The 57,671-nt window shown below is 63.0% G+C and carries 43 protein-coding genes and 1 pseudogene (1 of these 44 running past the window's edge); 15 read left to right on the plus strand and 29 right to left on the minus strand.

From position 1 onward, the window contains the following. Positions 1 to 129: 129 nt before the first annotated feature. From dhaK to ACX80T_RS14965, 4 genes are read right to left on the minus strand one after another with little or no spacing between them, the layout of a single operon-like run. A complete protein-coding gene (gene dhaK / locus ACX80T_RS14950) occupies positions 130 to 1,125 on the minus strand; it encodes a dihydroxyacetone kinase subunit DhaK (RefSeq protein ID WP_019481909.1) in 996 nt (331 codons plus the stop codon). A 44-nt stretch (positions 1,126 to 1,169) separates the two neighbouring features. Further along, positions 1,170 to 1,808 (minus strand): dihydroxyacetone kinase subunit DhaL, encoded by a 639-nt coding sequence (gene dhaL / locus ACX80T_RS14955; protein WP_019481908.1) that lies wholly within the window; start codon positions 1,806 to 1,808, stop codon positions 1,170 to 1,172. Then, a complete protein-coding gene (locus ACX80T_RS14960) occupies positions 1,805 to 2,599 on the minus strand; it encodes an HAD-IA family hydrolase (protein WP_024477291.1) in 795 nt (264 codons plus the stop codon). The genes dhaL and ACX80T_RS14960 overlap by 4 nt, the downstream gene beginning before the upstream one ends. 6 nt (positions 2,600 to 2,605) lie before the next feature. Further along, a complete protein-coding gene (locus ACX80T_RS14965) occupies positions 2,606 to 3,466 on the minus strand; it encodes a class II fructose-bisphosphate aldolase (RefSeq protein WP_019481906.1) in 861 nt (286 codons plus the stop codon). A gap of 171 nt (positions 3,467 to 3,637) precedes the next feature. Between ACX80T_RS14965 and ACX80T_RS14970 the strand changes: the two genes are divergently transcribed. Further along, positions 3,638 to 4,075, plus strand: coding sequence for a GlcG/HbpS family heme-binding protein (locus ACX80T_RS14970; protein ID WP_019481905.1), 438 nt, complete (start codon positions 3,638 to 3,640; stop codon positions 4,073 to 4,075). 275 nt (positions 4,076 to 4,350) lie between these two features. On the opposite strand, the gene ACX80T_RS14975 is transcribed toward ACX80T_RS14970, so the two are convergent. Next, positions 4,351 to 5,391, minus strand: a complete 1,041-nt coding sequence (locus ACX80T_RS14975) for a threonine ammonia-lyase (protein WP_051317710.1) — start codon at positions 5,389 to 5,391, stop codon at positions 4,351 to 4,353. A gap of 37 nt (positions 5,392 to 5,428) precedes the next feature. Further along, a complete protein-coding gene (locus ACX80T_RS14980) occupies positions 5,429 to 6,799 on the minus strand; it encodes a GmrSD restriction endonuclease domain-containing protein (RefSeq protein ID WP_459304834.1) in 1,371 nt (456 codons plus the stop codon). A gap of 171 nt (positions 6,800 to 6,970) precedes the next feature. Here ACX80T_RS14980 and ACX80T_RS14985 point away from each other — a divergent pair, with 171 nt between their 5' ends. Further along, positions 6,971 to 8,110, plus strand: a complete 1,140-nt coding sequence (locus tag ACX80T_RS14985) for a hypothetical protein (RefSeq protein ID WP_162148067.1) — start codon at positions 6,971 to 6,973, stop codon at positions 8,108 to 8,110. A gap of 222 nt (positions 8,111 to 8,332) precedes the next feature. Next, positions 8,333 to 10,180: a glycosyl hydrolase family 28-related protein gene (locus ACX80T_RS14990; RefSeq protein WP_024477285.1), complete on the plus strand. Its 1,848-nt coding sequence runs from the start codon at positions 8,333 to 8,335 to the stop codon at positions 10,178 to 10,180. Between the two features lie 31 nt (positions 10,181 to 10,211). On the opposite strand, the gene ACX80T_RS14995 is transcribed toward ACX80T_RS14990, so the two are convergent. Continuing rightward, positions 10,212 to 11,207 (minus strand): LacI family DNA-binding transcriptional regulator, encoded by a 996-nt coding sequence (locus tag ACX80T_RS14995; protein ID WP_019481902.1) that lies wholly within the window; start codon positions 11,205 to 11,207, stop codon positions 10,212 to 10,214. A 114-nt stretch (positions 11,208 to 11,321) separates the two neighbouring features. Here ACX80T_RS14995 and ACX80T_RS15000 point away from each other — a divergent pair, with 114 nt between their 5' ends. From ACX80T_RS15000 to ACX80T_RS15010, 3 genes are all read left to right on the plus strand, one after another. After that, entirely contained in the window at positions 11,322 to 12,608 is a 1,287-nt protein-coding gene (locus ACX80T_RS15000) for a class I SAM-dependent methyltransferase (protein ID WP_459304836.1), read from the plus strand. A gap of 55 nt (positions 12,609 to 12,663) precedes the next feature. Next, positions 12,664 to 13,908, plus strand: a complete 1,245-nt coding sequence (locus ACX80T_RS15005; protein ID WP_116778215.1) for a metal-dependent hydrolase family protein — start codon at positions 12,664 to 12,666, stop codon at positions 13,906 to 13,908. Positions 13,909 to 14,130: 222 nt separating this feature from the next. After that, a complete protein-coding gene (locus tag ACX80T_RS15010; RefSeq protein WP_116778214.1) occupies positions 14,131 to 15,804 on the plus strand; it encodes an HNH endonuclease signature motif containing protein in 1,674 nt (557 codons plus the stop codon). 29 nt (positions 15,805 to 15,833) lie between these two features. Here the strand turns inward: ACX80T_RS15010 and ACX80T_RS15015 are convergent, their stop codons facing one another. From ACX80T_RS15015 to ACX80T_RS15025, 3 genes are all read right to left on the minus strand, one after another. Further along, on the minus strand, positions 15,834 to 17,147 hold the full coding sequence (locus ACX80T_RS15015; protein WP_116778213.1) for a glycosyltransferase: 1,314 nt from the start codon (positions 17,145 to 17,147) through the stop codon (positions 15,834 to 15,836). 63 nt (positions 17,148 to 17,210) lie between these two features. Beyond that, positions 17,211 to 18,521, minus strand: coding sequence for an MFS transporter (locus ACX80T_RS15020; protein ID WP_243400516.1), 1,311 nt, complete (start codon positions 18,519 to 18,521; stop codon positions 17,211 to 17,213). Between the two features lie 171 nt (positions 18,522 to 18,692). After that, positions 18,693 to 20,420 carry a hypothetical protein gene (locus tag ACX80T_RS15025; RefSeq protein WP_459304837.1) on the minus strand — a complete coding sequence of 576 codons (1,728 nt, stop codon included), beginning with the start codon at positions 20,418 to 20,420 and terminating at the stop codon, positions 18,693 to 18,695. Between the two features lie 110 nt (positions 20,421 to 20,530). Between ACX80T_RS15025 and ACX80T_RS15030 the strand changes: the two genes are divergently transcribed. The 4 genes from ACX80T_RS15030 to ACX80T_RS15045 are packed head-to-tail and all read left to right on the plus strand — an operon-like array spanning position 20,531 to position 25,475. Next, positions 20,531 to 21,289, plus strand: a complete 759-nt coding sequence (locus tag ACX80T_RS15030) for a LamB/YcsF family protein (RefSeq protein ID WP_019481898.1) — start codon at positions 20,531 to 20,533, stop codon at positions 21,287 to 21,289. Next, positions 21,286 to 22,971, plus strand: coding sequence for a 5-oxoprolinase subunit B/C family protein (locus tag ACX80T_RS15035; protein ID WP_459304838.1), 1,686 nt, complete (start codon positions 21,286 to 21,288; stop codon positions 22,969 to 22,971). Before ACX80T_RS15030 ends, ACX80T_RS15035 begins: the two co-directional genes overlap by 4 nt. A gap of 11 nt (positions 22,972 to 22,982) precedes the next feature. Further along, positions 22,983 to 24,740 (plus strand): acetyl/propionyl/methylcrotonyl-CoA carboxylase subunit alpha, encoded by a 1,758-nt coding sequence (locus tag ACX80T_RS15040; RefSeq protein WP_019481897.1) that lies wholly within the window; start codon positions 22,983 to 22,985, stop codon positions 24,738 to 24,740. 30 nt (positions 24,741 to 24,770) lie between these two features. After that, entirely contained in the window at positions 24,771 to 25,475 is a 705-nt protein-coding gene (locus ACX80T_RS15045; protein ID WP_019481896.1) for a GntR family transcriptional regulator, read from the plus strand. An 11-nt stretch (positions 25,476 to 25,486) separates the two neighbouring features. On the opposite strand, the gene ACX80T_RS15050 is transcribed toward ACX80T_RS15045, so the two are convergent. The 7 genes from ACX80T_RS15050 to ACX80T_RS15080 all read right to left on the minus strand — a co-directional run bounded on the left by ACX80T_RS15050 (position 25,487) and on the right by ACX80T_RS15080 (position 33,742). Further along, positions 25,487 to 26,251, minus strand: a complete 765-nt coding sequence (locus ACX80T_RS15050; RefSeq protein WP_050994842.1) for a putative hydro-lyase — start codon at positions 26,249 to 26,251, stop codon at positions 25,487 to 25,489. A 26-nt stretch (positions 26,252 to 26,277) separates the two neighbouring features. After that, positions 26,278 to 27,495, minus strand: coding sequence for an NRAMP family divalent metal transporter (locus tag ACX80T_RS15055; RefSeq protein ID WP_019481894.1), 1,218 nt, complete (start codon positions 27,493 to 27,495; stop codon positions 26,278 to 26,280). 210 nt (positions 27,496 to 27,705) lie between these two features. Beyond that, a complete protein-coding gene (locus tag ACX80T_RS15060; protein ID WP_162148066.1) occupies positions 27,706 to 28,773 on the minus strand; it encodes a LacI family DNA-binding transcriptional regulator in 1,068 nt (355 codons plus the stop codon). A gap of 17 nt (positions 28,774 to 28,790) precedes the next feature. Beyond that, a complete protein-coding gene (locus ACX80T_RS15065; protein ID WP_051317709.1) occupies positions 28,791 to 29,681 on the minus strand; it encodes a glycerophosphodiester phosphodiesterase family protein in 891 nt (296 codons plus the stop codon). Between the two features lie 24 nt (positions 29,682 to 29,705). Continuing rightward, positions 29,706 to 31,493 (minus strand): ABC transporter permease, encoded by a 1,788-nt coding sequence (locus tag ACX80T_RS15070; RefSeq protein WP_035748376.1) that lies wholly within the window; start codon positions 31,491 to 31,493, stop codon positions 29,706 to 29,708. A 14-nt stretch (positions 31,494 to 31,507) separates the two neighbouring features. Next, positions 31,508 to 32,611, minus strand: a complete 1,104-nt coding sequence (locus ACX80T_RS15075; RefSeq protein WP_024477273.1) for an ABC transporter ATP-binding protein — start codon at positions 32,609 to 32,611, stop codon at positions 31,508 to 31,510. Positions 32,612 to 32,659: 48 nt separating this feature from the next. Continuing rightward, a complete protein-coding gene (locus tag ACX80T_RS15080) occupies positions 32,660 to 33,742 on the minus strand; it encodes an extracellular solute-binding protein (RefSeq protein WP_024477272.1) in 1,083 nt (360 codons plus the stop codon). A gap of 277 nt (positions 33,743 to 34,019) precedes the next feature. On the opposite strand from ACX80T_RS15080, the gene ACX80T_RS15085 reads away from it, so the two are divergent. Next, entirely contained in the window at positions 34,020 to 34,406 is a 387-nt protein-coding gene (locus ACX80T_RS15085; protein ID WP_024477271.1) for a hypothetical protein, read from the plus strand. A 409-nt stretch (positions 34,407 to 34,815) separates the two neighbouring features. Continuing rightward, a complete protein-coding gene (locus ACX80T_RS15090) occupies positions 34,816 to 36,111 on the plus strand; it encodes a hypothetical protein (protein WP_035748372.1) in 1,296 nt (431 codons plus the stop codon). Between the two features lie 39 nt (positions 36,112 to 36,150). Here ACX80T_RS15090 and ACX80T_RS15095 read toward each other — a convergent pair whose 3' ends face one another. Then, positions 36,151 to 37,233, minus strand: coding sequence for a hypothetical protein (locus ACX80T_RS15095; RefSeq protein ID WP_459304839.1), 1,083 nt, complete (start codon positions 37,231 to 37,233; stop codon positions 36,151 to 36,153). A 72-nt stretch (positions 37,234 to 37,305) separates the two neighbouring features. Beyond that, positions 37,306 to 37,548: a hypothetical protein gene (locus tag ACX80T_RS15100; protein WP_156911354.1), complete on the minus strand. Its 243-nt coding sequence runs from the start codon at positions 37,546 to 37,548 to the stop codon at positions 37,306 to 37,308. A gap of 419 nt (positions 37,549 to 37,967) precedes the next feature. On the opposite strand from ACX80T_RS15100, the gene ACX80T_RS15105 reads away from it, so the two are divergent. Then, entirely contained in the window at positions 37,968 to 39,548 is a 1,581-nt protein-coding gene (locus ACX80T_RS15105; protein ID WP_459304840.1) for a serine hydrolase domain-containing protein, read from the plus strand. An 86-nt stretch (positions 39,549 to 39,634) separates the two neighbouring features. On the opposite strand, the gene ACX80T_RS15110 is transcribed toward ACX80T_RS15105, so the two are convergent. Then, positions 39,635 to 40,696 carry an IS110 family RNA-guided transposase gene (locus ACX80T_RS15110; RefSeq protein ID WP_459304841.1) on the minus strand — a complete coding sequence of 354 codons (1,062 nt, stop codon included), beginning with the start codon at positions 40,694 to 40,696 and terminating at the stop codon, positions 39,635 to 39,637. A gap of 281 nt (positions 40,697 to 40,977) precedes the next feature. Here ACX80T_RS15110 and ACX80T_RS15115 point away from each other — a divergent pair. After that, a pseudogene (locus tag ACX80T_RS15115) lies at positions 40,978 to 41,476 on the plus strand (transposase); the annotation flags it as partial. A 246-nt stretch (positions 41,477 to 41,722) separates the two neighbouring features. Here ACX80T_RS15115 and ACX80T_RS15120 read toward each other — a convergent pair. Together ACX80T_RS15120 and ACX80T_RS15125 are read right to left on the minus strand one after the other, a co-directional pair. Next, the gene (locus ACX80T_RS15120; protein WP_459304842.1) at positions 41,723 to 42,814 is read right to left on the minus strand and encodes a hypothetical protein; all 1,092 of its coding nucleotides are present in this window, start codon (positions 42,812 to 42,814) and stop codon (positions 41,723 to 41,725) included. Positions 42,815 to 44,396: 1,582 nt separating this feature from the next. Next, on the minus strand, positions 44,397 to 45,476 hold the full coding sequence (locus ACX80T_RS15125; protein WP_459304843.1) for a hypothetical protein: 1,080 nt from the start codon (positions 45,474 to 45,476) through the stop codon (positions 44,397 to 44,399). A gap of 35 nt (positions 45,477 to 45,511) precedes the next feature. On the opposite strand from ACX80T_RS15125, the gene ACX80T_RS15130 reads away from it, so the two are divergent. Next, positions 45,512 to 45,664, plus strand: coding sequence for a hypothetical protein (locus ACX80T_RS15130; protein ID WP_459304844.1), 153 nt, complete (start codon positions 45,512 to 45,514; stop codon positions 45,662 to 45,664). On the opposite strand, the gene ACX80T_RS15135 is transcribed toward ACX80T_RS15130, so the two are convergent. The 7 genes from ACX80T_RS15135 to ACX80T_RS15165 all read right to left on the minus strand — a co-directional run. Beyond that, a complete protein-coding gene (locus ACX80T_RS15135) occupies positions 45,632 to 46,312 on the minus strand; it encodes a DUF6308 family protein (protein ID WP_459304845.1) in 681 nt (226 codons plus the stop codon). The genes ACX80T_RS15130 and ACX80T_RS15135 overlap by 33 nt on opposite strands. 69 nt (positions 46,313 to 46,381) lie before the next feature. Continuing rightward, positions 46,382 to 48,475: an AAA family ATPase gene (locus tag ACX80T_RS15140; protein ID WP_459304846.1), complete on the minus strand. Its 2,094-nt coding sequence runs from the start codon at positions 48,473 to 48,475 to the stop codon at positions 46,382 to 46,384. A 70-nt stretch (positions 48,476 to 48,545) separates the two neighbouring features. Then, entirely contained in the window at positions 48,546 to 49,787 is a 1,242-nt protein-coding gene (locus ACX80T_RS15145; RefSeq protein WP_459304847.1) for an McrC family protein, read from the minus strand. Next, positions 49,787 to 52,231, minus strand: coding sequence for an McrB family protein (locus ACX80T_RS15150; protein ID WP_459304848.1), 2,445 nt, complete (start codon positions 52,229 to 52,231; stop codon positions 49,787 to 49,789). The genes ACX80T_RS15145 and ACX80T_RS15150 overlap by 1 nt, the downstream gene beginning before the upstream one ends. Before the next feature lie 17 nt (positions 52,232 to 52,248). Beyond that, positions 52,249 to 52,839, minus strand: a complete 591-nt coding sequence (locus ACX80T_RS15155) for a hypothetical protein (protein ID WP_459304849.1) — start codon at positions 52,837 to 52,839, stop codon at positions 52,249 to 52,251. Positions 52,840 to 52,912: 73 nt separating this feature from the next. Further along, a complete protein-coding gene (locus tag ACX80T_RS15160) occupies positions 52,913 to 55,150 on the minus strand; it encodes a 3'-5' exonuclease (protein ID WP_459304869.1) in 2,238 nt (745 codons plus the stop codon). Positions 55,151 to 55,154: 4 nt separating this feature from the next. Next, positions 55,155 to 57,671 carry the end of a DEAD/DEAH box helicase gene (locus ACX80T_RS15165; protein WP_459304850.1) on the minus strand. Its footprint extends 3,888 nt past the window's final position, so 2,517 of the gene's 6,405 nt are visible here — the last part of the coding sequence; the start codon falls outside the window, past its right edge; it ends in the stop codon at positions 55,155 to 55,157.

A 57,671-nucleotide genomic window follows, 5' to 3' on the forward strand; every position in this document is an offset into this window, starting at 1 on the left:
GTGAGTGGTGTCGACCCGTCCAAACCCACCCCCGACGGGGGGGGGGCCCCGGGTATCCGCGGGGGGCCGCACCTAGGATCAAGGTCCGCATCCTGAAATGCGATCCAGATAAACCTCACAACCTGTTGGCTAGAACACCCGCATCGCAATCTCGGCGGGATCGTTCAGCAGCGACTCAATCTCGTCGTCCAGCCGGACGAGCGTGATCGAGGCGCCAGCCATGTCCAATGACGTGCAGTATTCGCCCACATAGCTGCGCCCGACGGTGATTCCCTTGGCGGCCAACTGCTTGTGGGCCTGCCCGTAGAGCAGATACAGCTCGCTGATCGGGGTGCCCCCGAGGCCGTTCACCATCAGGGCCACGCGGTCGCCGTCCTTGAACGGCAGGTCGCTAACCACCGGCTCAAGAATTTCGTCAACGATGTCATTGGCGGGCATCATCTTGGCCCGACGCCGGCCCGGCTCACCGTGGATGCCTACCCCCACCTCGATCTCGTCCTCGCCTAGTTCGAAGAGCGGGCTTCCCTTCGCTGGCGGTGTGCAGGCGGTCAGTGCCACACCCATGGTACGGGTCACCGAGTTCACCTTCTCGCCGATCCGGATCACCTCGTCAAGGTCCGCGCCGCGCTCGGCCGCGGCAGCCACCGCCTTGATCACGAAGAAGTTTCCCGCGACTCCACGCCGGCCGATGGTGTAGGTGGAGTCCTGCACCGAGACGTCGTCGTCAATGAACAGCGTCTTCACGTTCACGCCTTCGGCGGCGGCCATCTCCTGGGCCATGTCGAAGACCATTCTGTCGCCGGTGTAGTTATTTACCAGCAGCAGCACGCCCTTTGGGGAGGCAAGTAGCTTGGTGGTTTCGAAGACGTAGTCGAACGGGGGCGCAGCGAACACGTCACCCGGGCAGGCGGCGTCGAGCATCCCCTTGCCTACAGCCATCACGTGGGCCGGCTCGTGGCCGGAACCAGATCCCTGAACGATGGACACCCTATTCTCGTTGGGGCTATCGGACCGCATGATGAGGTTGTATTCCGGCACATACCTCAGCGTCTCAGGATTGGCCAGTGCCAATCCCTCGAGCATTTCCGGAACAAACTGCTTGGGATCATTGACAAACTTTTTCATCTGGGCTCCACATCGTTGTGTTGAATTGAAGGTCAAGGAACGGGCTAACGTGCTGCCCATTCGTCGGTCAGTCGTTCGATCATGATGGCTATTGCCACCGCACCGGCGTCGGGCGAGCCGATGCTCCTTTTTCCGCTGTAGCTGGCCCGGCCCCGCCTGGCTTCCAGGGAACTGGTGGCGTCGGCTGCGGCCCGGGCGGTGTCGCAGAAGACTTTGAGGCAGCCGGCGGCGTCAGTTCCCTTGCTGAGTTCGCGTTCCAGCTCGTCGGTCGCCGGGACAATCGCGTCGAGGAGAGTCTTGTCCCCGAGCTCGGCATTTCCCCGCGCCTTGATGCCGTCGGTTGCACCGCGTAGCATCGCGACGACCGTGGCGCCGTCCATGGTCCCCGATGCCTTTGCTGCGGCGGACGCCCGCAGAAAGGCCGTCCCCCACAGAGGGCCGGAGGTTCCGCCAATTCGGCTGGAGATGGCCAGCGCAATCTGCTGCAGAAAAGTGGCAGGGTCGTCGCGCTTGAAGGTATCCCAGTCGGTCAGGACCTTTTCGAAGCCGCGAGCCAATGAGTAGCCCAGGTCGCCGTCGCCGACGACTGCGTCAAGGTCACCAAATTCCTGCTCCTTCTCCACAGCCGTATGCGCAATGGAGCGGACCACAAATTCGACGTTCTCAAGGTCGGTGGATGTCATGATGCCTCCGGGTGGGTTGTGACGGACGGTGAATCCAGTAGCTGTTGGAGAGTTGAGAGGGAGACGACGTCATCCACCTCAACGCCGAGCGGGCTGGCGAGCACCTCGGCGGACTCACCAGGGTCCCCGAGCGAAGTGACCACCAGGGACGCCCCGGTGAAATCTTCGGAGCGCGTGAAACTGCTGACGGTGACCACTGTGCGGAGGCCAGCGGCCACTGCCGCGCGGAGTCCGTTTGAGCTGTCCTCGACCACCACGACGTCGTCGGTGCTGAGGCCGAGGTCCTCAAGTGCGAGCAGATAAATGTCGGGCGCCGGTTTCTTGCGCGGCACCACGTCCCCTGCGAAGACGGCGAAATGGGCGGCGAGCTCCTTCCCGACGGCGTGGGTGAGCACCGCCCGAACCGCGGGTTCCGCGGAGGTGGAGGCGACAGCAAGGCCCCAACCGGCGTCGTGCGCCTCCTGAACCAACCGGGCGATTCCACGCCGTGCGGGCATGACGCCTCCGTCCACCAAATCCGTATAGATGGCGGTTTTGCGTTTGTGCCAGGCGAGAATCGCCGTGTCCTTCGCGTCGTCGTCGTGCAGCCCAAGCTGACTGCTCACGTCGTCGGTGAGAATGCTTCGCATGCGTTCCTTGCCGCCGCCAATCTTCACCTTTTCCGCATAGTCATCGACGCTCCAGTGCACAGGTACCGAAAATTCCTCGAAGGTGCGGTTGAAGGCCGGGAGGTGGCCAAATTGTTCGGTGTCCGCGAGCACACCGTCGCAGTCAAAAATCAAGGTGGGCATGACTGGTTACCTGCCCTTCCCAGCACTGCCGAACTGTTCGGCCAGCTCCTTGACCATGTCGATCACGTCTCCACGGGTGTGCTTGAAGAGCGACGGCGGGTCCCATTTGTTGTTCTGTTCGGCCTGCTTCAGGAAGGTCAGGCTGGACTGCATGAACGTTTCTTTCAATGCCGTGGAGATGTTCACTTTGGCGCAACCCCGGGCGATCAGGTCCTGGAACTGTTCAGGGCTCAGCCCACTTCCGCCGTGCAGGGCAATGGGAATGGAGCGTGCCTGAACAATCTCGGTCACCCGGTTGACGTCCAAAACGGGGGCGGCCTTGTACGTACCGTGGGCGTTGCCGATGGACGGTGCGAAAACATCGATCCCGGTGGCGTCGATAAAGGTTAACGCTGTCTCGAGACTTTGCTGCTTCGACACCTCATCAGAGCCGTGGTCGTCCTCAACGCCGGTGATGGCCTCGATTTCGCCTTCCACCTGGGCGCCGTAACTTCGGGCCTCCCGGACCACTTCGATGGTCTGGCGTTGGTTTTCCTCGACCGGAAGCTCTGATGCGTCAAACAGCACTGAGTTCCAGCCGGCCTTCAGGCACTCGGTCACCACCTCGCGGTCCGGGCAGTGGTCGAGGTGAAGGGTCACCGGCACCTCGATCCCGCGGGTCAGCGACTCCCACATCTCAAACAAGACCCGGGAGCCGATGCTCCGCACGGTCTTCACCGATGTCTGCAGGATCACCGGAGAGTTGCATTCCACAGCTCCCGCGAGCACAGCCTCCATAGTCAAATCATTGAATACGTTTATTGCCGGCACCCCGTAGCGCGCCGAAAATGCCGGATCAACAATATCTTTCAAGGGCACAACACCCACGTCAAACCTCCTTGGTAGGTGGATTACACGGTAGGCGAGAACTCCTGGGCCTGGATATGAGGGAACACCCTCCCCCACATGGGGGTAATCACTACTTGGCAAGCCGACAGATGCCAGCAACGCTGTCCTCAGCACAGAGTTGTGCTGAAAATGTCGAGGAAGAGGAAGCTCATGGCAACTGGAACCGTGTTGGAGACTGTCACCCTGGAAGAGGCCCGCCGCGTGATCGACGCCGCAGCCGAGAAGGCCACAGAGATTGGCCAGCCCATGGATATCGCAGTGGTCGATGCTGGCGGCAACCTGAAGTCGCACGTCCGAATGGACGGCGCGAATATCGGCAGCATCACCATCGCGATCAATAAGGCCTACACCGCAATCGCCTTCCAGTGCGAAACCGGAGTCCTCCAGGACATGACCAGGCACGATGGGCCCATCTTCGGTCTCAGCGACGCCCACGGTGGCCGGCTCGTGGTGTTCCCGGGTGGCATTCCACTCGTGCGGGATGGAAGCATCGTGGGTGCGATCGGCGTGTCCACGGGATCGATTGACCAGGATCAGCAGGTGGCCGAAGCTGGCGCCGCCGCGTTCTCTGCGGTGCCGGTGTTCTGACTCCAGGTGTTCTGACGCCCAATGTTCTGACTCCAGGTGTTCTGACTGCCGGCCGCCTCGCCAGGAGCACCCAGACAAAAGGGCATCCGGGCGAAGGGGTCTCCGGGTAAAGACGCACCCGGGCAAGGACGCACTCGGGGAAGGTCCCGAAGGGGTAGCCCGAATTAGAACGTGCATGCATCGCATCCAGTGCATGCACTTGGCTGATCAGAGAATGCATGCATCGCATGCAGTGCATGCACTTTTTCTGCACACACCCCTCCCACACCGTCGAGTCAGCGCTGCCGCCTTGGGGGCATCCCGAACGGTGACCAGTTGGCCAGCACCCGCGCCATCAGGGCTGGATCGACGGATCCACCCGACACGACCGCCGCGACCGTTGCACCGCGCGGCGCCAGGTCGTGCATCCAGGCTGCGGTGGCGACGGCGCCGGACGGTTCGGCGACGAGGCGTCCCTCCACCGCGATGTGACGCACCGCCGCAAGAATTTGTTCCTCGGAGACGGTCACGACGTCGTCGACGTAGCGCCGGATGTGTTCCCAGGGGTGGACGCCGACGGCTGGCGTCCGGAGCCCGTCCGCGACCGTGCGGTAGGTGAGCTTGGTGTCCCAGGTGATGCGGCGCTGCTCGCGCAGGCTTTCGGCAGCGTCGGCCGCGAGTTCGGGTTCGACGCCGATCACCTGCACCTCGGGGCGCAGCGACTTGATGGCAGTCGCGATTCCGGAAATGAGCCCGCCACCCGAGATGGGAACAAGGACGACGTCGAGGTCGGGCAGTTGCTCGATGAGCTCCAGGCCGACCGTGCCCTGACCGGCGATGATACGGACGTCGTCGTAGGGCGGTACCTCAACGTAGCCGTGTTCGGCAGCGAGTTCCACGGTGCGGCTGTCCCGTTCAGATGCTGGCACGAGCACCACTTCGGCGCCGAGCGCGCGAACGGCTGCCACCTTGGTGGGCGGGGCGGCGTCGGGCATGACGATGACGGCGTGCAGGTCGAGCCGTTTGGCCAGCCAGGCGACGGCGCGGGCGTGGTTGCCTGAGGACTGGGCGATGATGCCGCGTTCTCGGGACTCATCGAGTACCTGGGAGATGGTGTTGTAGGCGCCGCGGAGTTTGAAGGCGCCGGTCGGCTGCAGGGACTCGGCTTTCAGGTGCAGGATGTCGGACGGGCGGTCCGGATGAGGCAGCGCGATGATCGGGGTCCGGAGCACCAGGTCCTGGATTCGGTCGGCGGCGGCTCGGATGTCGTCGAGAGTAACCAGCTGGGTTTCGGTGCCCGAGGTTGGCTTGTCTGTTGTGGCATAGGCGTTATCCATAGCTGGATCTTACGCGGTGGTGTCGGAGCGGCAACCGCTATTCGCAGCCCACCCCGTCGCCGTCTCGGTCCAGATGGGTGCCGTAGCCCGGCTGCCCCCGGTATACCGGCGCGGCTCCCGCATTCCGGGCGGCCGTGCAGTTTTCGTAGTAGGCCGCAGGGGCTGGGACGGGAACCGGTTCAGGCACGGGTGCGGGTGCTGGGGCAGGTGCGGGCGCTGGTGCTGGGGCAGGGGCAGGCGCGGGTGCGGGTGCTGGGGCGGATGCTGGCGCTGGTGCTGGTTCCGGCGTGGCGACGGGCGCGGCCTGGCTGGTGGGTGCCATCGTGTCGGAGCAGTCAGCGAGAACTCGGGCCATGGCGTCGCGCTCGGCCTGGGTGACCCAGAGCGTATAGGTGGCTTTCACCGAAATCTGCCGGGCCACATACTCACAGCGGAACGATTGGTTGGGCGGCAGCCAGGTAGCGGCGTCGCCCGCTCCCTTTTGAGCGTTGGTGGGACCGTCTGTCGCCTGGAGGTTCAGCGGATCGTTGGCGAAGGCAAGCCGCTGGCCGGCGCTGAGCTGCTGGGCGCCCTTCTGCCAGGCATCGGACAGTGCCACCACGTGGTCGATCTGGACGTCGATGCTAGTGGACTGCCCCCGGAGGAAGTCAATGGTGGTGCCGGTATAGGGGTCGTCGAGGATACCCGATTGGACCTTACACGGCACCGAATTGGCGTGAACGATCGCTGTCAGGTCCCTGTTGAGCATGTCGTTGCGGGTGTCGCAGCCGTTGCGGTCGACGTCGGCCCAGGCTTGACCGAACTGGTCGCGGTCGTAACCGGTTTTTGGCGCCCGACCCTTCACAGCCAGGGTATCCAACAGATCGAGGGCACGAGTGCTGTACTCGGGCTGGCCTTCGGGTGCGCTCGGGTCGCCGTCCGCGGCAACCACGTCGGCACTGTCGAGCGGTGCAACATCCTGGCTGGGCGTCGGGGCCGGGGTGAGAGTCGGGGTGGCAGTCTCCCGGGGAGTGGCGGATGGGGTTGGAGACGCGGTGACGTCGTCGACCGGGGCCGAGGTGGTCTCTTCGGCGACCGCGGCGGGTGTGGTTTCGATCGGCGGTGCCAGGACCGCTCCGACCATGAAGGCGACCAGCGCCGCCGCCATGGTGATGGCACCCATCTTGCGGCCGGCGATGCCAGCCCATGACGGCCGATTGGTGACCACTACATAGAGACCCGTGAAGAACGCCACCAGACCTGCCATGATCACTGCGCCGCTGAGGCCGCTGCTCAGGAATCCAAGCACCAGGAGGAAGAGGCAGGCACCCGCCGCCACCGCCGTCGAAATCTTGATCTTCGACTTGTCCGTCGGCGGAGTGGATGGGGGCGGCGTGTTTGAGGCAGGCGGCAGCGACGGATAGTTCAAGTAGGTCCCCCAGATTTGTGAATGTCAGCGAAGTCTACCGGTGCCGTACTTGCGGTGACGGCGCCGAACCCGTGATGATGACATAGCGCATCAGCGCGAATGTTCGCCGGCGGTGGGGCGCCGACGGACACCCAGCGTCTGGATCCCGCGCCGCAGGAAGATCATCAGTTGTTGCATTTCCCGTCAACCAATACCGCCGCACACCGGCCTGCGCCAGCCGACGTCGCCCGATTGGGTGAGCTGTTGGACGACTCCGTGTGGGCGTTCAGCAATTGCCGGGTGGACACTCCAGGAAAACCAGTGGCAGAGGTCGATTGGCTGTTTTACAACACTACTCGTGGGGTATTCACCGTCTCGGAGTGGAAAGGCTTCACGTCCCGGGTTGCCGCTGTTACCGACACGGGTAAACCGTGGATCCTCCTGGACGGGACCGAAGCAGCCAACCCGATAGAACAGGTTTCAAAGCAACTCGATGCGGTGCGCGCGGTCCTTCGGAGTTCGGTGCGGCCGCGTTTCTTTCCCTTGGTCGGTACGTTGGACCTCAACCCCCAGCAGTGCGTCTACGCTCCGCAGGTGGGACCGGGTGTAACCTACGAGCGGCTCCGGTACGGTCGAGTGCACGGCACTCTGGATCAGCTTGCAGCTTCATTGGTGGAATCCCGAAAGGTACGGGTTCCCCTGCTTGTGGCCGATCCAGCGATCCTCGTGGAACTGGCAGATACCCTGGCGGACGTATTCCGTTGCACGGTGTCCAGGGCTGTCCGTCGAAAACTGACACTTCAACCGCCCAGGCACACACCGAATTCCACCCAACGAATCGTCGATATCCACCTCCAGCTCGCAGACCTTCACGGTGAATTGGCCCGGCTGATGGTGGAACAGTCTGCGTCGCACGAGGCAGCGCCTTCCCCCGTCGCTGAGACTCCTGTGCCAGTCGAGGTACCTGCCTCAAGGAAGGCGACCGCACCACAACAAGCGGCCAAAGCACCGAAAGTTTCCGAGTTCCAGGTCATGAAGACCCACCTGGACAGGCATCTGAGGAGCGTCGGCAATGAACCCCACGCAGTAGTTCACGGTCTGACACGGGCATGGGCCGCTGCCCTGAAGGACCCGAAAATGGAGCGCAGCGGAGCCGTCAGCCACGCCCTGTTCGGTTCGGTGGCGACCGAGCGGGTCAAGCACATCGGTCCCCTCAAGAAACTGCTGGGTGCCAGCGTTTCCGTCTGGTGTCTTGAGCAAGCCCGTGCCGCAGGCCTAAGAGCCGAGCCTGATCCCAAGCGTTCTTCCCATCTTCTACTGTCCCGGACCTGAACCCACGCGGTTAAGCCTCTGCGGCGCAAACCAAGCTTTGGTCGACCCCGTCATTTCCTTGACTGTAGAGACCGCGTCCGGTTGAATCACTGTACAGACTAGTGACACGAGTCACCAACCCTGTCTGACACCCTCAACGGAGAGAACGGTCAACACATGTCTCCTACGCCTCCCTTTCAAAGTCGAGCCCACCGGCCTTCTGCCACCGGGCGATCACGTCCCATGATCCCCACCCTCCTGGCTGCCGGTCTGACTGCTGCGCTCCTGGTGGCTCCAGGTCCTGCCGCAGTTGCCTCCCCCGCCGACGTGCAGGATAAAAAGTCCAAACATCTGCCCGCCGTGCCGGATCTCGGTCCGAACGTGACGGTTTTCTCGCCCACAATGCCCGTCGAAGACATCCAAGCCACGGTTGATGCTGTCAACGCCCGCCAGATCGACGACGAAATGGGCACCAACCGCCAGTCCCTGCTTTTTCTGCCCGGCACCTATGGCACCGACGAGAAACCACTGCAGTTCAAGGTGGGCTACTACACCGAGGTTGCCGGCCTCGGTCAGTCACCGACCGATGTCACCATCAACGGCAAGATCGAGGTATATAACCGCTGTCTTGAGGACAACGGCACCAGCAACTGCATCGCCCTCAACAACTTCTGGCGCACCCTCTCTAACCTGACCCTCCAGGTGAACGGTGCAGGCCAGGACGGGTGCCGTGCAACCGCCAACTTCTGGGCCGTCTCCCAGGCCGTCTCGCTGCGCCGCGTCAACGTCACCGGCGGAACGCTTTCCCTGATGGACTACTGCACTGCCGGGCCGCAATTTGCCAGCGGTGGATACATGGCTGACTCCAAGGCCAACGACATCATCAATGGTTCCCAGCAGCAGTGGTTCACGCGCAACAGCGAAATCGGCTCCTGGTCCAACGGTGTGTGGAATGCCGTGTTTGCCGGTGTCGACGGCGCCCCGGCGGACAGCACCTTCCCCACTCCTCCGTACACCACCCTCGAAACAACCCCGGTCAGCCGCGAGAAGCCTTACCTTTTCGTTGACGACGACGGCGCCTATAACGTGCGGGTACCCTCCGCACAGATCGACTCCAGCGGGATTTCCTGGAAGGACGGAATCACCCCGGGCACCACCATCAAACTGTCCGATTTCTTCGTCGCGGACCCCTCGGACTCTGTCCAGACCATCAACAGCCAGCTCGCACGCGGCAAGCACCTCCTGCTAACCCCCGGGGTGTACGGCATCGACAACACTATTGCGATCAAACGGGCCAACACGGTCGTCCTGGGCATGGGTCATGCAACCCTGACCGCGAAAAACGGGGCGATGCCAATGCGCGTCGCCGACGTGCCCGGCGTCGTGCTGGCCGGTGTGACGATCGACGGTGGAGAGGTCAACTCACCCCTCCTGCTGCAGATCGGCACGAAGAACGGAAACAACAGCAGTAAGAAGAACGACCCGCTGAATCCCACCACCCTGAGTGATGTGTACTTCCGGATCGGCGGACCAAACGTCGGAAAGGCGGACCTCAGCCTTGAGGTCAACAGCGACAATGTCCTCATCGATCACATCTGGGCGTGGCGTGCAGATCACGGTATCGAGGGTACCTTCGGATGGGATGTCAGCACGGGCCGTAACGGTGTGATCATCAACGGTGACAACGTGACCGCCACGGGACTCTTCGTGGAGCATTACCAGGAGTACAACGTCATCTGGAACGGTGAAAACGGCCGGACGGTTTTCTTCCAGAATGAGCTTCCCTATGATCCTCCCAATCAGGAGGCCTGGCAGCACGACGGCGTGCTCGGGTGGGCCGGCTACAAGGTGGCCGACGACGTCACGAAGCACACCCTCTGGGGCGGCGGCTCCTACATTTTCACCAACGTGGATCCGACCATCCACGCAACCCGGGGCTTCGAAGTTCCGGACACAGCCGGTGTGCAGCTGAACCACATCCTCACCGTGAATCTCGGCGCGGGCACCATTGACCACGTCGTCAACAACACCGGGGCCCCGGTCAGCAACGACAACACGGGTATCCCCAGTTACGTGGTGCAGTACCAGTAGGTCCTGGACGGCGGCGCCCGGCTCAGACGAGTCACGCTGAGCCGCGAACCACCAGCACCATCCCGTCACCGGGGAAGGTTGGAGCCTCGTCCTCCGCCTGGTCACCCAGACCGGCGAGGACGAGGCCAGCCAGGTACCGTGCCTGTAGTTCGATGGATTGGGAGATGGTGGTGAGCGGCGGGTCGGCGAGACGGGCAGCCGGCGCGTCGTCAACCCCAACGACTGCCACCTGCGCGGGGCATGCGAGTCCGTGCAGCCGAAGCCCGGCCAGAATGGCGAGCGCGACGTCGTCGTTGTACGCGGCGATACCGGTCACCGGGTCCGGCCCCTCTCGCCAGGTACGCAGCGCTGCAGCGGCCGAGGCTGCCTCAAGGTCTACCGACAGCACTTCCGGCTCGGGCAGGCCGTGGTCCGCGCATTCACGACGGACGCCCTCCAACCGATCCGCTGCGAAATGCTCAACGCGGGAATCGGTGGGCCACGCATACGCGATCCGGTGTTTCCCGGAGGCAATGAGCTGCTGAGCCTGCAACTGTCCGATCCGTATCTGGCTTTCGGAGGGTCGAGACGGCGCCGGTCCCACCGCCTCCCCCTGGGTCCCCAACACCTGAATGCCGGCCTGGCGCATGGCCCGGAGATCGTCGTCGTCGAACGGTGCGAAACCAATCACCGCGCGCGGCGTGACGGCACGCCACAGATCCTGCAGCGGACGGTGTCCGCGGGCGTGGTGCACCAGAACTGAAAGGCCCCGCTCGGCAACTTCATCAGCGAGGTGATCCAGGAGTGTTTCGATCACCGGACCGATGGGCCAGTCCGGAAGAATGCACAGCACCAGGTCGCTGCGCCCGGTCTTCAGCGCCCGCGCTGCAGCCGACGGCGCGTAGCCGAGCCGCTTGGAGGTTTCCAGAACCCTCCGCCGCGTCTCTTCGGAGATACTCACGCCCTCGCGCCCCGTCAGTACATAGCTGACCGTGGTGCGCGAGACGCCGCTCTCGCGAGCCACGTCGGCACTGGTAATCCCCGCCATTCCGCTCTCCTCCGGACCGTAGTCCTGTCTTCCGCCATCCTAATGGCTCATTCCTCGCCGAGCCGCTGGCCGAACTGCCCTAGCCCTCCGGGGAAAACCGGAGTAGACATGGCTATGAGCAAATCACGGGGGGCCGCAGCACTATTGGCCGAGGCGCTGGGGATTGTCTTGGGAACCGAACAGATCCCGCTTCGTCTGCGGGCCTGGGACGGCTCGGAGGCCGGCCCGGCAGAGGCGCCGGTGATTGAGTTCCGGTCCCGGCGAGCACTGCGGCGAATGCTTTGGTCTCCCGGCATGCTGGGTCTAAGCCGGGCCTACGTCGCCGGTGATATCGACGCTCCCGGTGACCTCTACACAAGCTTCACCGCCCTGAGCGCCGTCGGTAAATTCGCCGAACTGGAACCCTTCAGCCCCCTGACCCTCCGCGAGCGCGCCCGGTTGCTGCGCACAGCGATCCGGTTGGGCGCCATTGGCCGCAACCCCACGCCCCCGCCCGAGGAAATCACGATCGACCGGGTCGGACGGAAACACTCCAAGAAACGCGACGCCGTCGCCATCTCCCATCATTACGACGTCGGCAACGACTTCTACGCGCTCGTCCTCGGCCCGTCCATGGTCTACTCCTGCGCGGTCTGGGACTCCCCCGAAACCGGTCTTGACGCGGCTCAGGAGGCGAAACTCGATCTGGTCTGCCGGAAACTCGGCCTGGAACAGGGGATGCGGGTACTCGATGTCGGCTGCGGTTGGGGCAGTTTCGCGCTGCATGCGGCGGAACGCTACGGGGCCGACGTCGTCGGCGTCACCCTGTCCGCCGAACAGGCGGAGCGTGCCCGCAAACGGGTGGCCGAGGCCGGGCTCACCGAGCAGGTGGAGATCCGGGTGCAGGACTACCGCGACGTTGACGACGGCCCTTTCGACGCGATCAGTTCCATCGGCATGTCCGAACATGTGGGGCGCGACCAGATTGCCGGGTATTCGAGCCACCTGTTCGGCCTGCTGCGCCCCGGCGGCCGACTGCTCAATCACGCCATCTCCTGGAATGCCGGTGACACGATGCGCCCGGACCCCGATTCATTCATCCCCAAGTACGTCTTTCCCGACGGCGAGATGCTCAGCCTCACGGTGATGCTCGGCGCCCTGGAGTCAGCGAAGTTCGAGGTGCTCGACGTCGAAGCGTTGCGTCAGCACTACGCGCTCACCCTCCGCGCGTGGGTGCAGAACCTTGAAGATCATTGGGACGAAGCGGTCGGTCTGACAAGCGAGGGTCGGGCCCGGGTGTGGCGCCTCTATATGGCGACCAGCGCACTGGGATTCGAGAACGGGCTGACTGGCGTGAACCAGGTGTTGGTGCAGCGTCCCGGCGGGGCCCAGCCGCCGCTGCGGCGGACGGATTGGCTGTAGGCTGGCCGCTAAACGCCTGCAGCGCCTGGCTGCGGTCAACCCGCGAAAGGCAGCAATGACGCTTGCGACAGTTTTGAAGAACGGCTATGTGTTCGACGGCGAACGCTTCCTTCCCGGCCAAACCGACGTCGTCATCCGCGACGGGATGATCGAAGCTGTGGGCCGCGACGCCGGTTCAGTCGACGCGTATGCGGAGGCCACGGTGGTGGATTGTGCTGGTCGCACGGTCCTTCCCGGCCTGATCGACCTGCACGTTCACGTGATGACCTCCACTCCCGGCTCCATCCAGGCGATGGTCGATCCCTACTCCCTGCAATTCTACGAGTCCGTGCGGAACCTCGAGGCAACCCTCCGCGCAGGTGTCACCACCGTGCGCGACGCCGGTGGCGCTGACCTGGGTGCGAAACAGGCGGTCGAAACCGGGGTCGTCAAGGGTCCACGGCTCCGCATCGCCGTCAGCATCATGTCCCAGACCGGTGGTCACGGCGATCTGTGGCACCCCTCGGGACTCGACTCCCCCGACTTTGGGCCTCATCCCGGCCGTCCCAGCGGCATCGCCGACGGCGTCGAGGAAGTCCGGAAGGTCACTCGCACGCTCCTGCGGGCCGGCGCCGACCAGATCAAGATCTGCTCGACCGGCGGGGTGCTCTCGCCGACCACCGACCCGCGGCACTCCCAGTTCACCCCCGCGGAGATCGCCGTCGTCGTTGAGGAAGCCGGGATGCAGGGCAAATACGTGATGGCCCACGCGCAAGGCACCGCCGGGATCATCAACGCGCTGTGGGCGGGCGTGCGGACCATCGAGCACGGCATCTACCTCACCGACGAGGCAATCCAGCTGTTCCTGGACACCAAGGCTTACCTGGTGCCCACCCTTTCAGCTCCGCTGGCTGTCATCCGCAAGGGCGAATCCGGTACCAGCGGGCTGTCGCAACAGGTCATCGACAAGGCCCAGCAGGTGGCGGAAGACCACCGCCAGTCGGTCGCCCGAGCCATCGCCGCGGGAGTCAGGGTTGGCATGGGCACCGACGCGGGGGTCGGCGCGCACGGCGACAACCTGGAGGAACTCGCTCTGATGGCCGACGCCGGCATGACCCTTGAGCAGGTGTTGGCCGCTTCCACGTCGGTGCCGGGCGAACTCATCACGCCCCTCAACTCCGTCGGCCGGTTGGCAGAGAAGCACCTAGCCGACATCGTCGTGCTTAACGGCCAACTGGAATCGACCGAGCAGCTGGCTGGTCTGCGCTCCATGATCGGGCAGGTCTATCAGGGTGGCGTGCTGCAGTTTCCGACGGTGTGATTGTTAACTGGTTGCGTCGCCGTTGGGTGCTGCCCAAACAGGTCGGGCATCCACCAGCTGATCGGCAAGGAACCGGATGGCGTCGCTGTAGTCGCACGACGGATGGATCCTGTCTAAAGCCCTAGCCGGGCCTCCAGCCTTATTCGAATATTTGTTCGAGAGATTTATCCACATAGGCTTGTGAATCCCTGGATTGTCGGTGTGGTTTGGGACAATAGAGGTATGGACGGCAGCACAGCTCCATCACAGGAACGGAAGGGATTCCCCTCCCGGGTAGCGGCTCCGCGCGGCCCTTCTGGTGCTGTTTCCGGCGGTGCCAGTGGTAATACCGATGCCGCCGGCAACCTCGGAACCAGTGCCCCTGTCGCTGGTTCCCTCACCGGTTCCGGTGGTCAGGGTCATCGTGACGGCGGCATTTCTCGGGCTGATAGTCCCACCGGCCGCCGCGTTTCCCTTGACGCTACTGCGTCTACATCGGCGTCTACCGGTGAACCCCCCTCGGCCACCCGGTCCGGCGGTCGCGGTCGCGGTCGTAGTCGCGGTGAATGGTCCACCCGGGAGCTAGCCGAAGCCCTCAACTCCCTGCAGCCGGCGGCGGACGCGGCGGGGTTGATTGATCAGCTGCGTGAGCTGGAGGACCTGAAATCGGCGATCGCCGGAGTGCAGGCCCAGATCGCGGTGGCTGTCGACGTGGCCGAGCGCCAAGCCCAGGCCGATGCCGGGGTCCCCGCCGCGGAGCGGGGCAACGGGGTGGGGGCGCAGATCGCGTTAGCCCGCCGTGAATCCCCGGTCCGGGGCAGCCGCCTCCTCGGATTAGCCCGCGCCCTGGTCACGGAGATGCCCCACACCCTCGCCGCACTGCATAACGGTGAGCTCAATGAGTGGCGTGCCACCTTGTTGGTGAAGGAAACCGCCTGCCTCTCCAGTTCTGACCGGACGGGCGTCGATGAGGAACTGGCCCCCGACACGGGCAGGTTCACCGGCGACGGGGACAAGGCGATCATCGCGGCGGCGAAGGCCGCTGCGTACCGCAGGGATCCCCGCTCAGTGGTGAACCGGGCCGCCCATGCGGTAACGGAACGGTGCGTGAGTATCCGCCCGGCGCCGGAGACGATGGCCTACCTCACTGCGCTACTCCCCGTAAAAGAGGCCGTCGCGACTTACGCGGCCCTGACCCGTCATGCGGACACGGCCCGGGCTACCGGGGACCCCCGGTCCCGGGGCCAGGTGATGGCCGATACCCTCGTCGAACGTGTCACCGGGGTGCCCGGGGGTATCAGCCGGGTCGAGTTGCAGGTCATCATGACCGACCGGGCGCTCCTACAAGGAGACGGCGAACCAGCCAGGATCCCCGGCTACGGCATCATCCCCTCCCTCTGGGCACGAAACCTCATCCGAACGGGAAAAACGACCAACGGATCAACCGGCCCGAAGAAGCCGGCCGGGTCAACAGATTCGACCGGCCCGGCAACAGCTCCCGCTTTCGATGTGTGGTTGCGTCGGCTCTACACCGCACCGGCTACCGGGGAGCTCGTGGCGATGGACTCCAAAGCACGGCTCTTCACCCGGGCGCAACGCCGGTTCATCACCGCCCGCGACGACACCTGCCGCACCGCCTACTGCGACGCCCCGATCCGCCACTTCGACCACATCATCCCCTGGCATCGCGGCGGACCGACAACGATCACGAACGGGGCAGGACTCTGCGAAGCCTGCAACCACACCAAAGAAACCCCGGGCTGGACAGTCCAGGCAGTTCCGGGACCACGGCACAGGCTCAAAGTCACCACCCCCACCGGCCACACTTACCACTCCACCGCACCACCCCTACCTGGAACAGCGACAATCGAGCGCGCGCAGGACAAAGCCCTAAAGCAGATCAGGTCACGACCCTAATCACCTTGCCACGACAATCCCCCAGACTCTCACTGAGCACTCCTCGAACCATAAAGACTCTCAACCAGGTCCACCAGCCCACCCACGCCCGGAGACTCCCTGATTGAGGCTCCGATCCGTTGACTCGCCTCCCGATACGACGGGGTGCCAAGCACGGCTCGGACTGCCGCAGCGAGTACTTCCGGTCTTGCTCGCTTGGTCTGGAGGTTGATGCCGGCGCCGGACCAGGCAACACGGGCAGAGACCTCGGCCTTATCCTCAGTTTCACCGGCCATCACCAAAGGGACGCCGTACCGCAGGGCAAAATGAACCCCACCGTAGCCACCATTGGTGACGAGCACATCGGTTTTCGGCAGTAGCTCGTCATAAGGCAGGTAGGAGGAAACACGAACGTTGGAAGGCAATGACCCTTCGAGCACCTCCACGGGACGACCTCCGGTACTGACGACCACCACGACGTCGTCGTGCGCCAACCCCTCGATAGCGGGAAGCACCAGCTCACCGAAGTCCTGGTTAGCGACGGTCCCCTGGGTGACGTGAATGACTGGCCGATCGTCGTCGAGCATACCCCACCATTCGGGCAGGCCCACCGCGCCCGCAGCACCGGTCCGAAGGCCGCCTTGGGACACCGGTCCCACGAAATGCACCGTAGCAGGCAGGTCCGAGCGGGGGTACTCGAACTCTGGGACAGTGAATTGGACAAGGTGGTCGGCGGCCCGGGGCCAGTCCATGAAGAAGGTCGGAATGGTTGCTCCGGTAGTGCTGCGGGCAACGTCGTCGGCATACTTCTGCACCGGCGCGAACACCACCCGTTCGCTCACCAACTGCAGAACGCGGTTCCGGATCCGACCGAGGGGCCCGGGCATCGGTCGGATGCCCAATCCAAACGGTGCGGTGTCCTTGCTGGCCAGGCTGAGCGGCAGAATTCCGCAGTTGATGACGGCGGGCCGGCCCGGCTGATTCCCGGCAAGCAGCAGCGACGCACCCATGAACAGGGGCTCGGCGAGGACCACGTCCACCGGGCGGTCGGCGATCACCCGCTGGACCGCCTCATATTGAACCTTCCCCGGGCGAATGAAAACCTCCGACAGGTCGTATCTGATGCCCTTCGGGCCCTTCAGACCGACGCGACCTGGAAAAGATTCGTCGATCTTGGTGTCATCGAAATCTGCCTCAGCCGGAAGCGGCACAAAGGTGGCCCCAGCGCCGACCACCTGGTCCTCGAAACGTCGCCCGGTGAGGAATCTGACGTCGTGCCCGCGGTCAACAAGACCCTGCGCGACGGCGACCATCGGGTTGATATGGCCGATAACCGGAGTGGAACAAACAAGCACCGCTGCCATGGGTACTCCCAGAGGTGAGTGGGTGCGACAAGTGTCCCACCGCACTCGTCAGCGCTCAAGGCTTCACGCTGACCTAGTTTCCGGAGCATCCGACCGAGTGGCACCCGACCTGGTAATGACCGATCCCGCCACGACCACCAACACCAGCACGCCGGCGGCCCATGCCAACCCGGCGTAGCCAATCAGCACCAGAGCCACACCGGATGCCGCTCCCCCGGCAGCGCCGGCAAGGTTCATGATGAGGTCGGTCCGGCCCTGAATCTTCGGCCGGGCAGCACCGGTCGCAAGATCCGCCACCAGAGCCGACCCCGCGACAGTGGCCGCACTCCAGCCCAGTCCGAGGAACACCAGTCCCACGGTCACCAGGACCGGATCGTCCTCGCCCAACGCAACGATCGGCAGCGACACCGCGAACAGGCCCTGCCCAATCAGGATGGTCGCCACCCGGCCCACCCTGTCGCTGAGCCACCCGAACACCGGCGACAGCGCAAACATCCCGGCAATGTGCAAGCTGATGGTCAATCCAATAATGGTCAGCGTGACGCCGTGATTGATCAGGTGCACCGGCGTCATGGACATCACCGACACCATCACCGCATGGCTGATAGCGATGGAGCCAATGGCAAACACCAGCGGACCCCGCCCATGGATGGCGCCGGGAGCTGCCTCAAGGCCATTCTCGGGAGCGTTGGATTTGCTCAACAGATACGGGTCGGGGCGCAGCGCCACCAGGTAGACCGTCGCTGCGGCCAGCTGGGCAAACACCGCGATCAGGAAGGACCCCGTGAGCGAGGGCATCTGCAGCGTCGACGCGATCGCCTCCCCCGGCCCGATCAGATTCGGCCCCAGCACAGCGCCGATCGTAGTGAACCAGACCACCAAGGAGAGGTCCCGCCCCCGATGCTGCGAACTCGCCAGATCGGTGGCTGCGAATCGGGCTTGAAGATTCACCGCGGTGCCCACGCCGAGAAAGGCGAAAGCAAGCAACAGCAGAGGGAACGAGCTCAGCCACGCGGCAACAATAGCCACCACCGATCCCGTCGCCGCAAGAAGCGCACCAGTGGTCAGCGCCCGACGTCGGCCCAGCCGTTGCGCGAGCCGCGCCAGCGGAATGGCACTCGCCGCGGCACCCAGGGTGCTCAACGTCGTCGCCGTACCGGACAGCGCATCCGACCCGGAAATGTTGGCGGCCATCACCGCCCCGATCGAAACGGTGCACCCGATCCCGATCCCGCCCAGGATCTGCCCGACAATCAGCACCCAGACGGTACGCCGCTGGACGGCGACGATGTCGACCGTCGCCGTTACCGCCGATGTCGATGTCGATGCGGATGGCCCGGCGAACGCTCGCTTCGGTGGTTGGCTGCTAGTCATGGGAAGAGCGTAGCGGGAACCGGCTAAGGGTGTGTGGGAGGGTATGCGTTTGAAAAGGCGCATGCAGTGCATGCGATGCATGCATTCTCAGTTTCGAAAAGTGCATGCAATGGATGCAGTGCATGCACAGTTTGAATCGGATATAGCACCGCACCTACCAAACCAGGTCCTCTATACCGACCGAAGGTGGCCGCCTTTTCGTCCAGCAGCGCCGACAGCTGCCAGCGCGGCCATGTAACCCTTGATATGCACAGCCGAGCCAAACCCGGAGCCCGGCTGAACCTTGGTCGCATCCACATGGCCGGCGAGCACCGCCTGCAGTTGATCCAGGATCTCCTCACGACCCAGCCCCTGTGTCCGCAGTCGCTGAGCTGCTTGCCACACTTGAGGTGGTTCATCGTTCCACAGCTGTGACACCACCAGTTCACGCAGCGCAGCGCTCCACACCGGAGAACCATCGGGTGCGGCACTGGAAGGATACTCGTCCATTCCCACCGTGTGCAGTTCCTTCAGCTCCCCCAGCACCAGCAACCGCAATTCGTGAGGCTTGTTCGCGTTCAGCTGCGGGTAGTCATCGTCGCCAACCCAGGTGCCAAAGTACGGCATCGCCAGTTGTCGACGGTCCATCGCAGCCTGCGCCTCCTCAAGGTTCGCCAGATCCAGTCCTTCAAGAAAGGCCATCCCCGGTGACCGTTCGTCCTCATCCGAGTTCCTCAATTCTTCAGCGTCGTCGAGAGCTTCCCCGACAGCATCCACCAGCAAGTCCACAGCCGCCTCGGGGAGCCCCATCTGCGCGGCGCACCAGTCAACCCACGCGTTGAGGAACCAGGGAAGTGCCTCCAACTCGACGTCGTCGAGCATCACTTTGCGCGGAAGGAACCATCCAACAAATGTGTCCATTTTCGGCGGACTCACACGCACCAGCCGGCCGCCGTCGTAGTTACGGCCAAAGCCAATCGCCAAGTCGGCAAGGCGAATGAACTGCTCTTTGAATGCCCGCGCCGATGCAGGAGCTATGTCCTGTTGAATGTCCCGCATGAACGTGGCAACCAACCGCTCGGACTGAACCTCATCAGCTTCAATTTGCGCCTGTTCTTCGGCTTCGCTCTGCGCCCTCCGCGTATTGAGGTCGACGACGCCGCTCTCCGGCAGCGCGAGTAACCGCTTCAGCGCCAAAGCCCGGTCCTGGTCGTAGGTGGGACCCACCTCCGGGTTGCTGGTGATGTCAGTGGCCGCGATGGCATCAAGGCCCAGCCGGCGTGCTTCCGACAGCCCAACCGGCACCACCGCTGCCCCAGCCATTCTCCATGCCGAGCGTTCAAGGGTCTTGAGGAGATCGCGTGCACTGTCGCTGAAGACCACCTCAGTGGCGTAGCCGCCCAGATGGTTGGTGTCGATGCTCAGGTACAGACCATGTTTACGTCGCCCGGCGCGGAACTCGATGACAATTTCAATGAAGTCACCGAATACGTCAGTAAGCATCCAGGCCGCAGTGGCCTCCAGTTTCCGCAGCGGGGCAAGCCAGGCGGGCGGTTCGACCCCGGCCTCGGCCAGCCGTCCGGCGGCGGCTGCGGCCTGGGCGTCACCGGGTGCGTCGGCTACCTGCGCCATCGCCCACAGCACCGCGGCTGAGGTCCGGTTAGCTTGACGTTCAGCGTGGCCCACCCAGTCGCTGAACAATGTGTTGTCGATGCCTGCGCCCAGATTGGTGGTCTGGTGCATGCCTGCATAGACGGCCGAAGCCATCTGCTCCGATTCCAACGACGACGTCTGGTCCAAGTCCGCAGCGAAATGCGGCGCGACCCGGCGGTACAGTTCCGCGATGGGATTGGGCGGAGGGGCGTTTCGCCTCTCCTTGCCCGCTGATTTCGGCTTGCGCGTGCGGCTCTTAGGGCTCATCAATCGATGATGCCACCCTTGCCGCCCAAAAGTCTCGGATGAATAATTGTTGAACAATCCGTCAAACTCGTGCATCCTAGAGAGACCACTCAGGAGAGACGAGGATCACAATGGTGTACATCGACCTCAACAGCGACGTCGGCGAATCATTCGGAAACTGGACCATGGGCGACGACGCCGCCATCTTCCGCTCCGTTTCCAGCGCCAACGTCGCCTGCGGCTTCCACGCCGGGGACCCCTCCACTATCGCGCAGACCTGCCGGGACGCCGTCGAAGCCGGCGTCACCATCGGCGCCCATGTCGGATACCGGGACCTGGCCGGATTCGGTCGCCGCTTCCTCGACCTCTCCTCCACAGAGCTCGCCGACGACGTGCTGTACCAAATCGGCGCCCTCGACGCGATCTCCCGGGCCGCAGGCGGCACCATCAAATACGTCAAACCCCACGGCGCCCTCTACAACACCATCGTCACCCACGAGGTGCAGGCCCAGGCAGTGGTCGACGCCGTCAAGGCGTTCGGCGGCGACCTCCCACTGCTGCTCCTCCCCGGGTCGGTAGCCCTCGACGCAGCAGAGAAGGCGGGCCTCCGCGGCGTGGCCGAAGCCTTCGCCGACCGCGCCTACAACCCCGACGGCACCCTGGTCTCACGCCGCGAACCCGGAGCCGTCCTCCACGACGAGGACGAGGTCGCCGCCAACATGGTCCGCCTCGCCACCGAGGGAGTCATCATCGCCCGCGACGGCTCAACCCTGAAGACCACCGCCGAAAGCATCTGCCTCCACGGCGACACCACCGGCGCGGTCTCCATGTCCGCCGCCGTCCGCCGCGATCTCGAGGCCGCTGGCATCGACATCCGGAGCTTCGTGTGACCCCTCCCGAGATTCGCTGGGCCGGGCCCCGCGCCCTCCTGATCCAACTCGAATCGCTCGAATCGGTCCTCGCGGTCCACGCCCACCTGCAGCAGCACCCACTCCGCGGGCAGGTCGACGTCCTCGCCGCCGCCCGGACCGTGCTCGCCGTCTTCGACTCCGGCACCAGCGCCCGCGCCGCCCGGACCGCCGTCGCGCAACTGGACACATCACCGGCCACTGACTCAGCGCCGGTCGGCGATCCGGTGCGGATCGAGGTGGTGTACGACGGCGACGACCTCGCCGAAGTGGGCCGCCTCACCGGCCTCGACCCTGACGGTGTCATTGCCGCGCACACCGGCCAACTGTGGACGACTGCGTTTGGCGGCTTCGCCCCCGGATTCGCGTACCTGGTCGGCGAGAACGAGACGCTCACCGTTCCCCGCCGCACCTCACCACGCACCGCCGTCCCCGCCGGAGCGGTGGCGCTGGCCGGCAACTTCTCGGCCGTCTATCCGCGACGCTCCCCCGGCGGCTGGCAGCTGATCGGCAGGACCGCGTCCCGCCTCTGGGATCTGGGTCGGGACCAACCGGCCCTGCTCCGTCCGGGCACCGCCGTGCAGTACGTGGCTGTGCGGGAAACGGTCACGGTGTCAGACCCAGCAGCCGGTGCGGGGACGTCAACGGACGCGCCCAACGAAACCGGTCATTCGCTCGAGGTCCTCACGCCAGGACCGCAGTCACTGATCCAGGATCTGGGCCGACCCGGCCTCGGCGACGTCGGCGTCTCCAAAGCCGGCGCCGCCGATACCGCGAGCGCTCGCCAAGCCAACCGGCTGGTCGGCAACGCACCGGGCGACGCGGTGATCGAAACCATCCTCGGCGGCCTCACCGTCCGGGCCCACGGCGAACTCACGCTCGCCCTGGCGGGAGCCATCACACCCGCCGAGATCACCACCACCAACGACGCCGGCGGCGACAGCACCCGCACGGCACCGATGTGTTCACCGTTCGCGCTGCACGACGGCGAGTCCCTCACCCTCGACCAGCCCGCCGCCGGGCTCCGCACCTACCTGGCCATCCGCGGCGGAATCGATGTGCCCGAGGTGCTGGGCAGCCGGTCCACCGATGTGATGTCCGGGATCGGACCGGATCCCCTCGCAGCCGGAATGGTCCTGCCGGTGGGGGCAATTGACCAGGGCCGCACGGTCGGCGCAGCGGAACCGTCGACCCTTCCCGACGCCGTCCGGTTGAACGGCGTCGGAGCAAACAGCCACGCACCGGTCGTCCTTCGTATCACCGGCGGCCCCCGGCACGACTGGTTCACAGACGAGTCCCGGACCGCAATCACCAGCCAGACCTGGACCGTGACCGCCGAATCTAACCGGATCGGCGTCCGGCTCGCCACGGACGAGAACCAGGAAGCCGCAGAGCCGCTCGAACGCCTCACCGCCGATGAACTTCCCAGCGAAGGAGTCGTCGCCGGATCGCTGCAGGTGCCGCCCTCGGGGCTGCCCGTGCTGTTCCTGGCCGACCATCCGGTGACCGGCGGGTATCCGGTGATCGGCGTCGTCGTCCCCGATGACCTGCCGATCGCGGCCCAGCTGCCGCCCGGAACGATGCTGCGGTTCGAGTCCGTCGACCCCGAGACTCTGCAACCCCTGACAAAGACACAGACCCCGATCACCACCCGACGCTCGTGAAAGTAGCAACCATGAAGAAGGTCCTGATCGCCAACCGCGGGGAAATCGCTGTCCGCATCGCCCGCGCGTGCACCGACGCGGAGCTGACCTCGGTGGCCGTGTACTCCGAGCCCGACGCCGACGCCCTCCACGTTCGCCTCAGCGACGAGGCGTACGCCCTCGGCGGGTCGGCCAGCGCCGACACGTACCTCAACATGGACAAGATCCTCGCTATCGCGAAGCAGGCCGGCGCCGACGCCGTGCACCCCGGCTACGGCTTCCTCTCCGAGAACGCCGACTTCGCCGACGCCGTGCAGGACGCCGGACTGATCTGGATCGGCCCGTCACCCGATGCCATCCGCAGCCTGGGCAACAAGGTCACCGCCCGCGAGATCGCGGTCAAGGTCGGCGCCCCGCTGGTCCCCGGATCCGACGGACCGGTCGCCAACGCCGAGGAAGTCCGGGCGTTCGCCGAGGAGTTCGGCGTCCCCGTCGCCATCAAGGCGGCCTACGGCGGCGGCGGTCGCGGGATGCGGATCGCCCACCGGATGGAAGATATCGACGACGCGTTTGAGTCGGCGGTCCGCGAGGCGACCGTCGCGTTCGGGCGCGGCGAGTGCTTCGCCGAACGGTTCCTCGACAAGCCGCGTCACGTCGAGGCCCAGGTCCTGGCCGATACGCACGGCAACGTCGTCGTCGTCGGCACCCGCGACTGCTCCCTGCAGCGCCGCAACCAGAAGCTTGTCGAAGAGGCCCCCGCCCCGTTCCTGACCGATGATCAGCGCACCCGCATCCACGAGTCGGCCCGCGCCATCTGCCGCGAGGCCGGGTACACCAGCGCGGGCACCGTTGAGTATCTGGTGGCGCCCGACGGCGTGATCTCCTTCCTGGAGGTCAACACCCGCCTGCAGGTGGAGCATCCGGTGACCGAGGCGACGTCGGGCATCGACCTGGTCCGCGAACAGTTCCGGATCGCCGCTGGCCTGCCCGTCAGCATCACCGAGGATCCGGCGCCGCAGGGCCACGCCATCGAGTTCCGGCTCAACGCCGAGGACGCCGGCCGCGGGTTCCTGCCCTCCCCCGGCCCGATTGACGTATTCGAGGCGCCCACCGGTGCGGGCATCCGCGTGGACACCGGGGTGCGCTCCGGCTCCAGCGTCCCCGCCGAGTACGACTCGCTGATGGCCAAGCTCATCGTCCACGGCGAAGACCGGCCGCAGGCTCTCCGCCGGGCCCGCGCTGCGCTCGACGAACTGCGGATCGAAGGCCTCCCCACGGTGATTCCTTTCCACCGCGCGGTGGTGCGGGAACCCGACTTCACCAACCCGGAACGGCTCGGCGTCTACACCACCTGGATCGAGAATGCCTTCGCTGAACGGCTGGACGCCGCGTTGTCGAGTGGCACCACTGGTCCACTCGCCCGCAGGGAAACCCTCACCGTGGAAATCGACGGCAAAGCGGTCCAGCTGGGATTGCCTCCCGAGGTCTTCGCCGCGCTAATGAACGGTGGCGACAACGCTAACGGAAACGCCGCCGCACAGTCCCCCGACACTGCAACGAACGACGACGGCGCAGTCACCGCTTCGATGGGCGGCACCCTGGTGAAGTGGCTGGCCGATGACGGCGCCACGATCACCGCGGGCCAGCCCGTCGCCGTCGTGGAGGCCATGAAGATGGAAACCGAGGTGCTCTCCACGTCGGCCGGCACGTTCCAGCGCGGCGGGCAGGAGCCGGGTGGCGCCGTCGCGCGCGGAGAAGTCCTGGGGAAGGTTCTCAGCACGGTCGGCTAACATCTGTTGGTGACGATGTTGGGGGAAGGCATGGCTAGAGCAGCAGCCGCAGAGCTGGATAACGGGGCATCTCGTTCGGGTTCGGGTTCGGCCGAGCACGCGCACACGGCGGCGTGGATCGCGACCGTCCTGCGGGGTCGGATCGCCGCCGGCGAGCTGACGCCGGGGTCCAAGTTGTCGGAGCAGTCGTTGTCGACGGCGCTCCGCGTTTCCCGCAATACCCTGCGTGAAGCGTTCTCCACGCTTGCCGGCGAGTCGATTGTCACGCGGATCCCCAATCGCGGCGTGTTTGTGGCATCCCCGGGAGCCGAGGAAGTACGCGAGATTTACCGCGTCCGCCGGATGATCGAACCCGCCGCCGCCCTGTGGGGCGAGGTCACCCCCGAGGTCCTTGAGAACATGGAAGCCATTGTCCGGCGGGCCCAGGCGGCGCGCGACGCCGGATCGGTGCCGGACATGGCCGACGCCAACCAGGCGCTGCACAGCGCCGTCGTCGGCCTGACCGGCAGCGAATCGCTGCGCACGCTGATGGACCGGGTGCTCGCCGAGATGAGGCTGGTGTTCCACGCGATGGCGTCGGCCCCTGACTTTCACAGCCACTATGTGGACCGCAACGTGCAGCTGGTCGAGCGGCTCCGGGCCGGGCAGCGTGACGAAGCCGCTGCAGGGCTGCGTGCCTACCTGGACTCGGCCGAGGCCGAGCTCCTGGGCCACCTCGCCGACGAAGCGTCCTAGGACACCAACAGTCAGGGCACCAGGTAATCGCTGTCCCGGGCATCGGTGATGAGCATGTGTCCCGGCGCGTGGCCGATCGCCAGCGGCGGCCGTGACTGCATCACCGCCGCCTGCGGGGTGACCCCGCAGGCCCAGAACACCGGAAGATGACCCTCGGGGATCTGCACCGCATCGCCAAAGTCCGGCGAACCCAGGTCGACACCCAACTCCTCCGGATTCCCCACGTGCACCGGTGCGCCGTGGACGGCCGGGTAGCGGGAGGTGATGCGGACGGCGTCGGCCACCTGGGCAGCCGGAACCGGGCGCATGGACACCACCAGCGGCCCGGACATGGCACCAGCCGGGGCGGCCTCCCGGTTCGTCCGGTACATCGGCACGTTCACGCCCTGGTCGATGTGTGCAATCCTGACGCCGCCGTCCTGCAGCGCGGTCTCGAAGGTGAAGGAGCAGCCGAACAGGAACGTCACCAGGTCATCGCGCCAGTGCTCGGTAATGTCGGTGGGCTCGTCCACCAGGACGCCGTCGTGATAGACGGTGTACTTGGGGACGTCGGTCCGGATGTCGCCGCCGGCCAGCAGCGGCCCGGTGGTTTCGCCCGGCTCCAACACTCCGAGGATGGGGCACGGCTTTGGATTGCGCTGGGCGAAGAGGAGCAGATCGAACGCCTGCTCCCGCGGGATCGCCAACACGTTCACCTGCGCGTAGCCGCGGGACCAGCCCGACGTCGGGCTCACCAGTCCGGCGCGGAAGGCGGCCCGGGCATCGGCGGGAAGCATCGCGGCCGGATCGGCCGGCAGCTTGATCAGCCCCACAGCTTTGCCAGCCCGGTGATGGAGGTGTAGCCGAGGAACAGGGTGAGGAACCAGGTGATGATGCCGATGGTCAACAGCCACTTGGGGTAGACGTAGCCATGCATCAGGTCGCGGCGACGCCAGGCCACAAAGAGCAGCACACCGAAGCCGACCGGCAGAATCAGACCGTTGAACGCGCCTGCGAAGATCAGCAGTTCCTGTGGTGCCTGGCCGAGGAACAGGTAGGCCACGGCGCAACCGGCGATGAACGCGACCGTGATGAGGTTCCGCTTGCGTTCGGGAGTCTTTGAGGTGGTGATGAAGGAGACCGAGGTGAACGCGGCTCCGATCACCGAGGTGATTGCGGCGGCCCAGAGGACGATGCCGAAGACCCGCATGCCGATCTCGCCGGCCGCAATACCGAAGGCCTCTGCGGCCATGTTGTCGCTGGTCAGTACCGCACCGCCGGCGACGACGCCGAAGATCGCCAGGAACAGCAGCACCCGCATGACTCCGGTGACCAGGATGCCGATCACCGAGCTGCGGGTGATTTCCCCGACGTTGTCCGGACCGGTGACCCCGGAGTCGAGCATGCGGTGGGCACCGGCGTAGGTGATGTAGCCACCGACGGTCCCGCCGACCAGGGTGGTGATGATGAGGAAGTCGATCTGTTCGGGGAGGATCGCGTTCTTGAGGGCCTCGCCGACGGGAGGAGCGGCGACAATGGCCACGTAGATCATCAGGAGGATCATGATGGCGCCGAGGAACACCACAATCCGGTCCAGCGCCATGCCAGCCCTTTTGCTGACGAAAATCATGATGGCGATGACGGCGGAGATCGCGCCGCCAATCTTCGGGTCGATACCGAGCATCGCGTTGGCGCCGAGCCCGGTGCCGGCGATGTTGCCGATGTTGAAGACCACCCCGCCAATGAAGACCAGGCCGGCCAGGAACCAACCGACGCCGGGAAGGACCTTGTTGCCGAGCTCATGGGCACGCAGCCCGGAAACGCCGATGACCCGCCAGACATTCATCTGCACGGCGATGTCGATGAGGATCGACGCCAGGATGGCGAACGCGAACGCTGCGCCGATCTGGGCGGTGAACACTGTGGTCTGGGTGATGAAGCCAGGCCCAATGGCGCTGGTCGCCATGAGGAACATGGCTCCCAGCAGCGCGGTGCGCCGAGCAGAGGAGCTCAGCTTCGGTTTGTTCTCGGTATCTGCCATGGGCCCGTCCGTAACTTCAAGGTGACTGGAGTCACATTTTGTATTGGAACGACCCTACAGGTTGTTGAACAATCTGCGCAAGGTATTGTTCAACAATTTTGTTTTTGACCCCTGGGAGGTAGCTGTCATTCTGCCGCAGTGACCCCTGGAGCCTCCGCCCGAGGTTTTGAATGTGGGATGGGCGATCCCCCCAAGAACCGCCCATCCACGCTATTGGGGAGGCCGTGCTGCCAGGGTGCGTCCGGGCAGGAACGATCCGACCAGCGACTCATGGCGGACCGGCAGCCTGGCGTCGCTGACCATTTCCTCGTGAATGATTTCCATGCCGCGCCTGGCCAGCGCCTCCACGGGCAGCCGCACCGTGGCCAGCCCCAACAACTCGGTGCCGGGGAGCAGGCCGTCAAATCCCGTGGCGGAAACGTCCTCGGGGACCCGGATGCCGGCTTCCTGGGCGGCCTTGAGGAAGCCCAGCAGTTTCATATCAGAGGTGAAGAGGGCCGCAGTCACCTGCTGGTCCCGCACCAGGTCGATGACCTGCCGGTGAGTTGATTCGATATCGGCCGACGCCAAGGAAGGCGTGTCAACGGTGATGACGTTGGCTCCGGCTTCCCGTAGGTGGCGGGTCAACCAGGTGCCACGCAGATGCTCGATGAGCAGACCCGAGTGGTTGGTTTCGGGGAACGTGACGACGATGTCCTTGTGCCCGCAGGAGAGGACGGCGTCGACAATCAGCCGGGCATTGGCAACCTCGTCCAGCGACACGGTGTTCAGGGTCGGATGTTCCTCGGGCCGACCCAGAACGACCGTGGGAACGTCGCGGACAAACGAGGACAGCTCATCGGGCGCGATCGTACCGGTGGCGACGAGGATGCCGCCGACCCGTTGCTCGAGCAGCCGGCGGAGTCCGAAGTTTTCAGTCATCGGGTTGAACCCCGGAGGGGATGCGACGGTCAGCAGGTGGAGTTTATGCTCGGCCGCACCGAGCTGCAGTTCGGAATGCAGGATTCCGTAGTACGGGTTGTTCGGGTCGCGGATCAGCAGTCCGACGGTGTCGGAGGTTCCGCGTGCCAACCGCGTGGCGGCCTCGTTGCGGATGTAGCCGGTCTTCTTGATCGCCTCCATCACCTTGGCCCTGGTGGGCTCCAGGACCGGCACCATCCCGTCGAGAAACCGGGACACGGTTGCCGTCGACACGTTGGCTTCCCGTGCGACGTCGGACATGGTGACCTTCGACCACGCAGAGGCCGGTCTGGCGTCGTCGTTCTTCTTCTCTGCCAAGCGATCCATCCTCACCGCTAGCTCCGCTGCATTGAGTGTGCACTTGATTGCCAGCTTAGTCCGCGGATATCCCGGCCAAGGTAGGCGTTCAGCAGCGCAGGCCAGTCGGTCTGGATAACATCGGCGCCCAGGCCGACGAGGCGCCCCCAGCCGTCATCCGGGTTGCCGGTCACCGACAGATTGTCATCCCAGCCCGCCATCAGGACCGTTCCGTCGCTGAGGTTCAACGCATTCAGGTAAACCAGCAGCCCCCGGTCCTGGAAGGCCTTCGCCACCGCAGGGTCGCAGAACACATGGGACGGGCTGTCCGCCAGCAGTTCGACGCCGACGAGATTGATCTCCGGGTCCTCGAGCACCGCGGCCAGCTGTTCCTGGCTGGAGACGATGGCCACCAGCGGGTACTTCACCGGGTGGGCGCGGAGGAGATCCATCGCCACCTGTGTCGGGGGCGCCTTGAGGATGAGTTGCCCGGCCATGTCGAACTGGTCAAGCCAGGGCAGCAGCAGGTCCCAGTAGAACCAGGAGCGATCGATGTTGAACAGCACCTCGGGGAAAGAGGTCAGGGTGTGCTCGAGTTTCTCGACGTGGACCCGGGGCGCCGCGGTCTTCTGGGTGTAGACCAGCTCGTCAACCTCGACGGTGCTGAGGGTGGTGATGAGGTGATCGATCCCGAAGTTCTCCGGTTCGGTGCCGTCGTGGAAGACGTAGAAACCTCCGTCGGTGGATTGGATGACATCGATTTCCACCATGTCGGCGCCGCTGCGGAGCGCAGCCGTCACGGCGTGCGAGGTGTTCTCGACGATCATGCCTAACCCGGTTCCGCGGTGCACGGCCACCAGGGGGTTCTTCTCGGCGAACCTGTTGTTGAGGAGCGAGTTGATGGAGTGGAACTGGTCTTGCCCGAACATGGACATCCTTAGGTTGTGAATGGATCAGGGCAAGCTGTCGTTGCGAACGGGTGCCTTGTCGGCGGGTTCCACTGTGGACGCCGCCGGGCCCTGCGACCCGGCGACAGCCTTCCGTTGGCGCTTGTTGGCCCGGTCGCTTGCTGACTTCCGCCCATAGACCAGCCACATGGTGAACGTGGAGATGATCATCAGCAGCACCGTGTAGACGAAGGTCAGCGCGGTGGTGTCGTTGATCTGGTCCCCGGTGGTGGCGTTGCGGATCACCACACCCAGCGGCTGATAGATCGGGTGCGAGAGGAACACCGCGGTGTCGTAGTCGTCCAGCAGGCTGTTGAAGTTCAGCGCGGTGATGGCCGCAGCCGCCGGCAACACCAGCGGAACCAGGACCCTGCGGAACGTATACATTGAACCGGCGCCAAGAATTGCTGCGGCGTCCTCGACGTTGTCGGGGACCCCGGCGAACGCCGCCTTCAGCAACCTGAACGTGAAAGGGATCTTCACGATCACGTACGCGATCGCGAGGATCCCGACCGTTCCGGTGAGGACCTGGCCACCCACCAGAGGTTGGGCGTGGTCGAAGGTCAGGATCAGTCCCAGCGCAATCATGGTGGTCGGCAGGATCCAGGGGATGTGCAGCAGGTATTCCATCACAATCGTCAGCTTGTTCCGGTACCGCTGGATCATCCGCGCGGTGAAAAGCATCAGGACAATGACGACGACGGCGGTCACCGCACCGTAGCCAATGCTGACCAGGAAGGGCCGGTAGCCGCGCTCTTCGGTCAGGACATTGATGTAGTTCTCCAGGGTGAAGCTGTCCAGGCTGATCGTCCCGGAGTTGATTGAGCGGGCGTCTGTGAAGGAGAACAACACGATCAGTGCTGGCGGCAGGACGTAGATGAGGAACAGGACATAGGCCATCACGTGCACCACGATGTTGGCGGTACGGTTCTGGATCTTCTGCTTCTGCAGTGCCACTGGCACCTTGGAGACGGAGAAGTACACGCCGCCCTTCTCGAAGCGGTTCATCAGCGCCAGCAGGGCGATGGTTGAGATGCCCAGGATGATGGCCAGCGTGGCGGCCAGGTCCCGTGAGGTTGGACTGTTGGCGAAGGCGAGGATCATCGGGGTAATGGTCTGGAACTCACCGCCAAGAATCTGGGGGGCGGCGAGCGCAGCCAGCCCGGCGAGGAAGGTCAGGATGGTGATCGCAAAGATGATCGGCTTCAGCATCGGCAGCACCACCCGGCGCAGCACGGCCCAGTCGGACCCGCCCATCATCCGGGCGGCCTCGACCGTCTGGTAATCCACCCGGGCGATTGCTGCCGACATGAACAGCAGGTGGTAGCCGGTGGACGAAATGGTCATCACGAAGATCACGGCGATCATCCCGGAGAACCATTGCGGGTCAATGCCCGGCAGCACTGAACCAATGACCTGGGTGAGGACACCGTTCGGCCCGTACACCGTCTTGTACCCGGCGACCAGGACCACTCCCCCGTAGATGAGGGTTGTCGCGTAGCCGAGCCACAGGATGCGCCCGCCCTTGATGTCGTAGAACCTGGTGACGAGGACGATGAAAATACCGACGATGTTGACCGTCACCGAGAGAATGATGGCGAGGACAAAGCTGTTGCGCAGTGCATCGACGGCTCGTTCGGAGGACAGGAGGCGCTCGACCGATCGAAACGTCAGGCTTCCCTCGGGCGAGACGAAGACCGACCGCAGGATCGCGAAGTTCGGCATCAGGAGGAACGTGAAAATGAACCAGGTCAGGAACAGCGTCAGGACCAGGAAGAGCGGGTTGCGCAGCATCTGGCGCACGTTGGTCACCGGAGGACTGCCTGTCCATCGGATTTTTCGGCTGTCTGGTTGCCTGTTCCCTGCAGACCGGAGCCAGGACTGGCCTGATCGCCGTCGGGGTACTGCAGGAGATGGTCGGGGTGCAAGGCCAGTGTCACCCAATCCCCGGTCCGGTAGTCAGTGTCGTCCTCCCTCATGATGGTTCGCAGCATTCCGTTGTCGCCGCAATCCACTGAATAGGTGGAGCTGGTGCCCTGGTAGGAGCGTTCCTTGATGGTTCCGCCGATGGTGTAGGCGGAGGCCCCTGCCTCGTCGGGGACGATTGTTACCCGCTCGGTGCGAAGGTAGGTGACGGCGTCGGGCTTTAGCTCAGAGCCTGGCGCCGCAGCGAGGCGTTCCACCAGCTGGGGAGTGAGCCGGTTGACGTCGCCAATGAAGGTGCAGACAAACTCGGTGGCCGATCGGACGTAGATCTCGTGGGGGGTTCCCACCTGCTCGATCCGCCCCTTGTTGAGCACCGCGATCCGGTCAGACATTGAGAGGGCTTCGTCCTGGTCATGTGTGACGTAGACGGTGGTGATGCCGAACTGACGCTGCAGGTCTTTCAGCTGACCGCGGAGCTGCTGGCGCAGTTTCGCGTCCAGGTTCGACAGCGGCTCGTCCAATAGCAGGATTTTTGGCCGCAGCACCAGGGACCGCGCGATGGCCACCCGCTGCTGCTGGCCGCCGGAAAGTTCGGCGACGTTCTTTTGAAGTTGTTCGGGCGTCAGATCCACCTCGCGGGCGATCTGCGCGACGGCGTCGTTCACTTCAGCCTTCGGCTTGCGTTTGGCCCGGAGCCCGAAGGCGATGTTTTCGAAGACGCTCATGGAGGGGAACAGCGCGTAGTTCTGGAAGACCATGCCGAGCTCGCGCTGGTCGCTGCGCAGCCGGGTCACGTCCTTGCCGGCGATGGAGATGGAGCCCTGCGAGGGGGCGATGAGTCCGGCGAGGGTGCGCAGTGCGGTGGTTTTGCCGCAGCCGGACGGGCCCAGGAGGGTGAAGAATTCGCCCTCCTGGACCGTCAGGTTGAACTGGGGCAGTGCGAGGAAGTCTTGAAAGCGGACCTCGACGTCGGAGTAGGTAATCATGGGGTGCTCCTTTTCGGGTAGAACGGCGCCGACGGCGAGGTCGAGGGGTTAGAGCTTGATGTAGTTCAGTTCGATTTCTTCCATCCAGGCGTCGACGTTTTCGGCGACGACGGCCCAATCGATGTCCTGTTCGGTGAAGGCGCTGGTGGCTTCGACTGCCTCAGCGTTGGCGTCCTCAATGGCGGCGGCGTTGGTCGGTGCGGTAAAGAACTCCTGGGACCAGGCGGCCTGGACTTCTGCGGAGCCGAACCAGTCGATGAACTCCTGCGATACTTCCTGGTTCTCGCTGCCGGCTACCAGACCGATGTTCTGGTAGACGAAGGGAACGCCGGTCTCGGGGTTGGCGGCCTCGGTGGTGATTCCGTATTCTTCCTCGCGGCTGAACTTGCCGGCGAGCCACATCTGGCCGGCGTTCACCTCACCGTTGGCCATGCGTGCGAACAGATCGGTTCCTTCGATTGAGGGGTTGCCGTTGGCAAAGAACTCTTCGATAGCGGTCCAGCCCTCATCGCTCACCCCGAGCTTCCCATTCTCGTCAAAGTAGGGGGCCAGGATGCCGGTGATCACCATGCGGGTGGTGCCACCGCCCAGGACGGTCTGGGTTTCGTATTTGCCGTGGAACTTTTCGTTTTCCCACAGCTCGGGCCAGCTCTGGGGGCCTTCACCGGCGGGGTAGGCCTCGGTGTTGTGGATGAGCATGATGGGTTCGCGGACGATCGGCCAGAATGCTCCGTCCTCGCCACCCGCCACGTACTCTTCGACCTCGCTCGCCCACTCCGGCGTGTAGTTCTCGAGTACTTCAGCTTCCTTGAGGCTCTCAAACTGAACGTTGGTGGGGCCGAAGGCGACGTCGGCCGCGGGGTTGCCCTTTTCGGCGATCAGCCTGTTCTGGATGTCACCGGCGCCCAGATCGACCAACTCGATGTTGAAGCCTTCGGTTTCTGCCCGGTCGGTGAGCCATTCGCCGCGTCCGTCGCTGACCGAGTTGGAGTAAACAATCAGGGTGGTGTCTTCGCGTGAGGCTCCGGATTGTGAATCCCCGGAATCGTCACCCGCCCCACAAGCAGTCAGGAGAAGTACCGAGGCAGTCAGCACCGCAGCCTTGGACCAGGAAAAAGCAGCTTTGCTCATCGTTGCGTTCCATTCATAGAAGACAAGCCGAGAACCCGAGGGTTCTGGCGTGAAGAAGTTCAGTCAATGTATGCGCATACATCATGCCCCGACAAACGAAGGAACGAGAAATGTATGCGCGTACATAATAACCATGGAAATGTGACTGCGACCATACTTTCGGGTGAACGGGTGGCAAACGGTCCATGGCGGGTGGGGTGATGAATCTGCGACCTATTGTGTTCCCTCCAGCCCAGCCCTACCGTAAACAGACTGACAACCGAAGTGCAGGTGCGGCATGCGGAGACCATCCTGCTGGCTGCAACGCTCCAGTTGGGCGGTCGGATTCGGACTGCTGCTGGCCCAGTTGCTCAGCCTGGGGCTGACGCTTCGGCTCCTTCGGCACACAAGAGGGGCAACTACCCGGAAACCGCAGGCCCTGCCGGCTTGGGCCGCCGCGGCGCTCGCCCTCGACGGGTTCACGCTGTGGCTATGCCTCGCCTACGCCCCTACCCAGTTCGACACTCACCTGTTCGTCATCATCCGTCAGTTCCCCGACGTCGGCCTCTCGCTGGTCCCGGTGCTGGCTCTGGCTATCCTGTGGCCGGTCCCGCGCACAGTGTGGTTGCTTCTAAGGATGCGCGCCCGGCGACAGCAGATCCTGTCCTCCAAAATAGTCGCCTAGCTGGCGAGTGAATACAGCGATCAGTTACCTACGAAGGTTGGCGAAGGGTAGTTGACCGTGCAGATCCAGGAACTCTTCTAGCAGGACCCGCCCGGCGTCGCGCGCGGACCTCTCTCCAGTTTCCATCCACGCAACTCTGAGCCTCGTAGATTCAGATAATTGCCACAGATACCGTCCACCCCAGTGCCCGACCGGTAGCCCGCTTCCAAACTTAGCGAGTTCGGAAACCCGCATTCGCAATCCTCTATCCGCTTCGGCCCCTTCGGTTTTCTCAGTATCTGTCATGGGGGCCGTCCTACGTTAAGGTGACTGGAGTCACATTTAGCATTGGAGATGACCCTACAGGTTGTTCAACAATTTATGTCTTGACGGTAGACGAGGGTATCGACACAGCGACACCTCTTATTCGTTGGACCAGGTTGCCGCCGACTTGTGCCACAATTCACAAGTGAACGAATCAACGAACGAAGTCGGGATTCATATTTCCGGGAACACGGCTGTTCTTGCAGGGGACCCAGATCTGATCGGTAACCTACTTATGCGGTTGGATGTTGACCCCAGCCACCAGGGGAACACTGGCAAGGCAACCGCCGATCTCGTTGCGCAAATCACAGGGCTCGGGGCAGTCTTGACGGCTTTGGACGGCAGTTGGGTGCAACTCACTCCTGAGTCCCACTTGCGGCTCGTCGAACTGGCGAAATTCAACCTTCCCCAAAACGGTCTGTTCAGCGGAGTGATCCGGGGAACCAATGGCCGAATCGACTCTTTCACCCAGTTCACTACGGGCGGCATGAACCCACTCGTGATGTCGAATTTGGCTACTCTGACAGCAACGATGGCCCTTCGGAGCGCAGTCGCGCAGCTTGAGGATCTGGCGAAAGCGATGGACGTTAAGCTGGATCGCCTTCTTGAGGACAACCGAGCCCAGGCCCTCGGTGACGTCCAAGGCCTCACTCAGGTACTCCTCCGCGCGTTCGAGCTTTACGAGGATACCGGCGGGATCACTGACACGGCATGGTCACAAGTCGCAGGCCACGCCACTGCCCTTGCACAGGCAAGCTCATATGCTTTGGCTCAGATCGATAACCACACGCGGTCGCTGAGTGCTCGCTCATTCGCCGACAAGGTGAACGCTGCTGAGACCGCCGCGCACAACGAACTGCGTTCATGGCTAGTGATTCTGGCAGCTTGCCAGGCGAATCAGCAGCGCCTCGAAACGCTCGAACTTGTTCATTTGCGTCAACGAGACCCCGGAGCGGTTGAAGCACATGCCAAATCAATTCAACGGTCAGCAGCCCGACGGGAGCATGCTGCCGCTAGCCGTCTGCAGTCATTGTTGGACGCACTGACATCCGCCGCTAACGTCAGCGACTTCAATCGTGTTCGCAGCCCACAAAAGAGCCGTTCGCTGCTGGATTCCGCTGAAAGCGCCAGCCAGCTGATCCAAACCTTTGCCGAAATCTACGGCCTGGACGGCCTGCGCCAGAAGGAAATCGAACGCGAGACGTGGCGGAAGTCCCTGTCCGATATCGCCAAGACCACGACGACGACGGTCTCGTCTGTCGCGAAGGCCGTCCCTGCTGGGTTTGCAAAGGCTGCCGGGGATGTAGTGATCCATGCAGCGGGCCAAATCGAAGCCCAGCGGTCGCCCAAGAAAGCCGTGACTGAATCCAGTCCCGAGAACGCCACTGAAACCGGACGGTGATTGCGTGCGGGCTGCGACGAGTCCGAAGGGGCGGCGAGCTTAGCTCACCAGCCGATGCAGCGCGTTCACTACTTTCTTGATGCTGTCATCTGACAGGTTCGCCAACGGAACGTTGGGGTGGCGTGCGCAATTAGATGTCCGCAGTATGTCGGCGGCGGCGCTCAGCTCCGGGATCAGTCCGAGCTCGTCGAGAAACGCGGCAAAAGCCGTTCTGGCCTCCTCATCCTGAGCCAGCACGGCTGGTGCTTTGGTGAAACTGAACTCCATTGACGAGGACTGACTCCTGTAGTGGTAAATGTAGACCGTTCCAATCTCGCCGGTCGATCCCCGAATAATCCGCAGTCCGCCAGCTGGCACAGTCGACTTCCCACCGACTGGTGAGCCGACAAACGGAATGTCCACAACAGCTGCGATATGAGCAATCGATTCGAACCTCCCCAGGTTCGCCGGGTCGTTAGCCTCAATCCAGCTGCGATGCTGTTCAAGAGTCCATCTGTCCTTGGATCTGTTCGTGGCTGACACCTTCGCCTCAGCTAGTTCCAAGCCGTAGGTGCGTGGCATCAGGACTTCAAACCCTGAACCGTAATGCCGCACGTACTCGACGGCGATGACGGAAGTCCCCGCACCGGACATCGCGTTCAGGTACTCAACCATCCGCTTCAGCTCTAAGTTGATAGCATCCACCGCCAGCACAACGCTGAACCGGCCTGCTTGTAGATTGTCCGCGACGGCCTCCCTGAGACCTCCTTGGGCTAGTCCGAAACTGAGCTCAAGAGACTTCCCAGTGCGGACTTCCCACCGTCCCTCAAACTCGTCAATATGCATGTTGAAGAACCCGGAAGCGTAGTCGAATAACTGTCCGATAATCTCTCTGCGGATCTGCGGATTCGACGCCAGCTTGCATTCGACGAGCGTCAGCGAACCGTTTGTATTCACTACGACGACGTCGGCAGGACCAGCCCCCGACTGAAACTCCGTGCACGCCGCAGCGCCAGCCTGGACACCAGGAATCAGCTGAGGGTATTCGGCCAGGATGTGCTGTAATTCAGCTTCACGGCCGAATCCATGTTTTATCGGCTCTACCCACTCACCGCCCGAAGCACGAACCAGGATCTCACTCATTGGCCGCTCCCCTCTCGTCAACACTGTCGAGTGAATTAGCACTACCCTACTGGCCTACGGTCAGCCACCGACTCACCACCAGCGGTGGCGGCACGCTTCGTTTTGGCATTCCCAGTCCAGCGTGCCCCGCTCACGACGACCGGTTTTTGGATTGAAGCGTTCCTCCGTGAGGATGCAGCATCCGGCGAATACTGTCTTAGGCATGGTGGCCTGCAGGTTCGGCATGATCTCGCCGTAGGCAATCCGCCACGACTCGCTGCCGCAGACAGGACATTTGCGCGTCCTAGGTATTTTGGGTTTCTGATCGGAGTTCATGCGGCCATGCTATGCCGGGCTTCCGACAGTACATGCCTGCGAAAATGCTAAATTTTCTTGTAACTTAGGGTGCCGTCACCAGTTCACCCATGGAGAGACGGCATTAGAAGGGCGTGCCAATGCGAGGAGGTAGACCCGTTAGACTCCCCTTTGTGATGTCTATTCAGCCGTAATTGGGACGCCAGTACAGAAACGAAGAGGCGTTTTCTTTGCGCCTGTCCTACCCCGGCAAAGGCTACAAAAGGTTCCGATTAATCCAACTATCCGTCTCACCAAGCGCCGGATGTTTGTTAAATCGGGGCATATCTGATCCTGCCCGACATTGTTTTCCCCCGGACTCGGCCATACCGTGAAGGAACTGACAACCGAAGTGCAGGTGCGGCATGCGGAGACCATCCTGGTCATCACTCTGCCTCGTAATGTGCACTGTGGCCGCCGGATTCCTCGGCGGCGCTCCCCTATCGGCAGCTGCCTCTCCGGCTGCATCATCCATGCGGGCCGCAACCCAAGAGCAGATGTACGCAGAACTGGATGCCTATCTTCAGGAACAGATCGAGGATCTGGGACTCCCCGGCGCGGCGATCGCCGTCGTCGAGGATGGAGTCCAGGTCCACACCGCCGCCTTCGGCCACGCCGATAGCTCCGGACGGCCCATGACCGCGCAAACCCCGGTGCTACTAGCGTCCACCAGCAAGACCTTCACCGCCATCGCCGTCATGCAGCAGGTCGAAGCTGGCCGGTTACAACTGGATGAGCCGGTGCAGACCTACCTGCCGTGGTTCACGCTCGACGACGACCGCTCGGCAGAGATCACCGTCCGCCACCTGCTCCATCAGACCAGCGGCATGGCCTCCAGACATACCGCCTTCGAATACTCGGACGCGCAGGATCCCGACGCGCTCGAAGAGGGAGTGCGGGACCTCGCGGGCTCCCCGCTGGCCACCGAACCGGGCGCACGCTTTTGGTATGCCAGCGCCAACTTCAACATCCTGGGCGTCCTGGTCCAGGAGGTCACCGGCCAGCCCTTCGGCGACTACCTGAAAGAGCATGTCTTCGTCCCTCTGGCAATGGACAACAGTCATCCGACCCGGGATGAAGCCCGAGCTGACAACGCCGCCGACGGTTACTCCCTGTGGTTTGGCAGATGGTGGCGCCAAACTGACACTCCCGCACCGACCACCGGCATGCCGTCCTCCACCCTGTACTCATCGGCCGAGGACCTCAGCCACCAATTGATTGCCCTGCTCGACGACGGCCGGTTCGGCGACTCCCAAATCCTGAAGCCCGAAAGCATTGAGACGATGTTCGAGCCTCGGGCACGGACTAGCGGATCCACGCGCTACGCCATGGGATGGTTCACCAGGCCGCTGGTGGAGTCCACCGATCCCGCAGCACCGCCACCCCCGGAGCGGACACTCCCCCGACTGCTCGAGCATCAGGGCGAATGGGGCAACAGTCACACCTACCTCGCCATGGTTCCGTCCGACGGGCTGGGCCTCGCACTGGTGATCAACGGCAATGACACCGCAGCCCCATCACGGCTGAAAGCGATCGACAGCAACCTCCTGCGGATCCTCCACGGCCAGGCCCCGGTACCCGTAGTGGTGCAGGAAGACTGGCTGCAACGCTCCAGTTGGGCGGTCGCATTCGGACTGCTGCTGGCCCAGCTGCTCAGCCTGGGGCTGACGCTGCGGTTCCTTCGGCCCAGCCGAGGAGCCGCTACCCGTAAACCGCAGACCCTCCTGGCCTGGGCCGCCGCAGCGCTCGCCCTCGACGGATTCACGCTGTGGCTATGCCTCGCCTACGCCCCTACCCAGTTCGACACCCACCTGTTCGTCATCATCCGCCAGTTCCCCGATGTCGGCATTTCCCTGATCCCGGTGCTGGCGCTGGCCATCTTGTGGCCGGTCCCGCGCACCAGCTGGCTACTGCTCGCCAGCCAGAAGCGGCGCAGGGAGGCGGGCGTTACCCGCCCACGGGTCACCCCGAAATCGGCCTAACCGGGCTCCCCGACCGGCGCCTGACAACTCAGCGCGGCCAGCACCGCCGCGGCGTCCTGAACCGCCCTGGGACGGTCCTATAGATATCAAGTGAGTCCGGGGTCGGTTTTGAGGTCGTTGAAGACCCCACGGGCGATGAAGCGTTTGAGGCAGCGGAGGATGTCCTTTTTCGAGAGACCTTCGGCCAAGCGTCGTTGCATGTAGTCGATGGTCCGTGGGTCGTGTCGGAGTCTGCAGACCGCGATCATGTGGAGTGCACGATTGGCTTGCCGGTCGCCGCCACGGTGGAGTCTCATTCGGTGCGTTCTGCCGGAAGCGACGGGGATCGGGGCAACACCGCAGAGACGCGCGAAGGCCGCGTCGGATCCGAGGCGGTCAATGTTCTGCCCCGCGGTGATCAGGAGCTGAGCGCCATGCCCGATGCCGATCCCAAGTCGGGAGACGAGGGTTGGGGCAGTTGTGGCGACGAGTTTCTCGAGTTGTGCATCGAGGGCCATGATCTCATCATCGAGCGCGTGAATACGTTTGGCGAGGCTGCGTAGCGTGAGCTTCGCCACTTGGGCCGGATCATCGAGTCGTGTGACATCGGCACGGAACTTTGCGCACTGGGTAGCTTGCGCGTGCCCGCCTTTCGCGGTTATTTGATCGCGGAGCTGGGCCGGTGCGGTGACGAGGACATCCTGTAGTTGAACGAGGGCGGCGGAGCGGGCTTTTATCGCGGAGTTCCTTGCCACGGTAAGGAGCCGGATCGATTCGACCGCTCCGGTCGTGGTTTTCGGTCGGGTTGTTGCATCTCCGGCGAGTACCTTCCGGGCGGCGGCCTCGGCATCGATCGCGTCGGTCTTGCCTTTCCTTGCTCGGGTGTGAGCGTGAGGGGTGTTGACTTCTCGAACTTCGACCCCAGCGTCGAGCAGGAACCTGGTGAGGCCGGCCGAGTACGAACCGGTTGATTCCATACCGATCTTGTCGAGCACCCCGAAACCGGTGACCCAGCCGAGCATCTGCCGGTAACCATCGGTGGTGACGGGAAACTGCTTATCGGCAAGTCGTACGCCGTTACCGTCCAACACGACGACGTGATGGGTGTCTTTGTGAGCATCGACTCCGGCGATGATGACGGGTTGCGTGTCAGTTAGCACAGCGGTCATTCTGGAATGGTCTCCTTCACTCGTACCGTGCTGGATGACCGAACCGGGCCGGGCGGACACAACAGTGACGGGGCACGTTGAACAGGGTCCTATGAAGTCACGTCCCCGCCCGGTCCGGCCTTCCAGACCATGGACGAGCCCCCGGCGCGGGCCGACGGGTCCTAGGCAGGACAACACCCGAAAGTGCGTCAGTTTATTGGAAAGTCAAACCCCCACCGGAAGCTCACTCTCATCTTCACTGTTTGGTGGAGACTCCTGATATTGGAAACGAGAATAGAGTCATGGCAACGAGTCAGGGATCTGGAAAGTCGACGGCACGTCGGTATTCGTCGGAGGAGAAAGCTGCTGCAGTCCGGAAGGTTCGGACCCTGCGGGCGGAGCTCGTTACCGAGCACGGAACAGTGCATCGGGTCGCACCGCAGCTGGGATACGGTACTGAATCGGTACGGGCATGGGTACGGCAGGCAGATGTTGATGATGGCCAGAGCCCAGGGGGGAGCACTTCGGAGGCTAGGCGGGTGCGTGAGCTTGAGCAGGAGAACCGTGAGCTGCGGCGGGCGAATGTAATCTTCAAGCGCGCCGCGAGTTTCTTCGGGGCGGAGCTCGACCGCCAACATCTGAAATAGTCTCGTTCATCGACGCGAACAAGAACGACGTCGTCGAGGGACGCCGGCTCGGACTCGAGCCCATCCGTACGCTGCTGCAGGTGGCTCCGAGCACACCTACTATGCCGCGAAGAACCGCGTACCGTCGGCGCGAGCTATAAGCGACGCGGTCCTTACCCGGATCTTTGGGGTTGCGTTTCATATCAGGGGATCCTAGTAGTGAAGTCAGCGCTTCCGCGGAACGTTGGCGCGAACGTCCGCAGCTCGGGCATCATCGAGCACCCACCGCTGGAACTTCGAATGGTCGGAGTTTTTCTTCCGTAGAATAATCCAGTACGATCTTCCACGGTCGCTGCTCGGTATATCCCAGTCCCCGGGCTAGCTCGGCAGGCTTATATATAGTCACCGCATCGCTCCGGCTTCAATCCGTCTCGTCGGGACTGATGAACGCGACGCTTGGTTCGAGACCGTTGTCGCTCAAGTACCTCAGCGCACGCTCGATGGTGTCGACCTTCCGCTTCAGCTCTTTGAGTGCCGGCGCGGATTCATCGGAAAACTCGTCTTGCCGCTCGAGTTCGCGTCTTACTTCGATTTCCATCTCAGCCAGATTCCCCCAAAGGTTCGAATCCGGTTCCAGATGCTGCAGCTGCCGCAGAATTGCCGCAGCGAGCCAACGCTCAACGACTGCTTCGAGGGTTTCCGCGCTGGTTCCAGGACTGGCAAGGCTGAACGCGATGCCGCCGCCACCTGCGCCGACGAGAGTGCCCGCCGTTATGAGGCCCCCGATCATACCGCCAGGCCCAAAACTCGCGAGCGCGCTGGTGATAGCCGCTGCGCCAGCAAGGCCGGCACCGGCTGCGAGGGCTAAACCACCCGTCGCCACGACGAGTGCAGCGGCTCCCGCGCCCAATGCGCCCCATCTCTTCCAACTCGCTCCCCGGTTGCCGCTCAAAGCCTCCTGAGCTCTCTCCGCAGCAGTTAATACATCGGCGCCGAACTGGCGCCCCAGTCCCATCTCCGCCGCCAGATCCTCCATGGCGTCCCGCCATTTGTCTTTGGGAAGTGAGATCTCAAAGGGTCGGATGACGTTCTCTGCTGCAAGGACAGTGAATAAGCCCACGGCTTCAGCCTTGGCGAGGTGGCCGTGCGGGAGCGGCTCGGGCACCATCGCCTCTGGATCAGAAAAATCGAACGCGAGGCGCGCAATGGCTGATGGCACCGCTCTTTTTTCGCCGGCGTTCCGCCGCGCGATGTCGTCGACGACGGTTGCCTGCACTTGTCGAAGCGCACCAGCGAAGCGAGCGAGTTTGTCGCCATCCAGTCTGGCCTTGGCGTGGTGTGCGTACCTCAGCGCCAGGAGACTGCAACGCTCGGGTCCATCCAACGGGATGTCGATACCCTGCTCGATCGTCGCGTCCTCCTTCGACTTCGATCCGAACAACGCGAACCCGATGGCCTCCGCCACCGTCTCGTCGGTGAGGTACTCTGCCGCGTTGTGAGCGCGGAGACTCATTTTGGTCTGGATACGGAAATCGACGAGCCAAGGGAAAACAGATGACACGCCCCGATATGCGGCCACGGGGTCGTGGACATTCCAGAAATTGACCCACCATGCCAAGTTCGTTGGCGGTTCCTTCAAGGTTTCCCGTAGTTTGTCAACATCGAATTTGTCGTTCCCCAGTGGGCTCCCGACGGTCACCATACCGGCTAAGCCGAGGCCGGCTGGCAATCGACGGAGGAGGTCTGCGGCGATCACAGAGCCGAGGCTATGGGCGACAATCACCAATTTCCCCGACTTGAAGAATCCGGGTCAGCACCTGAGCACGAATCTGCGGGTTCTTGATGTAATTGTGCACCTGGGCGAAGGGGAAAAGCTCAACCGCAAGGTTGACAACGGCATCCCCGCCCGGTCGACCGTTACCGCGATTATGCCGTCCAAGCCTGAACTCGATCGCTCCGGTACGACGTTCGAAGTCACGACGGTTATTCCTAGCAGCCTCGCGTACGGGTTGTTTGATCGTCAGGCTTGGCATGGGCACGTTGGCGTCGGTACCCCGCAATGCGTGCGCGTACTTGGGGCGCGCACTCGCGCCGAATCTAGATCGGGGTAGCCGAGACCGATCAGCACCTCAGTGAGGCCGATCTTCCAGTTGCCATCCTGGTCGCCATCTCCAACACCATGCAGGAACAGCAAATCGGTTCATTCGACAAGGAAACTCCATTCGTCGCAGCCCCAAGGGCGCGCAAGGCTGATGCGCGTGGCTTTAGCAAAGCATAGCGATTCGATTCGGAGTATTTGCTGCCGACATCAGCGGACTGGCGAGTCGACTCTCAGACTCCGGTGAGGACGTTGATTGGGCGCGGCGCTCTCCCCAAACATACTTCGCGGAGAGCGCACTGTGATTCAGAAGAGACCGTACCGTGCGTGGCTGGTGGACTGTAGTGAAAATGGTACTGGAGCGCTAAAGAGAAATGGCTTCGGTCCGCTCACCACCATTGGTGACGGCACCCGTCGTTCTGGCAGGCCCACTCCGGCACACCATATTCAACCTTGCCAGTCATTGGGTACACGCGCTCCTGATGGACGATGCAGCAACCCGCGAAGTATGTTTCGGGCAACTCTTCATAGGCATCCGGACCGACCATCCCATAGGCGATTGGCCATGACTCGCCGCCACACACCGGGCACTTCTTTAGCCGCTTTCGCCGCGGCTGCTTCTCTGTTGGTTCCATGCGCTCACCATACGATCCGGCACTGACAATTCGATCACGAGCGGGACTCCCACCATCGCGGTCGCCCGGACGGCTTTTTCGAGGTGAGGTGCCAGCAACGACAGTGCTCGCATGGATAGACCGCAACCGGATATTTAGCGCGTGTTGCGCTCGCCCGGGTTATCGCGCGAAGAACACATCGAGCTGCCCGGAGGGACGGGTGTTTGACTTTAGTGCAGTCGGCAATGCGACAGTCCTTTTCGGAAGTAGTCGCATGGGTTTATACCCGCACTTGGACGCCGCTTATCTACGGACGGCCCTTGATTCACTCGAAGTGATTGTTCAAAACTTAGCCGAGACAGGCACCGCCGGGCAACCGAAGCCTACTCACTGCAGAGTGGTGCAAGCGCCTCAACCAAATGCCGCATGTCCTCATCGGATAGCTCCGACAGCCGCACGTTCGGCCTTCTGTTCGCGTAGGAACCGCGAAGGGTTTCGGCTGCACTATGAGCGGCAGGAATCATAGCCAGCCGGTTCAGAAACTCGTCAAAATGTCGCTTGGCCTCCGCATCGCGTTTCAGCACCTCCGCGAAAGCCGTGAAGCTGAACTCAATGAAGGTCGACTTCCCGCGGTAGTGATACACGTAGATCGTCCCGATGACGTCGCCGGACGGAAGAGCTACCTGCAACCCGCCAGCCGGCACATCGGATTTCAGGCTGACCGGGGATCCCACGAAAGGGATGTCCATCTCCGCAGCTCCATCAACCAACGCCAGAAATCGAGCCAGATTGTCGGCGTCGTTTTCTTCGATCCAGCGACGGTTCTGCTCGAGATTCCAGCGCTCCTGGTTCTTTTCTGCGGTCGCGACCTTCTCCTCGGCCAGCTCCAGCCCATATGTCCGGGGCATCAGTATTTCGAGCCCAGGCCCATACAGCCGCGTGTACTCGACAGCGATCACTGATGTCTGTAGCCCGGACATGGCGTTCAGATACCCCACTATGCGCTTCAACGACGGGTTGATCGCGTCGACGGCGAGCACGATGCGGAAGCGGCCCTTGCGTAGATTCTCCGTGACCGCGTCCCGGACTTCTGCATTCCCGAACGAATCTTCGAGCGTTCCGTTCCTGCCGAGCTCCCAGCGGTGTTCAAACTCGTCAATGTGCATGTTGAAAAAGCCTGATGCGTAGTCGAACATCTGGCCCACGATTACCCTGCGCACGTCCTTATTGGTGGCGAGTTTGCATTCCACCAGGGTCAAGGTGCCATCTGGATCCACGACGACGACGACAGCTGGCCCTGCACCCGACTGAAATTCCCGACTGGCAACCGCTCCAACGCTAACCCCCGGGATCAGCTGCGGGTGCTCGACGAGGATTCGCTGGAGGTCCGCTTCGTAGCCGAAGCCGCGTTCATACGGCTCCAGCCACTGCCCACCGTCAGTGCGCACCAGTATCTCGCTCATGTCCCACTCCGTCCGCCAGATCCGATTAATTCACTGTGAGCGCGATCAAGGAATTGCACAACGACGCAATGCTCGCCGGGAGGAACTGGAAGCTGCACTACGGCATGGCCGAAGCCGAGGTGCTCTGGAAATCTGCTATCACTCCTCAGGAAGTCTCAGTCGGCAGGGTCGTCGTTGAAGACCTTTAGACCCTTCCGCTTTCCATCCATCCACAGAGCAACGTCCATGATGCGAAGCCCTGACAGTTTCTCCGGTGCCCCGGACTTCTGGCGGATGGTCTCTAAACGCTGGGGCAAATCGTTTCCATCGGCAAGGGCCTCGTACCAAACTTTCCACTGGTCACCAGAGTGCTTGAGCCCCATAAGCGGGCCGACTACCGAGTCATAAATTGGTATCAACTTCGGCCGCTTTCGCGCCAAAATCTTGCTTGCGGTGGTCTGGCCGACTCCCCACTTGCCGTGCCGCTTCCCTCGAACCAAATCCCACAATTCTGAGGCAGGGCTGTCCGGCGCATTAATCACTTCGATATCGGCGTCGACGAGATCCAGGTTGGTCGGAATAGCTTCAAGCAGCTCCGACACACGGGCAGCATGCGTCTCGAGTAAACCAATCGCTGCCTGCGGTTTGATCCTAACTGAGAGAAAGGAGACAGCGATCAGGTCATCAGGGGTCACCTGATTCGCTATTGCAGGTGCATCGCCTCCACCAGCCCAATCATCGAATCGGCTACCGCTCCGCGGCCGTCCGTGTTTGAACGTGTCCTCGTAATACGCGCGGACCAAGTCCGCCGCTGCATCGGTCTGCTCCGCCTTGAGAATGTCGGGTAGTTGCATCATTACCCCTTCATTGTTTCCCACCGGTCACCCCGAACCAATACTCGGTCTTGTCTGCTTTCTCAAGTCAACCTACATGCCATCAGTCGCGGGGAACTGCCCGAGTGACCTAATGAACAATCCAAGGTCCTGAATCTCCCTGTGCGGGATATCGACTTCGCCTGCGGCTGCAGTCAAAGATCTCACACTGATGGAGGCGGACTTTTTTCTGATGAGATACTCTTTAAAGTCTCTATTTTCCGCACCAAACTCACGCGCCCGCTCAAATTCAGCTTCGAGTTGGGTCCAGCTCCCCTGGCCCGGAACGACCATATCTACTGGGAGGTAACAAATAATGTCTCTCTCACTCAGTCCGCAAACTTTGATACGGCTCAAACGCCCGAGCTCGACAGCCCTGTCACCAAGGGCACGGAGCCACTTTGATTCTCCGCCGCTGCCGGGATATTCCAAATTCCTTAAGGCGGCTTTGGCAGCTCGCGGGTTGTTATTTTCAACGGCGACTTCTGCTTCCCTCCAGGCACGACCAACTTTCTCCATTTTCAGGTTGTCCAGAACGATTAGAAAAATGGAATCTGTCGCGTCGAAAAGAATTTTCGACTCGACGAGAGAGCGCATTCCTTTCGCTCCCATTAGAGGGAAGATTCGAGCACCGGAATCCCTCAGGTCTTCTGCGAGGAGTCGACCTAATACGACCTCATCATGTTTCCCTTCAACGATAACTGCAACGCGCATTAGCTGTAGCAGATCATGCGGTTGCATACCTAGTCTGTGAGCATCGTCCTTCAGCTGATCCGTGGAGGAGAGGTCTAGACTCGCAACTCGGGTCCTAGCCTTCTCATCTCGGCTGACGTGAACTAGCTGGGACACCCCCGGCGCCTCAAGGAACCCGGGCGAATGGGAAGCTACTATGACCGTTGACGAACCGGACGGGCCTGCAATGAGGGACAGCCTACTGGCGATCAAACTCTCCAACTCCCGGTGAAGCCCTTGCTCCGGTTCATCAATGAGGAGAACCTGAGGCATGAAGCCCGAAAGGTAGGTCTGCCCCCAACCTATAGCGGCACTCGCCCATCTTCTTTCGGCTGCGGAAAGTTCTGTCAACGGGAGTTCCAGCCCTCCGGCCGCCTCGCTGACCGCCAACCAGGCAGGCGTGTTACCCATGAACCAATCCGATGGGGACTTCAAATCGAGCCTCAATGCGAATCTATTGGGGAACACGTTGGAGAGAAATTTGTTAGCTTCCGCGACAAGCTTTTCTACTTCATTGACTAAAGAAGGGGCGTATTCGAATTCGTCGCCAATCAACACTTCAACTGCGCTTCCCATCGTAAGGGAACCCCGTAATATACCCAAAGTATCGGCTTCGAGCGCCTCGAGTGACGCGTCCGTGGTTATGACGTCTAAAAGGCCCTCCCCAACGGATGCGAATTCGAAAAGCGGAACGGGGAACCTCTCAGGCCAGCCGTCAAGACGGGAGGACATCGCCATGCCTCGGTGATCACTTCTTACGGCGACCGGGTTATCTTGTTCCACCCACGGGCTGAGCGGGTTCCGTTGAACTGAACCCAAAATCTCAGTGATCTGCGTCGGCGAAAGCTTCTCAGCCTCATTCAGCAACCGCTGGGTAATCGCGTAGTTGCTCGCCACGTGTTCCGCGAAACCGGTTCGATCATCGATCGAGACGAGACTTGAAATCCACACCTCGAAACTCGGCTCGTCTTGGGTCCCTCGGGGAAAGAGAGAGATAAACACGCCAGCAGTCCCCGGGAACAGCGATTCATACCACTCTTCATCACCTTCGTCGATGATTCTGTACTGGACTAAGCTTTTCGCAACGCTCTCTTGAAGAACCTCCAGAGCGTTGCGTTCAAAATCCCAGTCCAGAAGCAGCTTGAGAAAGATTCCTGGAACCTCTTGAACTGCACGGTCCAGTGAAGTGAGTCGCAGATGGAGGCATGAAATGCCCGATGTAACCCCGCCAGGGTGATTCGGACCAATACCATGCAGCACTGCACTTAATTCCTGTAAGATCTTTGACTTTCCTGCCCCATTTTGGCCGTATAGAACTGTCATTCCGGCCTCCAGCTCGAGATGCACTGCGTCGATAGGCGGTGGCCCAAAAAGAGAGGCTCCAATAATGTCAAATCCTGGACCAATCAGTGACATTTCGTCGCTCCTACGTAGTTTGAATTTTTTCCTTGCCAACCATCGACGTGAAGGCCGTCGCTGCCTATCTTCACGCTGATACCCCTTTTTTAGTAGTCCGAAGCCAATCCGAACTCCAAGCGTTATGAGCCGCTTCCGCGAGGGCTTCAACCCGCTCCAGTAACGCCTCCGGCGACTGCCCGATATCAATGGGGAACTCAACAATCGAAATGCCGGTGTTCCGCATTCTCCGCTCGCGCGGTTCACCTGAACCGGCGTAGACGAGCCAGGCCCGCGACACTTCAAGAGCGGTACAGTACGCGAGCATTTGGTAGTGGTCGGCGTTCGGATACGCGCCGGAGGGCGACGCCGCCTTATACTTGGCATCGAACACCAGCGCCGGTCGCCCTGCCACAGAATGCACGATGTCCACGTACATGTGGACTCGATCACGAGGACGTTGCGGCTCAAGTTCGTCCATAAACGCCTCGTACTGCCCCGCGGTCTCCCCCGGGAATCGATCCAGAGCCTCTCGCACCGCCGTGGTCAGGAAATCCTCAAAGACAGTGGCCATATTGACGACGAATGAAGCGACTGAATAACGCCCCGCTCCAGCTTCGGCCGACATATTCCGCAGTACGATCTCAGCCAGACACAGTGCGGGCACATATCGCTCGTTGATCCGAGATTCGGTCCATGATGGTAGCGGCGCTCCAAACCGCAGCGGAGACACGCCATCAAGTTTCGAGTCAAGATGCGCCAACCGCCATCGGACGGCTTCGGAAAGCCTTGGGACCTGCATCATCAAACGGATGGCTGCCCTTAGGATCCGGTTCTCCGAAATATCCGCTGTGAAGTCATCGAATGAAACCTCTAGCGGTAACAACATTCCCGGTCGACGTGTCATTTGATCCCCAACGCGTATCCGTCCGCGAACGGTCCTCAGCGCTTCTTCCACATGGACATACCCGCATAGCGCGCCCCGTTCCAATGCGCGCTCACCTTGTCGAGCCAATGACTCCCCCAGCGCCGCGAATAAATCCGCGTCTTCGACTCCCTGAACGTCGTCCGACCGGAAACCCGGGGTGCTCGCGTATCCGAGCAAAAACAACAGCCGGCTCAGCCCAACCTTTTGCTTCGGCTTCACCTCGACCAAGAGGTCTCCAACTTGCACGGCGCCCACTCTGCCTGCGGGAGTAATAAGCATGCGGTTGTTGTGAGCGGGCGCGACGGCGACAAGCCCCGTCTCGCGTAGTGTCGCGGCCTCTTCCGAACTAATCTCAACGAGTTCGCCCGCGTATTGCAGTTCGTCGAGGACGATCGTGCGAATCATCAGAGTTGTGCGCCAGCCGGTGGGAAACCTGAATCCCCTTTTGTTTCCCCCTCGTGTTCGCCCGGTCCGCGGTTCGCCGCCTGGTTCTCGCCTTCCGCCGGCGGTTCAGCAGCAAATGCCAAATCTACCGGTCCGCTTTCCGGGGCGGACTTGCGGAGCATTGCCTGGAGTCCAAACTTCTCCCGAACCTTATCCCTGTTCAGCCGCCCGTAGTACTGCTCCTCTAACAGCGGGAGAAGTTCGTACTTCCAGATCTCTTCCAGCCCTTGGTCAGTCTCGGCATGGGATTTCATGAAGTAGGACGGGCCGATCATCAGATCCCGATTGCCAGCTTCCAGCGATATTTCCCTGTTCAAGGCGTTGAGAAGGTCCGCTCTCAGCCGAGGTTTGTCATTGGCGTCGAGGAATCGTTCAAGCATCCCGAAAATCATGCCCTCCTGCGGATGGAGTTCCACAAAAGCGAACCGACGGCGGATAGCTGCGTCCACCATGGCAATCGAGCGATCCGACGTATTCATCGTCCCGATGATGAACAGATTCGGCGGAAGGACGAAGGTCTTTTCGGGGTTGTATTGCAGGTTAATTCCCTGGTCCCGGTATTCGAGGAGGAAATAAAGTTCACCGAAGATCTTGGCCAGGTTGCCTCGGTTCATCTCATCGATGATTAGGAAATACGGCTTATCCCGATTCCCGTCCAGCGACGCCTCTGCGGCAATCCGACGCAACGGACCAGGCTCCAGACTGAATCCCACCGAATCACCGTTGGTCTGCGCCGGCCGATAACCCTCGAAGAAGTCCTCGTAAGCGTAAGACGGATGGAACTGCACAGTCTTGACGTGGTCACCGTGCTCTTCGCCAGCGAGGTAGCGCGCGATCTTTCCGGCAAGGTAGGTCTTACCCGTTCCGGGCGGTCCATAGAACACGATCTGCTGCCGCGTCTGCAGGAGCCGAACGACCTCCTGCAGGCTCCCCAGATCGACGTGGAGTTTTGCCGCCAACTCGGTCGAGGCCGGGCGAAGTTCAGGCACGACGGCGGGTTGCATCTTGGCGGCCGGCTCCTCCTCGGTGCTTGGCTCAGAGGGATTCTCCTCGGAGTACCAGGCTTCGATGGCAGCTAGCCCGTCAGTGAGATCGACTACAGAACCCTGCTCCTCCAACAGACGCGGTAACGGCGCGGTCAAATCGGCATTGCTGATCGGCGCCTTGCGCCAGGCCACGCTCCGACGCAGCCTCGAAGTTTCGTCAACGACATACTCAGCTCCACCGGTTACGACTCCCAAATAGAGCTTGTCCTCGAACTGCGTGAGGATGAAGTCATCGGCCTTCATTTGGCTGAGGAAGCGGTAGTACTCGTGTGCGCGAGCTTTACGTTCGGAGTAGTCGATGTGTTGGTAGCCCGTATTCACGGCAGCTTGGATCTCGTCGAAGCTGGCGCCGGGTGCTGGCGATCCAAGGTGCTGAGCGCGGGTCGACACGAAGCCGTTCGACAGCCAAGTGTCGAGCATCGCTACCCCTGCCTGACTCTGCCGCACAAGCCATGCCCGCTGTCCTACGTCCTCGCCGGGCACCTGCCATTCGCTGAGATAAGGCTCGCGGTACCATTCCACATACTCGCTGGAGTCGCCTCGCTGCGCCTGTTGGATGGCGTGAAGATCCTTAGCGATGTCCGTCTCCGATTCGCCGCTAGGTCCGCCAATGATTGGAGCGAAAGCGTTGCGGATACGGATACGGTGATCCTTCTTCACGACGGGTTGGAGGTATCCGGGCCATGCAAGGTAGTCGATGCTGTAGCGGATTGTGGGCCAATCGCTCTCCACAGACTGAGTCATCCTGATGAATGTCCATGGATCGGCGAGGGCGGCCTCAATCATCAGGCTCCTGGGCTGAGCAACGACGTGTTGAACGAAGCGCGTGAGCCAAGCGATGTGGTCGGCGACCTGAATGTTGAAACCGACGCCACCATTGAACGACCCTGTCGCTTCAAGCCCATATTCGAGTTCGGGAGTGAGCTTCACTGCCTCGCCAGGCACCCACGAGAGGACCTTCTCGATGCGGGCGATCTTGGTTGCCGGGGTGACGTTGGCCAGTGGCACCACCTGCAGATAGAGGAGCTCAGCGGCTAGGAGCACCGTGCCACGGCTAGCACCCGCAAGTTGACGCTCCAGCTTAGCCATGAAGCTTCCCGGACCGACGTCTATCCGGGCGCTGCGGCTACCTAAATCCGCCGCGGCCTCAGCGGTCCAGGTGGTAGTGCTGTTGTCCAGCGCGGAAGGCTCCCCCCGTAGTCCCGCGCCCAGAATGAGCCACGCAGCTGACTCGACGTCAGGAGCTTTGCTACTACCCCGCAGTAGGTCTGTTTCCGCGTTTTGCGCCGTCACCTTGTCTCCTCGCCAGTCGCGGAATCGCTTCGCTTCGTCGGGCCTCCAGGATGAGTCAGGATCCACATTGAGCACTGTCCACATCAGCCCTTGCGCGTCCAAGCGGTCGCGGAGCTGGATGCCGTACTGGGGCGCCAACCGAATGAGTTCGTCAAGTGATTCCAGGAGCAGTTCGTACCTACGCGCAGGATTACCGTTGGCACCGCGGTCTTCCCACCCAACCAGCTTGAGGAATTTCTTGACGGCGCGGGCACGATAGGGAGGGTAGAGAGCGGATCCCTGGCAAGCAGAAGAATCGAAGCAAAGCCGATAATCCCGCCCACGGAGAACTGTTCTGGGTTGTGCGGTCGGAGCAGCGCAGCAAAATCATCAATGCGCCGGACGTCCGGCTCCCCGTCCCAGAGCAGGTCGATGACTTGACGCAGGTCGCCGGGTTTTGAACGGCCCAGATCGATCAACCGCATCATGAAGTACCGGTTCATCAGGTTCGACGAGGAAATGTCACGCCTCAGAGCTTCGAACCATTCCGGGTCCCGGCTCAGGTATCCCTCCCTGGTCTTTCGGAGACGATCAGCCAAGACAATCTTGTAGTTGTACTCTTCAGTGTCGAGGTCGACCGTCTTGGCGAATTGGGCGGCAAACTCCATGAATACGTTCCACTGTTCGTTGCTCATGCAGCTACCTCACTTGCGGGGCGTCGTGGCCCGTGCCCGGGCGGCGGGTTAAATGCGCTTCTCGTCTGGCCCATCATTCCGCCTTGCCTTTCGGTCGCAGATAGCTGCTTTCCCCGCCCGACGACGTCATCACCAGCGCGTCGCGCGCACGCGTCGCGGCCACGTAGAGCAGGGAACGCTCCCGCAGTTTCGCGTCTTCCTGCTCCACCGGCGGCAGGCGATCGAAACTCCACTTCGCCGGCATCTCGTCCGCGCCCACGCCCATCACGACCACTCGTTCAAACTCCATGCCCTTCGCCGAGTGCATCGTCATGACCGTCACCTTGCCCCGGCCGGCGGTGGTCCCGGCCTTCGCACTGTTGTTGCCGATCCCGGCGGCGGTCAACCCCGCCGTCGCCAGGCGCAGGCGCGGGTCCGAACGCACCAGGACCGCAATCGCTTCCGGCTTCACCCCGTCGTCGAGCCACCGCCGGATGTGCCCGGCCGCGGCCCCAACCTCACCCTGCGAATCCTCCGCGTGGACCAGCACCGGAACCGGGCCGGAACGGACCGAGCGATACTCGCTGGTGGCCTCCCGGTCATTCTCGATATCCGTGTACTCGGCGCCCTCGAGCAGCGAGATCGCGTAGGCCAGGTTCTCCGCTGTCGTCCGGTAGTTGAGCCGCAGTCTGCGCGAACGGCCGCGGATCTGGATCCCGAAACGCGAAAGCGGGACCTTCTGCCCATAGATCCGCTGGTGCGAGTCCTCGGCGACGAAGAGGTCATCGGGCCCCTCGGCGGCCAGCGCGCGAAGCAGCATCCAGTGCGCCGCGTGGAAGTCCTGGGCTTCGTCCACCAGGATGTGGTCGCACGGCAGGGGTTCGCCGCGTTCAGCCCGCGCCCGCAGGACGGCCGCGGCAACCGCCGCGAGTTCCGGGAAGGTGACCGAATCCGTCATCTGATAGGTCCGGCGGAACTGGGCGAACACCTTCCACAGTTCCTTCCGTGCGGCACGGTTCAGGGCCGTTCCCCTGCCCTGCCGCGACGCCCGGAGATAGCCCGGGCCGTCGGTCACTCCGTTCGCGAGCACCACCGATTGGTACTCCTGCTCCAGGAATGCGGGCTCCAGAAGGTCCGCTGGCAGGCTCGGGTCGCTCAGGTCGGCGGCGTTGCGGAAGTCCTGCACGACGCTCCTCACCTTGTGGCTCATCAAGTTCCGGCCGGGGCCGAGCACAGCGGCCGCGGCCGCCTCCGCTTCGGCTGCAGTTGCCTCCTGGATGACCCGCCACGCCACCTGGTCCATACCGAGGATGGCTACGCCGGCCCCGTTGAGCCCCACTTGCGGCACGTCGGGATCCAGCTTGGCCATCTGCTTTTCCAGGGAGGTGGCCAGCGTCCGCGTGAACGTGGTCAGCAGGATCCGCGCCTGCGGGTTCTCCCGCGCCAGGTCGCGCGCCCGGTGCACTAACACCACGGTCTTTCCGGTGCCCGCGCCCCCGGACAGCCGGTAGGAACCCTTCCAGCGGCCCTGCACGTACTTTCGCTGCTCCGGGTGGAGAAACACGCGCCAGCGGTCGATTTCCATGGACTCCAGGGCATCGCGCAACTCGTCCGGGCTGTCGCCCACGAAGACGAATCCTCCCTTGGACTCGCGCAGCACGCGGTCCAGGTGTTCGTCCTCGGGGACGTCCGGGGCCACCGGCGCGAGTCCCAGCTCGTCGCGGATGGCGTCCAGGTCCTCGCCGTTGGCCAACCCCAGCAGCACCAGTCCCTGCGCCTCGGGGAGCGTATCGATGACCGCGTTGAGCTCTGCGGGAGTGCGGGCGGCGAGGGCCTTCGCCGCCCCCTCCTCCTTGATGCCGGCTTCGGAAACCAGCCGGTCGGCGGTCCACGCGGCGGCGAGCCGGTTGTCCCATACGGGTACGACGGCGGTGGCGTCCTCCGCTGTTCCCGCCCCTTCCGTCGGTTCGGGTTGCGGCTCGACCGCGGGAGTTTCGTCCGGGACGCCGTGGTCCTCGAATTCGGGGGCGCCGAGCGCGAGGTTGAGCTTCAGGACGGTCGAACGCGCGACCTTGATGGCGTCGTCGTGGTGCCAGGTTCCGTAGTAGACGTAGTGCGCCTCGCCCTCAACGTCCATCTTGTAGAGCACCGCACGCCAGGAATCGTTGATCCGGCCGGTGCGGACACGCTTGTCCCGCGGCTTGGCCATGGGCTCGATGTGCAGCCCAGGAACGGTGTCGTCGACCTGCAGCTTCTGCAAGAAGTCCAAGACCTGCTTCTTGACCGATCCGTCGACCTTGTTCTTGGCCGACGCCATGGATACGTATGGCATGTTCCTACTTCCTGTCCTGGGCGCCGGAACCGTGTGCGTCCACGAGTCCCTCGACGTCCCCCGTGACGACGGCGGTCCACCCCGCGGCCGCCAGCGCGGCGCTGTGGTCTGTTTCGTAGACGACCACGATTTTGGCATCGGTCCAGACGAGCTGGGCGGGGATACCGTCGAGTTCCTCGCCCCACTCCTGGGGCACGGGCAGCTGTGCCGCGGCCAATTGCCCGATAAACGCGCGTTCCGCCTCGTCGTCGGCCACCTCCAGCACCGGCTCCCAGTCGATGGACACGCCGGAAACATGAACCACGTCGATCGGGGCGGCTACGAGGCCGGCCATTTCCAGGATCTCGGCCCGGGAGGTCGTGGTGCCGACCAGCGCGCCCTTCGGGGATCCGCGGAACGCCAAGACGTTGCTCCAGAAAAGCCAGCGCCGCCACGAATCGGCGAAGCCGCCGGACGCCACAGCTTCGGCCCGGTCGTCCAGAACCATCACGGCGGGAATCGCGCCGTTCGGAGCCTCGAGCGGATGGCCGGCGGCGAGCAAGTGGAGGTGCTCCGTCTCACGCGACCACCAGATGTCTCCGGCCAACAGCTTCGGCAGCACCCCCGTGCCCCCGAACTGGTACCCGGGGACCGTGGCGTCTGCGACATCCGTCTTGGTCAGGTTCCCTAGCGCCAGCGCGGCGGCCACATCCGCCAGCTTCCTCCAGTTCGCGTGGTCCGGCGACGTCATCCAGGTCCAGAGCATACCCATGGATCCGCCGCGCAGGGATGCGATGATTTCCGGGGACAGCGAGTACTTCTTGGTCAGACTGGACAGCATGACCTGGGAGACCCACGCATCGTGGACATTGTCCTCCGCCGCCTGCGCGTCGGCGAAGACGTCGAGGTCCCGGGCGGTGATCGCCCAGGGAACCACTCCCGCGAGTTTCAGCCCGAACCTCTTAACCGCGTCGTCGCCGACGCGGTTCATCCCCGCCTCGGGCGAGGCATGGAAGGCGCGTCCGTCGGTATAGATCGCCAGGTCCGGCACGTCCGGTCCCTCGTAGCTCAACACGAAGTCCGGCCGCGTGCCGAACATGTCGACCTGCGGTTCCAGCGTCCACCGGTGCGCCTGGGACGGGAGTTTGATGAGCAGGCGTTCGCCCTTCGGGCCGGGTTTGGGGGTGACCTCGGCGTTGACCGCGGCCAGCCGCGTCTTCAGCGCCTGCCGGAACGCGATCTCCAGGACGGATTCGCCGCTGGCAAGAACCACGGGTTCCTCGCGGACGGTCCACCGTGCGAACGCTGGTTCCTCGTCCGGTTCCAGTCCCAACAGGTCCTCGAGCAGGCGCTTGGCCTCCACGCGGGAGACGTAGTCCTCCGTGCCGTGCTCGGCGAACGGCAACAGGCACTGGTGGCACGCCCTGCGTCCCTCGTCGCCGCACGTACACCCGGCCACTTTCGCAAGCGCGGCCGCGAGTGCGTCGAAGACGTCGCGCGGACTCTTGAAACACGCCAGGTACCCCGTGCCTCCGGGCACGGCGTCGTGGATGAGCAGGGCCTGCCGTTCGGCTCCGCTGGAGGCATCGGGAACCGTCATGACGCCGAGGTGTCCGGGTGTCCCGCCCAGATGCTCCTGCAGCCCCAACAGCAGGGCCGCCTTCAGCGTGGGCAGGGCGAACGCGTCCACGGAGGTCGCGGCCGCGGGGAGGTGCAGTTTGACGCCCTGCGTCCGCAGTTCCCGTGCCAGCAGGAGGGCGCGGGTGTGCTCGTCGGTGCTCTTGCGGTGTCTGCACCAGAAGCGGTGCTCGTCGAAGTTGTTGGAGCGGACCTTCGTATCCTGTTTCCCGCAGTATTCGCACAACAGGAACCGTGGCGTGGTCACTTCCTGGCCGGCGATGGTCAGCGACGCTCCCCCGCGGCCCCGCTGGCCGAGGTTCAGCCAGGTCAGGTCCACGGCGGCGAGGTACTCCACGCCGAAGCCGTTGTGCTCGACGAACCAGCGCGCCTCCACGCCCGCGGGATTGATGTCGGCGACCGGCACCACGTGGAAACTGGCCCGCTTCCTGTCGTCGCGCGAGTCGTTGATGGCCGCCTCGTCGCGCTTGATCTCGGCGGTCACCTTCTTCAGGACGACGACGGCGTGGACGTTCCCGACGTCGTCGATGCCGGTGGACTGACACCGCGGGCACGTCGACGACTGGCCGAGGTATTGGACCGGCTGCTCGCCGGCCCGGTGGACGGGGTTCTTCCACCCGCAGAAGGGGCAGAGCTGCCAGTATTGGACCTCACGGAGGTCGGGACCCAGATCCACGGCATCGACCTGGATCTCCATGCCCTGCGCGTAAAAGGTGGAGCCGGGCGCGAGTTCGTGGATGGCGATGCCGGAGCTGCGGGCGAACGATTCGGTCCGGGCTTCGAACCCCTGCGTTTCCTCGTTGCGCCAGGAGACGCCGACGTCCAGCGTCACGGGATCACCGATCAGCGTGTAGTTGGGGAAGAGACCGTACATTTCGATCTTGGAGATCCAGTACTCGCTCCG

It is taken from the genome of Arthrobacter sp. Sr33, assembly GCF_054511195.1.

Excerpts from the sequence above, each read along its gene's own strand:
- dhaK (WP_019481909.1), bottom strand. The coding sequence starts at position 1,125 with ATGAAAAAGTTTGTCAATGATCCCAAGCAGTTTGTTCCGGAAATGCTC.
- dhaL (WP_019481908.1), bottom strand. The coding sequence starts at position 1,808 with ATGACATCCACCGACCTTGAGAACGTCGAATTTGTGGTCCGCTCCATT.
- ACX80T_RS14960 (WP_024477291.1), bottom strand. The coding sequence starts at position 2,599 with ATGCCCACCTTGATTTTTGACTGCGACGGTGTGCTCGCGGACACCGAA.
- ACX80T_RS14970 (WP_019481905.1), top strand. The coding sequence starts at position 3,638 with ATGGCAACTGGAACCGTGTTGGAGACTGTCACCCTGGAAGAGGCCCGC.
- ACX80T_RS14975 (WP_051317710.1), bottom strand. The coding sequence starts at position 5,391 with ATGGATAACGCCTATGCCACAACAGACAAGCCAACCTCGGGCACCGAA.
- ACX80T_RS14990 (WP_024477285.1), top strand. The coding sequence starts at position 8,333 with ATGATCCCCACCCTCCTGGCTGCCGGTCTGACTGCTGCGCTCCTGGTG.
- ACX80T_RS14995 (WP_019481902.1), bottom strand. The coding sequence starts at position 11,207 with ATGGCGGGGATTACCAGTGCCGACGTGGCTCGCGAGAGCGGCGTCTCG.
- ACX80T_RS15000 (WP_459304836.1), top strand. The coding sequence starts at position 11,322 with ATGAGCAAATCACGGGGGGCCGCAGCACTATTGGCCGAGGCGCTGGGG.
- ACX80T_RS15005 (WP_116778215.1), top strand. The coding sequence starts at position 12,664 with ATGACGCTTGCGACAGTTTTGAAGAACGGCTATGTGTTCGACGGCGAA.
- ACX80T_RS15010 (WP_116778214.1), top strand. The coding sequence starts at position 14,131 with ATGGACGGCAGCACAGCTCCATCACAGGAACGGAAGGGATTCCCCTCC.
- ACX80T_RS15015 (WP_116778213.1), bottom strand. The coding sequence starts at position 17,147 with ATGGCAGCGGTGCTTGTTTGTTCCACTCCGGTTATCGGCCATATCAAC.
- ACX80T_RS15020 (WP_243400516.1), bottom strand. The coding sequence starts at position 18,521 with ATGACTAGCAGCCAACCACCGAAGCGAGCGTTCGCCGGGCCATCCGCA.
- ACX80T_RS15025 (WP_459304837.1), bottom strand. The coding sequence starts at position 20,420 with ATGAGCCCTAAGAGCCGCACGCGCAAGCCGAAATCAGCGGGCAAGGAG.
- ACX80T_RS15030 (WP_019481898.1), top strand. The coding sequence starts at position 20,531 with ATGGTGTACATCGACCTCAACAGCGACGTCGGCGAATCATTCGGAAAC.
- ACX80T_RS15040 (WP_019481897.1), top strand. The coding sequence starts at position 22,983 with ATGAAGAAGGTCCTGATCGCCAACCGCGGGGAAATCGCTGTCCGCATC.
- ACX80T_RS15045 (WP_019481896.1), top strand. The coding sequence starts at position 24,771 with ATGGCTAGAGCAGCAGCCGCAGAGCTGGATAACGGGGCATCTCGTTCG.
- ACX80T_RS15050 (WP_050994842.1), bottom strand. The coding sequence starts at position 26,251 with ATGCTTCCCGCCGATGCCCGGGCCGCCTTCCGCGCCGGACTGGTGAGC.
- ACX80T_RS15055 (WP_019481894.1), bottom strand. The coding sequence starts at position 27,495 with ATGGCAGATACCGAGAACAAACCGAAGCTGAGCTCCTCTGCTCGGCGC.
- ACX80T_RS15065 (WP_051317709.1), bottom strand. The coding sequence starts at position 29,681 with ATGTTCGGGCAAGACCAGTTCCACTCCATCAACTCGCTCCTCAACAAC.
- ACX80T_RS15070 (WP_035748376.1), bottom strand. The coding sequence starts at position 31,493 with ATGCTGCGCAACCCGCTCTTCCTGGTCCTGACGCTGTTCCTGACCTGG.
- ACX80T_RS15075 (WP_024477273.1), bottom strand. The coding sequence starts at position 32,611 with ATGATTACCTACTCCGACGTCGAGGTCCGCTTTCAAGACTTCCTCGCA.
- ACX80T_RS15080 (WP_024477272.1), bottom strand. The coding sequence starts at position 33,742 with ATGAGCAAAGCTGCTTTTTCCTGGTCCAAGGCTGCGGTGCTGACTGCC.
- ACX80T_RS15085 (WP_024477271.1), top strand. The coding sequence starts at position 34,020 with ATGCGGAGACCATCCTGCTGGCTGCAACGCTCCAGTTGGGCGGTCGGA.
- ACX80T_RS15095 (WP_459304839.1), bottom strand. The coding sequence starts at position 37,233 with ATGAGTGAGATCCTGGTTCGTGCTTCGGGCGGTGAGTGGGTAGAGCCG.
- ACX80T_RS15100 (WP_156911354.1), bottom strand. The coding sequence starts at position 37,548 with ATGAACTCCGATCAGAAACCCAAAATACCTAGGACGCGCAAATGTCCT.
- ACX80T_RS15105 (WP_459304840.1), top strand. The coding sequence starts at position 37,968 with ATGTGCACTGTGGCCGCCGGATTCCTCGGCGGCGCTCCCCTATCGGCA.
- ACX80T_RS15110 (WP_459304841.1), bottom strand. The coding sequence starts at position 40,696 with ATGACCGCTGTGCTAACTGACACGCAACCCGTCATCATCGCCGGAGTC.
- ACX80T_RS15120 (WP_459304842.1), bottom strand. The coding sequence starts at position 42,814 with ATGAGTCTCCGCGCTCACAACGCGGCAGAGTACCTCACCGACGAGACG.
- ACX80T_RS15125 (WP_459304843.1), bottom strand. The coding sequence starts at position 45,476 with ATGAGCGAGATACTGGTGCGCACTGACGGTGGGCAGTGGCTGGAGCCG.
- ACX80T_RS15135 (WP_459304845.1), bottom strand. The coding sequence starts at position 46,312 with ATGATGCAACTACCCGACATTCTCAAGGCGGAGCAGACCGATGCAGCG.
- ACX80T_RS15140 (WP_459304846.1), bottom strand. The coding sequence starts at position 48,475 with ATGTCACTGATTGGTCCAGGATTTGACATTATTGGAGCCTCTCTTTTT.
- ACX80T_RS15145 (WP_459304847.1), bottom strand. The coding sequence starts at position 49,787 with ATGATTCGCACGATCGTCCTCGACGAACTGCAATACGCGGGCGAACTC.
- ACX80T_RS15155 (WP_459304849.1), bottom strand. The coding sequence starts at position 52,839 with ATGAGCAACGAACAGTGGAACGTATTCATGGAGTTTGCCGCCCAATTC.
- ACX80T_RS15160 (WP_459304869.1), bottom strand. The coding sequence starts at position 55,150 with ATGCCATACGTATCCATGGCGTCGGCCAAGAACAAGGTCGACGGATCG.